Annotated in this window: 50 protein-coding genes (1 of these 50 cut by a window edge); 17 read left to right on the top strand and 33 right to left on the bottom strand. The window is 72.7% G+C overall.

Annotation, left to right across the window (positions count from 1 at the left end):
- Together ACIBCA_RS21990 and ACIBCA_RS21985 are read left to right on the top strand one after the other, a co-directional pair.
- Positions 1-156 carry the 3' portion of a VOC family protein gene (locus ACIBCA_RS21990; RefSeq protein WP_396284631.1) on the top strand. 246 nt of this gene lie to the left of the window's left edge, so only the last 156 of its 402 coding nucleotides appear in the window; the start codon falls outside the window, past its left edge; its stop codon occupies positions 154-156.
- A gap of 42 nt (positions 157-198) precedes the next feature.
- On the top strand, positions 199-573 hold the full coding sequence (locus tag ACIBCA_RS21985) for an RNA-binding S4 domain-containing protein (RefSeq protein WP_396284630.1): 375 nt from the start codon (positions 199-201) through the stop codon (positions 571-573).
- Between the two features lie 54 nt (positions 574-627).
- Here ACIBCA_RS21985 and ACIBCA_RS21980 read toward each other — a convergent pair whose 3' ends face one another.
- Entirely contained in the window at positions 628-1,506 is an 879-nt protein-coding gene (locus ACIBCA_RS21980; RefSeq protein ID WP_396284629.1) for an SAM-dependent methyltransferase, read from the bottom strand.
- Between the two features lie 220 nt (positions 1,507-1,726).
- On the opposite strand from ACIBCA_RS21980, the gene ACIBCA_RS21975 reads away from it, so the two are divergent.
- Positions 1,727-2,629 carry a polysaccharide deacetylase family protein gene (locus ACIBCA_RS21975; protein WP_396284628.1) on the top strand — a complete coding sequence of 301 codons (903 nt, stop codon included), beginning with the start codon at positions 1,727-1,729 and terminating at the stop codon, positions 2,627-2,629.
- A 35-nt stretch (positions 2,630-2,664) separates the two neighbouring features.
- Here ACIBCA_RS21975 and ACIBCA_RS21970 read toward each other — a convergent pair whose 3' ends face one another.
- Positions 2,665-3,483, bottom strand: a complete 819-nt coding sequence (locus tag ACIBCA_RS21970; protein ID WP_396284627.1) for an SDR family NAD(P)-dependent oxidoreductase — start codon at positions 3,481-3,483, stop codon at positions 2,665-2,667.
- A 315-nt stretch (positions 3,484-3,798) separates the two neighbouring features.
- Between ACIBCA_RS21970 and ACIBCA_RS21965 the strand changes: the two genes are divergently transcribed.
- A complete protein-coding gene (locus tag ACIBCA_RS21965; RefSeq protein WP_396284626.1) occupies positions 3,799-4,668 on the top strand; it encodes a 3-hydroxybutyryl-CoA dehydrogenase in 870 nt (289 codons plus the stop codon).
- Between the two features lie 63 nt (positions 4,669-4,731).
- Here the strand turns inward: ACIBCA_RS21965 and ACIBCA_RS21960 are convergent, their stop codons facing one another.
- The 10 genes from ACIBCA_RS21960 to infC form a co-directional block, all read right to left on the bottom strand.
- Positions 4,732-5,697 (bottom strand): ABC transporter permease subunit, encoded by a 966-nt coding sequence (locus ACIBCA_RS21960; RefSeq protein ID WP_396284625.1) that lies wholly within the window; start codon positions 5,695-5,697, stop codon positions 4,732-4,734.
- The gene (locus ACIBCA_RS21955; RefSeq protein WP_396284624.1) at positions 5,694-6,617 is read right to left on the bottom strand and encodes an ATP-binding cassette domain-containing protein; all 924 of its coding nucleotides are present in this window, start codon (positions 6,615-6,617) and stop codon (positions 5,694-5,696) included. The genes ACIBCA_RS21960 and ACIBCA_RS21955 overlap by 4 nt, the downstream gene beginning before the upstream one ends.
- Positions 6,617-7,054, bottom strand: coding sequence for a GntR family transcriptional regulator (locus ACIBCA_RS21950; protein WP_396284623.1), 438 nt, complete (start codon positions 7,052-7,054; stop codon positions 6,617-6,619). The genes ACIBCA_RS21955 and ACIBCA_RS21950 overlap by 1 nt, the downstream gene beginning before the upstream one ends.
- Before the next feature lie 134 nt (positions 7,055-7,188).
- A complete protein-coding gene (pheT, locus tag ACIBCA_RS21945) occupies positions 7,189-9,690 on the bottom strand; it encodes a phenylalanine--tRNA ligase subunit beta (protein WP_396284622.1) in 2,502 nt (833 codons plus the stop codon).
- Positions 9,690-10,811: a phenylalanine--tRNA ligase subunit alpha gene (gene pheS / locus ACIBCA_RS21940; protein ID WP_396284621.1), complete on the bottom strand. Its 1,122-nt coding sequence runs from the start codon at positions 10,809-10,811 to the stop codon at positions 9,690-9,692. Before pheS ends, pheT begins: the two co-directional genes overlap by 1 nt.
- A 136-nt stretch (positions 10,812-10,947) precedes the next feature.
- Positions 10,948-12,051 carry an ATP-binding protein gene (locus ACIBCA_RS21935; protein WP_396284620.1) on the bottom strand — a complete coding sequence of 368 codons (1,104 nt, stop codon included), beginning with the start codon at positions 12,049-12,051 and terminating at the stop codon, positions 10,948-10,950.
- Between the two features lie 206 nt (positions 12,052-12,257).
- Complete coding sequence (locus tag ACIBCA_RS21930; RefSeq protein WP_396284619.1) at positions 12,258-13,124, bottom strand: TrmH family RNA methyltransferase; 867 nt, start codon at positions 13,122-13,124, stop codon at positions 12,258-12,260.
- 132 nt (positions 13,125-13,256) lie between these two features.
- Complete coding sequence (gene rplT / locus ACIBCA_RS21925; RefSeq protein ID WP_030055649.1) at positions 13,257-13,652, bottom strand: 50S ribosomal protein L20; 396 nt, start codon at positions 13,650-13,652, stop codon at positions 13,257-13,259.
- Positions 13,653-13,758: 106 nt separating this feature from the next.
- The gene (gene rpmI / locus ACIBCA_RS21920) at positions 13,759-13,953 is read right to left on the bottom strand and encodes a 50S ribosomal protein L35 (protein ID WP_396284618.1); all 195 of its coding nucleotides are present in this window, start codon (positions 13,951-13,953) and stop codon (positions 13,759-13,761) included.
- A 136-nt stretch (positions 13,954-14,089) separates the two neighbouring features.
- Positions 14,090-14,848 carry a translation initiation factor IF-3 gene (gene infC, locus ACIBCA_RS21915; RefSeq protein WP_396284740.1) on the bottom strand — a complete coding sequence of 253 codons (759 nt, stop codon included), beginning with the start codon at positions 14,846-14,848 and terminating at the stop codon, positions 14,090-14,092.
- Between the two features lie 484 nt (positions 14,849-15,332).
- On the opposite strand from infC, the gene ACIBCA_RS21910 reads away from it, so the two are divergent.
- Entirely contained in the window at positions 15,333-15,710 is a 378-nt protein-coding gene (locus ACIBCA_RS21910) for a DUF1844 domain-containing protein (RefSeq protein WP_031074078.1), read from the top strand.
- Between the two features lie 81 nt (positions 15,711-15,791).
- Here the strand turns inward: ACIBCA_RS21910 and ACIBCA_RS21905 are convergent, their stop codons facing one another.
- A complete protein-coding gene (locus ACIBCA_RS21905) occupies positions 15,792-16,565 on the bottom strand; it encodes an SseB family protein (protein ID WP_396284617.1) in 774 nt (257 codons plus the stop codon).
- Between the two features lie 90 nt (positions 16,566-16,655).
- Between ACIBCA_RS21905 and ACIBCA_RS21900 the strand changes: the two genes are divergently transcribed.
- The gene (locus ACIBCA_RS21900; protein WP_396284616.1) at positions 16,656-17,867 is read left to right on the top strand and encodes an amino acid deaminase/aldolase; all 1,212 of its coding nucleotides are present in this window, start codon (positions 16,656-16,658) and stop codon (positions 17,865-17,867) included.
- A gap of 305 nt (positions 17,868-18,172) precedes the next feature.
- Complete coding sequence (locus ACIBCA_RS21895) at positions 18,173-19,090, top strand: lytic polysaccharide monooxygenase (protein WP_396284615.1); 918 nt, start codon at positions 18,173-18,175, stop codon at positions 19,088-19,090.
- Between the two features lie 179 nt (positions 19,091-19,269).
- Here ACIBCA_RS21895 and ACIBCA_RS21890 read toward each other — a convergent pair whose 3' ends face one another.
- The 4 genes from ACIBCA_RS21890 to ACIBCA_RS21875 form a co-directional block, all read right to left on the bottom strand.
- The gene (locus ACIBCA_RS21890; RefSeq protein WP_396284614.1) at positions 19,270-20,526 is read right to left on the bottom strand and encodes a DUF2510 domain-containing protein; all 1,257 of its coding nucleotides are present in this window, start codon (positions 20,524-20,526) and stop codon (positions 19,270-19,272) included.
- A gap of 122 nt (positions 20,527-20,648) precedes the next feature.
- The gene (locus ACIBCA_RS21885) at positions 20,649-21,437 is read right to left on the bottom strand and encodes a 3-oxoacyl-ACP reductase (protein ID WP_396284613.1); all 789 of its coding nucleotides are present in this window, start codon (positions 21,435-21,437) and stop codon (positions 20,649-20,651) included.
- Between the two features lie 7 nt (positions 21,438-21,444).
- Entirely contained in the window at positions 21,445-22,866 is a 1,422-nt protein-coding gene (locus tag ACIBCA_RS21880; RefSeq protein ID WP_396284612.1) for an aldehyde dehydrogenase family protein, read from the bottom strand.
- A 4-nt stretch (positions 22,867-22,870) separates the two neighbouring features.
- The gene (locus tag ACIBCA_RS21875; protein ID WP_396284611.1) at positions 22,871-24,268 is read right to left on the bottom strand and encodes a glutamine synthetase family protein; all 1,398 of its coding nucleotides are present in this window, start codon (positions 24,266-24,268) and stop codon (positions 22,871-22,873) included.
- 176 nt (positions 24,269-24,444) lie between these two features.
- Here ACIBCA_RS21875 and ACIBCA_RS21870 point away from each other — a divergent pair, with 176 nt between their 5' ends.
- On the top strand, positions 24,445-25,158 hold the full coding sequence (locus ACIBCA_RS21870; RefSeq protein ID WP_396284610.1) for a gamma-glutamyl-gamma-aminobutyrate hydrolase family protein: 714 nt from the start codon (positions 24,445-24,447) through the stop codon (positions 25,156-25,158).
- A gap of 67 nt (positions 25,159-25,225) precedes the next feature.
- Here ACIBCA_RS21870 and ACIBCA_RS21865 read toward each other — a convergent pair whose 3' ends face one another.
- The 5 genes from ACIBCA_RS21865 to ACIBCA_RS21845 are packed head-to-tail and all read right to left on the bottom strand — an operon-like array spanning position 25,226 to position 29,963.
- The gene (locus ACIBCA_RS21865; RefSeq protein WP_396284609.1) at positions 25,226-25,954 is read right to left on the bottom strand and encodes an SGNH/GDSL hydrolase family protein; all 729 of its coding nucleotides are present in this window, start codon (positions 25,952-25,954) and stop codon (positions 25,226-25,228) included.
- A gap of 27 nt (positions 25,955-25,981) precedes the next feature.
- Positions 25,982-27,202, bottom strand: coding sequence for a beta-ketoacyl-[acyl-carrier-protein] synthase family protein (locus ACIBCA_RS21860; protein ID WP_396284608.1), 1,221 nt, complete (start codon positions 27,200-27,202; stop codon positions 25,982-25,984).
- On the bottom strand, positions 27,199-27,507 hold the full coding sequence (locus ACIBCA_RS21855; RefSeq protein ID WP_396284607.1) for an acyl carrier protein: 309 nt from the start codon (positions 27,505-27,507) through the stop codon (positions 27,199-27,201). The genes ACIBCA_RS21860 and ACIBCA_RS21855 overlap by 4 nt, the downstream gene beginning before the upstream one ends.
- Positions 27,508-27,521: 14 nt before the next feature.
- Positions 27,522-29,027: an MFS transporter gene (locus ACIBCA_RS21850; RefSeq protein ID WP_396284606.1), complete on the bottom strand. Its 1,506-nt coding sequence runs from the start codon at positions 29,025-29,027 to the stop codon at positions 27,522-27,524.
- 9 nt (positions 29,028-29,036) lie between these two features.
- Positions 29,037-29,963, bottom strand: coding sequence for a class I SAM-dependent methyltransferase (locus tag ACIBCA_RS21845; protein WP_396284605.1), 927 nt, complete (start codon positions 29,961-29,963; stop codon positions 29,037-29,039).
- A gap of 559 nt (positions 29,964-30,522) precedes the next feature.
- Here ACIBCA_RS21845 and ACIBCA_RS21840 point away from each other — a divergent pair.
- Positions 30,523-31,575, top strand: coding sequence for a cation diffusion facilitator family transporter (locus ACIBCA_RS21840; protein WP_396284604.1), 1,053 nt, complete (start codon positions 30,523-30,525; stop codon positions 31,573-31,575).
- Between the two features lie 78 nt (positions 31,576-31,653).
- A complete protein-coding gene (locus tag ACIBCA_RS21835) occupies positions 31,654-32,556 on the top strand; it encodes a 5'-3' exonuclease H3TH domain-containing protein (RefSeq protein WP_396284739.1) in 903 nt (300 codons plus the stop codon).
- 143 nt (positions 32,557-32,699) lie between these two features.
- Here ACIBCA_RS21835 and ACIBCA_RS21830 read toward each other — a convergent pair whose 3' ends face one another.
- The 4 genes from ACIBCA_RS21830 to ACIBCA_RS21815 form a co-directional block, all read right to left on the bottom strand.
- Entirely contained in the window at positions 32,700-35,054 is a 2,355-nt protein-coding gene (locus tag ACIBCA_RS21830) for an FtsX-like permease family protein (protein ID WP_396284603.1), read from the bottom strand.
- Positions 35,048-35,803 carry an ABC transporter ATP-binding protein gene (locus ACIBCA_RS21825; RefSeq protein WP_396284602.1) on the bottom strand — a complete coding sequence of 252 codons (756 nt, stop codon included), beginning with the start codon at positions 35,801-35,803 and terminating at the stop codon, positions 35,048-35,050. Before ACIBCA_RS21825 ends, ACIBCA_RS21830 begins: the two co-directional genes overlap by 7 nt.
- A gap of 84 nt (positions 35,804-35,887) precedes the next feature.
- Positions 35,888-36,913: an aminotransferase class I/II-fold pyridoxal phosphate-dependent enzyme gene (locus ACIBCA_RS21820; RefSeq protein WP_396284601.1), complete on the bottom strand. Its 1,026-nt coding sequence runs from the start codon at positions 36,911-36,913 to the stop codon at positions 35,888-35,890.
- On the bottom strand, positions 36,910-38,226 hold the full coding sequence (locus ACIBCA_RS21815; RefSeq protein WP_396284600.1) for a radical SAM protein: 1,317 nt from the start codon (positions 38,224-38,226) through the stop codon (positions 36,910-36,912). Before ACIBCA_RS21815 ends, ACIBCA_RS21820 begins: the two co-directional genes overlap by 4 nt.
- A gap of 203 nt (positions 38,227-38,429) precedes the next feature.
- Here ACIBCA_RS21815 and ACIBCA_RS21810 point away from each other — a divergent pair, with 203 nt between their 5' ends.
- From ACIBCA_RS21810 to ACIBCA_RS21800, 3 genes are all read left to right on the top strand, one after another.
- A complete protein-coding gene (locus ACIBCA_RS21810; protein WP_396284599.1) occupies positions 38,430-40,871 on the top strand; it encodes a right-handed parallel beta-helix repeat-containing protein in 2,442 nt (813 codons plus the stop codon).
- Positions 40,872-41,094: 223 nt separating this feature from the next.
- Entirely contained in the window at positions 41,095-43,551 is a 2,457-nt protein-coding gene (locus ACIBCA_RS21805) for a PKD domain-containing protein (RefSeq protein WP_396284598.1), read from the top strand.
- A 224-nt stretch (positions 43,552-43,775) separates the two neighbouring features.
- Positions 43,776-46,241 (top strand): PKD domain-containing protein, encoded by a 2,466-nt coding sequence (locus ACIBCA_RS21800; RefSeq protein ID WP_396284597.1) that lies wholly within the window; start codon positions 43,776-43,778, stop codon positions 46,239-46,241.
- A 65-nt stretch (positions 46,242-46,306) separates the two neighbouring features.
- Here ACIBCA_RS21800 and ACIBCA_RS21795 read toward each other — a convergent pair whose 3' ends face one another.
- The 6 genes from ACIBCA_RS21795 to ACIBCA_RS21770 form a co-directional block, all read right to left on the bottom strand.
- Positions 46,307-46,894: a hypothetical protein gene (locus tag ACIBCA_RS21795; RefSeq protein WP_396284596.1), complete on the bottom strand. Its 588-nt coding sequence runs from the start codon at positions 46,892-46,894 to the stop codon at positions 46,307-46,309.
- A complete protein-coding gene (locus ACIBCA_RS21790) occupies positions 46,855-47,226 on the bottom strand; it encodes a hypothetical protein (RefSeq protein ID WP_396284595.1) in 372 nt (123 codons plus the stop codon). Before ACIBCA_RS21790 ends, ACIBCA_RS21795 begins: the two co-directional genes overlap by 40 nt.
- Before the next feature lie 13 nt (positions 47,227-47,239).
- Positions 47,240-47,773 (bottom strand): class IV adenylate cyclase, encoded by a 534-nt coding sequence (locus ACIBCA_RS21785; protein WP_396284594.1) that lies wholly within the window; start codon positions 47,771-47,773, stop codon positions 47,240-47,242.
- Complete coding sequence (locus tag ACIBCA_RS21780) at positions 47,770-48,360, bottom strand: hypothetical protein (protein WP_396284593.1); 591 nt, start codon at positions 48,358-48,360, stop codon at positions 47,770-47,772. The genes ACIBCA_RS21785 and ACIBCA_RS21780 overlap by 4 nt, the downstream gene beginning before the upstream one ends.
- Before the next feature lie 25 nt (positions 48,361-48,385).
- Positions 48,386-49,012: a hypothetical protein gene (locus ACIBCA_RS21775; RefSeq protein WP_396284592.1), complete on the bottom strand. Its 627-nt coding sequence runs from the start codon at positions 49,010-49,012 to the stop codon at positions 48,386-48,388.
- Positions 49,013-49,462: 450 nt separating this feature from the next.
- Entirely contained in the window at positions 49,463-52,318 is a 2,856-nt protein-coding gene (locus ACIBCA_RS21770; protein WP_396284738.1) for a DEAD/DEAH box helicase, read from the bottom strand.
- Positions 52,319-52,629: 311 nt separating this feature from the next.
- On the opposite strand from ACIBCA_RS21770, the gene ACIBCA_RS21765 reads away from it, so the two are divergent.
- Complete coding sequence (locus ACIBCA_RS21765) at positions 52,630-53,004, top strand: hypothetical protein (protein ID WP_031069100.1); 375 nt, start codon at positions 52,630-52,632, stop codon at positions 53,002-53,004.
- A gap of 43 nt (positions 53,005-53,047) precedes the next feature.
- Positions 53,048-53,389, top strand: a complete 342-nt coding sequence (locus ACIBCA_RS21760; protein ID WP_396284591.1) for an ArsR/SmtB family transcription factor — start codon at positions 53,048-53,050, stop codon at positions 53,387-53,389.
- Here the strand turns inward: ACIBCA_RS21760 and ACIBCA_RS21755 are convergent.
- Positions 53,379-54,611, bottom strand: a complete 1,233-nt coding sequence (locus tag ACIBCA_RS21755) for an aminotransferase class V-fold PLP-dependent enzyme (protein ID WP_396284590.1) — start codon at positions 54,609-54,611, stop codon at positions 53,379-53,381. The genes ACIBCA_RS21760 and ACIBCA_RS21755 overlap by 11 nt on opposite strands.
- A gap of 83 nt (positions 54,612-54,694) precedes the next feature.
- On the opposite strand from ACIBCA_RS21755, the gene ACIBCA_RS21750 reads away from it, so the two are divergent.
- Together ACIBCA_RS21750 and ACIBCA_RS21745 are read left to right on the top strand one after the other, a co-directional pair.
- Positions 54,695-56,794 (top strand): prolyl oligopeptidase family serine peptidase, encoded by a 2,100-nt coding sequence (locus ACIBCA_RS21750; RefSeq protein ID WP_396284589.1) that lies wholly within the window; start codon positions 54,695-54,697, stop codon positions 56,792-56,794.
- 122 nt (positions 56,795-56,916) lie between these two features.
- Complete coding sequence (locus ACIBCA_RS21745; protein WP_396284588.1) at positions 56,917-57,294, top strand: YrdB family protein; 378 nt, start codon at positions 56,917-56,919, stop codon at positions 57,292-57,294.
- The last annotated feature ends 131 nt before the right edge of the window (positions 57,295-57,425 follow it).

The following is a 57,425-nucleotide window of genomic DNA, read 5'->3' as shown; positions in this document are numbered from 1 at the left end:
GCCGAACTCACCGCGCGGGGCGTGGCCGTCAGCCCCGTCCAGCACTTCGAGGCCGGGGCCCGGGTCAACGGGCGCGGGGAGGCGTGGAACTCCTTCGTGTTCTTCAACGACCCGGACGGCAACGGCTGGGCCGTGCAGGAGGCCCCGGCGGCCTGAGAATTCCCGGGACCCTCCGCGAACGTCGCATAGGCTCCTGGGATGGCCGAAGACGAGGGAAACGTACGGGTGGACGCCTGGATCTGGTCCGTCCGGCTCGCCAAGACCCGCGCCCTGGCGGCGGCGGCCTGCCGCGCCGGGCACGTACGGGTCAACGGGGACCGGGCCAAGCCCGCGCAGGCGCTGCGCCCCGGGGACGAGGTGCGGGTCCGCGAGGAGGGCTACGAGCGGGTGGTGGTCGTGCGCAAGCTGATCCGCAAGCGCGTGGGCGCGGCCGTCGCCGCCGAGTGCCTGACCGACAACAGCCCGCCACGCCCGCCGCGCGAGTTCGCCCCCAAGATCGCCGAACGCGACCGCGGCGCCGGTCGGCCCACCAAGCGCGAACGCCGCGAGATCGACCAGCTGCGGCAGCGCTAGAGAACGGGATGGGCCGAGCGGGCGGGCGGCGGCGGGGCAGGGTGGTCGTCACGCCTACGGTTTGAAGGCGACGCCCGCGTAGGCGGAGACGTCCTGCCAGCCCTCGGGGAGTTCGGTGGTGCGGACGTGGCCGGGGGTGGGGCGCCAGAGGGGGAGCTGGACGAGGCCGGGGCCGGCGAACTCGAAGTCGCCGAAGAAGGGTTCGACGTCGCCGCGGGGGCGCAGGACGAGGGGGGAGCTGGCGCCCCGGTAGATGCGCACGCCCTCGGCGGTGCTCTCGCGGGAGGCGAAGTCCGGGCTGCCGTGGGAGAGGATCAGCACGCTGCCGGGCGCGAGGGCGTCGCGCAGGGTCTGCACGATGCTCTGCGCGCCCTCCTCGTCGCGGATGAAGTGCAGGACGGCGAGGAGCATCAGGGCGACGGGCCGGGAGAGGTCGACGGCGTCGCGCAGCATCGGGTGGCCGAGGATGGCCTCCGGCTCGCGCAGGTCGGCCTCGACGACGGCGGTGCGGCCCGCCGGGTGGGCGGCGACCCGGGCGCGGGCGTGGGTGGCGACGATCGGGTCGTTGTCGACGTACACGACGTGGGCGTCCGGGACGACGCGCCGGGCGACCTCGCTGGTGGAGCCGACCGCCGGTATGCCGGTGCCGATGTCGACGAACTGGCGGATGCCTCTTCCGGCGGCGAACTCCACCGCGCGGCCGAGGAACTGGCGGTTGGTGCGGGCCAGCAGCGGAAGGGCGGGGTAGGCGGCGATGGCGGCCTGGGCGGCCCGGCGGTCGGCCTCGAAGTTGTCCTTGCCGCCGAGGTAGTAGTCGTACATCCGCGCGGTGTGCGGGGTGCCGGTGTCGAGCTCGGTGGGCGGCTGCCAGTCGTCGACGCGCGCCCACTGCCAGTCGGTCACCTGATCGACGGCCGCCGTGTCCTCGTACATGCCGTTGGGCCCCCCTTGCTCGACGCCGTACGCCTTCACCGCCGCTCCACGCGCGACGCGCCGCGATCGTATCCATGGATTTCTCGTGGAAACAGCGGGAGTTCAGGTTTACGCAAGCCCGAAAAACAGGAGTGTGTGCACGTCAAAAAGGGTGCGGGCAATTCCGCCGGCCCCCCGCCCGGATCGCTCCGCCCTCCCACCGTCTCTATGCTGGCTGCCGATGAGCACCGACCGCCGCACCGTACTGCGCACCGCCGCCCGGCTCGCCGCCCTCACCGCCACCGGAGGGCTCCTCGCCGCCTGCGGCAGCGACGGGCACCGCCGGGCCGACCACGAGGCGCTCGCCGCGCACCCCGGCAGCGGCGACCCGTCGCACACCACCGACCCGGCCTGGAACGGCGCCGAGGGCCCGGCCTCCGCCGCGCCGACCGCCTCGCCCCAGCCCGCCGAGGAGACGCCGGCCGCCGCCGCACCGGCCACCGCGCCCCCGGCCCCGCCGGTGCTGACGCCGCTGGCGCCCGGCACCCCGGTGGAGGTGGTGTCCGGGCCGCGCACCAGCAGATTCGTGGCGCTCACCTTCCACGGCAGCGGCGACCCGAAGCTCGCCACCGCCCTGCTGACCGCCGCCGAGCAGCGCGGCGTCCAGCTGACGGTGATGGTGGTCGGCAGCTGGCTGGACCAGCAGCCGCAGATGGCCCGGCGCATCCTCGACGGGGGCCACGAGCTGGGCAACCACACCCAGAACCACCTCAACATCTCGGCGATGACCCCCGACCAGGCCCGCGCCGAGATCGCCCAGTGCGCGGACCGGCTGATGCGCCTGACCGGCTCGATCGGCCGCTGGTTCCGGCCCTCCGCCGCCCAGTACGCCACCCCGACGGTGCGCGACCAGGCCAGGGCGGTCGGCTACGAGCACGTGCTGTCCTTCGACGTGGACCCGCGCGACTACTCCGACCCGAGCGCCGCCGAGCTCCAGCGCCGGGTGCTCACCTCGGTGCGCGGCGGCTCGGTGGTGGCCCTGCACATGGGGCACCAGTGCACGATCGACGCGCTGCCGGGGATCCTGGACGGGCTCGGCAAGGCGGGGCTCCAGCCGGTGACCGCGAGCAAGCTCTGCGCCTGAGGGCCGGGGGCCGGGGGCCGGGGGCCGGGGGCCGGTCAGACCATCGGGTCGTCGTCCTTGTACGGCCGAAGCCGCAGCGTCCGGGCGTCGACGGCGCGGATCTCCTCCGCCCGGTTGACCAGTTCCTCCAGGTCGTCCCGCCCGGCGTGGATGAACCGCCCGTGCAGGCCGTCGAACCGGCCCCGGGCGGCGTCCACGGTGACGGCGACCATGTAGGGGACGGACCCCCAGGTCTTCATCCCCTCGAACATCGGCATCCCGGCGGTCATGTCGGTGGCCACCGCCCCGGGGCTGATGTCGAGCACGACCACGCCGTGCCCGGCCAGCGAGTCCGCCATGTTGTCGGACAGCTGCAGCAGCGCGCCCTTGGAGGTGGCGTACGCGGTGTAGTGGCCGTCCGGGCGCAGCGCGAATCCGGAGCTGAGGTTGACCACCCGGCCGCGCCCGCGCTGCACCATGCCGGGCAGGACGCAGCGCAGCAGGTTGTAGGGGCCGCGCAGGTTGGTCTCCATCACCTGCCACCACTGGTTGGCGTCGGTCTCCCAGATCGGCACCTCGGCGCGGTCGACCGTACCGGCGTTGTTGATCAGCAGGTCGACCGGCCCGAGGTCCCGCTCGACGACCCGTACGGCCTCGCGGACCGCTCCGATCCGGCAGACGTCGGCGGTGACGGCCACGCCCCGGGCGCCGTGCCTGACGCACTCCTTGAGCGTGTCGGTCAGCGTCTCGTGGGTACGGCCGACCAGGCCGACCGCCATGCCCTCGGCGGCCAGGCCGATGGCGATCTCCCGGCCGATGCCCCGGCCCGCGCCGGTGACCAGGGCGACCTGTCCTTGCAGCGATCCCGTCGGCACCCCGTGCTCCCTTCCCGTCCCCGGCCCCCGTCTGCGGCATTCTGACGGCCGCCGGGCGGCGCCGGGCGCGGTCACACGCGCCGGGCCCGCCGCCTCACTCCTTCGGGGGACTGCCGGGGGGCTGCGGGGGGACTGCCGGGGACTCGAGGGACGGTGGCACGGTGAAAGGGAGGGGGTGACCTACTGGCCGGTAGGGAGTAGTAACGTCGGGGGACGGTGCCCGGTGCACCACATCCGGCACACCGGCCCCCTGACCGGCGGCTCGCCGGGCCACCAGACGCTGGGCGACCCCCAGCACCACCGAAGGGCAACTGAGTGAGTGACATCGCGCGCGTCGGAGTGATCGGCTGCGGCCTGATGGGGTCGGGCATCGCCGAGGTGTTCGCCCGCGCCGGGCTGGACGTCCTGGTGTCGGAGGCCAGCGGTGAGGCCCTGGAGTTCGGCCGCACCCGGCTGACCAACTCCCTGGACACCGCGGTCAAGCGCGGCAAGCTGAGCCAGGAGGCGCGGGACGAGGCGCTGTCGCGGCTCTCCTTCACCACCGACCTCGCCGACTTCGCCGACCGCGACCTCGTCGTCGAGGCCGTCGCCGAGCGCGAGGACATCAAGATCCGGATCTTCGAGACCCTGGACAAGGTCGTCGAGCGCCGCGACGCGATCCTCGCCTCCAACACCTCCTCGATCCCGATCGTGAAGCTGGCCGCCGCCACCTCCCGCCCGGAGCAGGTCATCGGCCTGCACTTCTTCAACCCGGCGCCGGTGCAGAAGCTGGTCGAGGTCATCCCGACCCTCACCACCTCCGCCACCACCACCGAGCGCGTCGAGGCGTTCGCCACCCAGGTGCTCGCCAAGGAGCCGATCCGCGCCCGCGACCGCGCCGGCTTCGTCGTCAACGCCCTGCTCGTGCCCTACCTGCTCTCCGCGGTGCGGATGTTCGAGTCGGGCGTGGCCACCGCCTCCGACATCGACAAGGGCATGGAGGCCGGCTGCGCCCACCCGATGGGCCCGCTGCGCCTGTGCGACCTGATCGGCCTGGACACCATCGTCTCCATCGCCGAGAGCATGTACGACGAGTACAAGGAGCCGCTGTACGCCGCTCCCCCGCTGCTGTCCCGCATGGTCGACGCGGGCCTGCTGGGCCGCAAGTCCGGCCGCGGCTTCTACGACTACACCGCGACCGCCTGACGTACGGCGCACCACGCGCGAGGGGCCCGGGAGCTGATCGCCCCGGGCCCCTCGCCGTTCGGTTCAGACCGCCCGGCGGCGGACCCACCAGACGGCCACCGCGCAGAGTGCCACGGCCAGCAGGGTGGTCCAGCCGAACTCGATCCACTGGAAGGGCCAGTAGCGCTCGATCGGCTGGTAGCTCTCGTGCAGCGAGTAGCCGCCCTCGCTCACCAGCTTCTGGGCGCCGTAGTAGTCGCCCCCCAGGTCGTAGAACTGGCCGACACTGAGGTGCTTTCCCGCCGGGTCGGCGTACCAGATGCCTCCCTCCCACCGGTGATCGACGGTGGTCTGGGTGAGGGTGTGGATGGTGTCCTCCAGCGGCGCCATGTAGCCGAAGCGCAGGGACTGGGCCACCAGGCCGGTCACCACCGAGGCCGCCACACCGATCCCCACCGCCACCACCGTGCGCCGAAGCACCGCTCCGGCCAGCGCGGACACCGCGAACACCAGCAGCACCCGGCCCACCAGGGCGGGCGCGGCGCCCGAGAACGCCATCGCGTCGAACTCGCCCGAGTGCTGGACCATCGGGTCGATCCACCAGGTGTACACCAGGGCGGTCAGCGCCGTCGCGACGGCCAGGGCGAGGCCGACGACCGTCAGGGCACCCGTCGTCCACCGCGTCCGCCCGGCGCCCTGGGTCCAGGCGAAGCGCACCGTGCCGTGCTCGAACTCCCGGGCCAGCAGCGGCCCGCCGACGAAGGCCCCGAGCGCGCCGCCCAGGAAGAAGACGATGTTGCCGCCGACCATCAGCACGGTGCCGTCCTGGCGCAGGAAGCCCTTCCAGCGCTCGTTGCAGGCCCGCTGGGCCTCGTCGCAGCCGCCCGCCCCGGAGGCGGTGAAGTCGGCGTGCAGGAGGTACCCGCTGACGGCCAGCAGCAGCACCAGCCCGGCGGCGACGCACAGCAGGGTCCGCAGCGCGGGGCGGTGGCGCAGCCCGGCGGCCCGCAGGATGGCGGAGCGGGGCGGGGCGAGGGTGATCGAGCTCACGACAGGACCTTCTGGTTCGTACGGACCGCCCCGCGCGGGCCGGGCAGGGCGGAGGCAGTGGGCTCGCGCAGGTAGGCCAGCACCAACTCCTCCAGGCCGACGCGCTGTTGGCGCCAGTCGCCGGAGACGGGGGCGTCCACGCCGCCGGTGCGGACCAGGAGGTGGGACTGCCCGGCGGCGCGGCGGTCGCGCACGACGGGAAGCTTCTCGGCGAGGGCGTCGGCCTCGGCGGTGGGGCCGGTGAGCATCCGGTGTCCGCCGAGCAGGTCGTCGACCTCCCCGGCGACCTGCACCCGGCCGCCGCCGAGGACCACCAGGTAGTCGCAGCTCTGCTCCAGCTCGCTGACGGCGTGCGAGGAGAACACCACCGAGAGGCCGTCCTCGGCCACGGCGGTGAGCAGCACGGACATGAAGTCGTGCCGGGCGAGCGGGTCGAGCGCCGCCAACGGCTCGTCCAGCAGCAGGAGTTCGGGGCGCTTGGCGAGGGCCAGGGCGAGCGAGACCTGCGCCTGCTGGCCGCCGGAGAGGCGGCCGTACCTGCGGTCCATCGGGATGCCGAGGCCGTCCAGGTGGTCGAACGCCCGGGCGGCGTCCCAGCGGCGGTTGAGGTGGCGGCCCAGGGCGAGCAGGTCCCGCACGCGCAGGCCGGGATAGAGAGAGGCGTTCTGGGCGACGAATCCGATGCGGTCCAACGCCTGCGGAGATCCGGGGAGTTGGTCGCCGAGGACGGTCATCGCCCCCTCGCTCGGCAGGGTGAGGCCGGCGGCCAGGCCGAGCAGGGTGGTCTTTCCGGCGCCGTTGGGTCCGACCAGGCCCACCACGTGCCCGGCGGGCACGGCCAGGTGGCAGTCCTTCAGCGCCCAGGAGCGGCGGTAGCGCTTGCCGATCCCGCCGCAGTCGATCACCGTGTCCCCCGCCATCAGGCCACCACCCCGTCGCGTCCCTCGCGCAGGTCGCGCAGCGCGTCCTCGAACACGGCGACCATCCCCCCTTCGTCCAGCCCGGCGGCCCGCGCCGAGCGCATCCAGTCCAGCAGTCCCCGCCGCAGCTCGGCCCGTTCGCGCAGCGGCACCACTCCGGCGGGCAGCCCGCGCACGAAGGTGCCCTGGCCGCGGCGGCCGGCGGCCAGGCCCCGGTGTTCCAGTTCGCGGTACGCCTTGAGCACGGTGTTGGGGTTGATCGCCAGCGCGGCGACCGCCTCGCGCACCCGGGGCAACCGGTCCCCCTCCTTCAACCAGCCCATCCGCAGCGCCTGTTCGACCTGCTGCACGAGCTGCAGGTAGGTCGGGACGCCGGAGGCCGGGTCCAGGCGGAACTCGATGGGAGAGGGCTGGTCAGAGGCTTTATCTACTTCCATAGTGAAAGATATAAAGGATCGAATGACGTGACGTCAACCCGGACGACTCTTCGGACGACTCTCCGGACAACGCGAAGGGCCCCGCCCGGACCGGGAATCGGTCCGAACGGGGCCCCAGGGCCCTACGGCAGCGCTCAGGCGCCGCGCAGCACCGCGCCCGTACGGGCCACGGCCTCGGCGACGGCCGCCTCGCGGGCGGCGGTGGCCTCGTCGGCCGTCAGCGTGCGGTCGGCGGCGCGGAAGCGCAGCGCGTACGCCAGCGACTTCTTGCCCTCGCCGACCTGCTCGCCGGTGAACACGTCGAACAGCCGGATGGCCTCCAGCAGTTCGCCCGCGCCCGAGCGCAGCGCGCCCTCGACCTCGGCGGCCGGGACGGCGGTGTCGACGATCAGCGCGACGTCCTGGGTGGCCACCGGGAAGCCGGAGACCGCCGGACCGCTGACCTTCTCGGCGCCGTCGGCCGTCAGCAGGTCGATGTCGATCTCCATCGCGGCGGTCCGGGCCGGCAGCCCGAGCGCCTTGACCACGCGCGGGTGCAGCTCGCCCGCGTGCCCGACCAGCCGGTCGGTGCCGGCCACGCGCAGCGCGGCGCAGCGGCCCGGGTGCCAGGGCATGTGCTGGTCCTGGCTGACGGCCAGCTCGACACCGGCGGCGCGGGCCACCGTGCGGGCGGCCTCGACCGCGTCCGCCCAGGAAGCCTGGTCGCCCTTGCCCCACCAGCCCGACGGCAGCCGCTCGCCCGCGAGGGCGACGGCCACGCGGCGCGGCTGGTCCGGCAGCGCGGCGTCCAGCGCGGCCAGCTCCTCGTCGCTGGGCCGGTGGTCGACGCCGGGGCGCGGGGCCACGCTCAGCTCGTCCTTGGGCCGGAAGACGGTGCCGGTCTCGTAGATCGCCAGGTCGGTGTTGCCCCGGCCGACGTTGCGGCGCAGCGCGCCGAGCAGGCCCGGCAGCAGCGTGGTGCGCAGCGCCGGCTCCTCGTCGTTGAGCGGGTTGACCAGCTTGACCGTACGGCGGCGGCGGTCGTCCGGCTCCAGGCCGAGCGCCTCGAAGGCGGCCTCGCCGAGGAACGGGTAGTTGTTGACCTCGACGTAGCCGGCCCCGGCCAGCGCCACGCCGATGCGGCGGTGGACGCGCTGGGCCTCGGTCAGGCCCTTGCCCGGCGGCACGTTCGGCATCCGGGCGGGGACGTTGTCGTAGCCCTCGAGCCGGATGACCTCCTCCGCGAGGTCGAACGGGTCGGTGAGGTCGGGCCGCCAGGTCGGCGGGGTGACCTCCAGGACGTCGGCGCCCGCGACGGAGCAGCCGATCTCCTGCAGGCGCCGGGTGACGGTCTCGCGGCCGTACCCGGTGCCGGCGACGCGGTCGGGCAGGTCGGCGGCGATGGTGATGGTGCGCACCGGGTGCGGGGCCGCGATGTCGGTGACCCCGGCCTCGGCGGTGCCGCCGGCGATCAGCACCAGCAGGTCGACGGCGCGCTGCGCGGCGGCGCGGGCGGCCTCGGGGTCGACGCCGCGCTCGAAGCGCTTGGACGCCTCGGAGGGCAGCTTGTGGCGCTTGGCGCTGCGGGCGATGGCGACGGCGTCGAAGTGCGCGGCCTCGATGATCACCTCGGTGGTGCCCGGGCCTGCGGCCGGGTCGAGGATCTCGGTGGAGGCGCCGCCCATGACGCCGGCCAGGCCGATCGGGCCGCTGTTGTCGCAGATCAGCAGGTCCTCGACGGACAGCTCGCGCTTGACGCCGTCCAGCGTGGTCAGGGTCTCGCCCTGCTCCGCGCGGCGCACCACGATCGGGCCGTCCACGCGCTGCTTGTCGTAGGCGTGCAGCGGCTGGCCGACCTCGAGCATCACGTAGTTGGTGATGTCGACGGTCAGCGAGATCGGGCGGATGCCCGACTTCTGGAGCCGGCGCTGCAGCCAGATCGGGGACTTGGCGGTCGGGTCGACGCCGACGACCGTACGGGCGACGAAGCGGTCGCAGCCGGCCGGGTCGTTGACCTTGACCAGGTAGCCGAAGGAGTTCGCCGGCGGCACGTCCAGCAGCGCCGGGTCGGCCAGCGGCAGCCCGTACGCGGCGGCGGCCTCGCGGGCCACGCCGCGCATGGACAGGCAGTAGCCGCGGTCCGGGGTGACGGCGATGTCGAGCACGTCGTCGACCAGCTGGAGCAGCTCGATGGCGTCGGTGCCGGGCTCGAACTCCGGCGGCAGCACGATGATGCCGTCGTGGTCGTCGCCCATGCCCAGCTCGCGGGCGGAGCAGATCATGCCGGCCGAGGTGTGGCCGTACGTCTGGCGGGCCGCGATCGGGAACGGGCCGGGCAGTACGGCGCCCGGGAGCACGACGACGACCTTGTCGCCGACGGCGAAGTTGCGCGCGCCGCAGACGATCTCCTGCGGCTCGCCGGTGCCGTTGGCGGTGCCGACGTTGACGAAGCAGTGGCGGATCGGCTTCTTGAAGCCGGACAGCTCCTCGATGGAGAGCACCTCGCCGACCACCAGCGGGCCCTGGAGGTCCCCGCCGAGGCGCTCGACGGTCTCGACCTCCAGGCCGGCCCGGACCAGGCGCTCGGCGACGTCACGGCCGGTCTCGCCGGCCGGCAGATCGACGTACTCGCGCAGCCAGGAAAGCGGGACGCGCATCAGATCTCCATCCCGAAGGGGAGCGTGAAGCGCACGTCGCCCTCGACCATGTCGCGCATGTCGGCGACGTTGTGACGGTTCATCAGGATCCGCTCCAGGCCCAGGCCGAAGGCGAACCCGCTGTAGCGGTTCGGGTCCACCCCGCAGGCCACCAGCACGCGCGGGTTGACCACGCCGCAGCCGCCGAGCTCGATCCAGCCCTCGGAGGAGCAGGTGCGGCACGGGCGGTCCGGGTTGCCGACGCTCTCGCCGCGGCACACGAAGCACTGCAGGTCGATCTCGGCGCTCGGCTCGGTGAACGGGAAGTACGAGGGGCGCCAGCGCAGTTCGAGACCGGTGCCGATCAGCTTCTCGACCAGCACCTCGATGGTGCCCTTGAGGTCGGCGAAGGTGATGCCCTCGTCGACGGCGAGGCCCTCGACCTGGCGGAACACCGGGGTGTGGGTGGCGTCCAGCTCGTCGGTGCGGTAGACGCGGCCCGGGCAGACGACGTACACGGGCGGCTCGCGGTCGAGCAGGGTGCGGGCCTGGACCGGGGAGGTCTGGGTGCGCAGCACCACGCCGGAGTCGGCGGAGCCGTCCGGGGCCTGGACGAAGAACGTGTCCTGCATCGAGCGGGCCGGGTGGTCCGGGCCCAGGTTGAGGGCGTCGAAGTTGAGCCACTCCGCCTCGACCTCGGGGCCCTCGGCGACCTGGTAGCCCATGGCCACGAAGGTGTCCTCGATGCGCTCGGCCAGGGTGGTCAGCGGGTGCCGGGCGCCGCGCGGGGCGCGGTCGTACGGCAGCGTGACGTCCACCGCCTCCTCGACCAGCACGCGGGCGTCGCGCTCCGCCTCCAGCTCGGCCTGGCGCTTGGCCAGCGCCTGGTTGACGGCGCCGCGCGCCTGGCCGATCAGCTTGCCCGCGGCGGCCTTGGCGTGCGGGGGCAGGGCGCCGATCTCGCGGTTGGCGAGGGAGAGCGCGGAACGGTCGCCGGTGTGGGCGACCTTGGCCTGCTTCAGCTCGTCCAGGCTGCCGGCGGCGGCGAAGGCGGCGATCGCCTCGTCCCGCGCCTGCTCCACCACCTCGGGCTTGAGGGCCTCGACCTCGACCGGGTCGTACGACTTGTTGGGTGCCGACATCTCTATCTTCCCGTGCTCCCTGCTCGTCCGTGCTCAGGTGTGTGGGCCAACGCCAAAGGTCGAGTGTAGTCGCAGCCCGTGGCGCGGCTTCCGCGGAGCCCGCCGGGCGTGACCTCGGAACATGCTCGCGAACTCGCTAGAGCATGAAGTCCGGGATGCCGGCGGGCAGGACGAACCGGAACCGGGCCCCGCCGCCGGGGGCGCGGTCGACCCGGATCGAACCGCCGTGGGCCTCGACGATGCCCTTGACGATGTAGAGGCCCAGGCCCGTCCCGCCCCGCTTGGAGCCGCGCCAGAAGCGCGTGAAGACGCGCGGCATGGACTCCTCGGGGATTCCGCTGCCCTCGTCGCTCACGGTGACCGCTGTGCCTTCCACGATGCGGGGAGGGGTGCCGGGGCGCTCCCACGCGGGGGCCTCGACGACCTCCTTGGCCGGTGCCACCTCGATGGTGACGGTTCCCTCGCCGTGACGCACCGCGTTCTCCAGCAGGTTGGCGAGCACCTGGTCCAGTTTGTCCGGGTCCGCCCAGAGGACGGTGAGCGGCTCGGTGATCCGTACGTCGAAACGGTCCTCGGCGATGCCGGTGGCCACCGTCCGCTCCACGTGCCGGCGCACCGCCGCCGCCACGTCCACGACCTGCTTGCGCAGCTCCAGCCGGCCCGCGTCGATCCGGGAGATGTCCAGCAGCTCCGCGATCAGCCGGGTGACCCGGTCGGCGTCCGCGTCGACCGTCTCCAGCATCAGCCGCTTCTGCCCGTCCGTGAACCGCTCCCACTTGGCCAGCAGCGTCGCCGTGAAGCCCTTGACGCTGGTCAGCGGGGAGCGCAGCTCGTGCGCGACGGTGGCGATCAGCTCGGCGTGGCTGCGCTCGGTGCGCCGCCGCTCCTCGGTGCCGCGCAGGGCGATCACCAGCCGCCGCAGCGGCCCGCCGGGCTCGTCGCGGACGTACCGGGCGGTGACCAGCACCTCGCGCCCGCCCGGCAGCAGCAGGTTGCGCTCCGGCTGCCGGGTGCGGATGGCCAGCCCCCCGTACGGATCCGTCAGCTGCCACCAGCGGCGCCCGTCGAGGTCCTCCAGCGGGAGGACCTCCTCCAGCAGCCCGCCCAGCGCCGCCTCCGGGGGCACGCCGGTCAGCGCGGCCGCGGCCCGGTTGAAGCGGACCACGCGGCCGTCCGCGTCGGCGACCACCAGGCCGTCGGGCAGGTCGTCCGGGTCCAGCTCAGGCCCGCTGCCGACCATGGGTGTCCTCCCCGATTACCCACCGTGCCGTTCCCCCCACGGAGGCGACCCTAGCGCCTCGCAGGCCCCGACAGTAGGGCCTGCGGTGGGGATCACCGGCGCGTCGCGGGGCGTGTCGCGCGTTCGCGCCGGGTGCGGCGTACCCCGCGCGCCGCCCGCGGACGTCAGGCCGGTGTCAGGCCGACGTCATCCTGAGCCGTCGGGGCTCAGGCCCCGGCCCGGCAGCCGCCCGGGGAACGCTGGGCCCGGGCGGAGGCGTACAGGCAGACGGCCGCCGCGGTGGCCAGGTTGAGGCTCTCGGCGTGGCCGTGGATCGGCACCCGCACCACCTCGTCGGTCAGCGCGCGAGTCTCTTCCGGGAGCCCCCACGCCTCGTTGCCGAACACCCACGCGCCCGGCGCACCCAGGGTGCCCTCGTCGAGCTCCTGATCCAGGTCGCGCTCCCCCGCGCCGTCCGCAGCGAGCACCCGTACGCCCGCCTCGCGCAGCTTTCCGACCGCCTCCTCCACGGGCACGCCGACCGCCACCGGGAGGTGGAACAGGCTGCCCACGGAGGCCCGGACGGCCTTGGGGTTGTAGAGGTCCACGGAGGCGTCGGTGAGCACCACGGCGTCCGCGCCGGCCGCGTCGGCCGTACGGAGCACGGTGCCCGCGTTGCCGGGGTCGCGCACGTGCGCCAGCACGGCGACCAGCTTGGGGCGGGCCTTGAGCACCTCCGCGAAGGGGGTGTCGATGAAGCGGCACAGCGCCACGATGCCCTGCGGGGTCACGGTGTCGCAGATGCCGGCCACGACCTCGTCGGTGGCCGTCAGCACCGGCAGCCCCTCGTCCAGGGCCGCCTCGACGATGCCGGCGTGCCGCTCGGCGGCCTCCTGGGTGACGTAGACCTCGACCACGGCGTGGTCCTCCGTACCCGGCAGCCTGCCGAAGGCGACGGCCTCCCGGACGGCCTGCGGGCCCTCGGCCAGGAAGCGGCGCTCCTTGGTGCGCTGGTTCCGCTTGGCGAGCCGGCGGGCCGCGACGACGCGCGGCGAGCGCAGGGAGGTCAGCAGGGGGGTGTCGGTGCTCGGCATGGTCTCGTTCTCTAGGACCTGTGGGACGAAAGCGAGGGACGGAAGCGAAGGACGAAAGCGAAGGACGAAAGCAGAACCGGACCCGCAGGCGAGCCTGCGGGTCCGGTCGGAAGCTCAACCGATCTCGGAAGATCAGGCGGCGTCGGCGGCGGCCTTCGGGGCGTTCACGTCGGCCGGCAGCGCCTTCTGGGCGACCTCGACCAGGGAGGCGAACGCACCCGGGTCGTTGACGGCCAGGTCGGCGAGCATCTTGCGGTCGATCTCGACGCTGGCGGCCTTCAGGCCCTGCACGAAGCGGTTGTAGGTGATGCCGTTGGCACGGGCCGCAGCGTTGATGCGCTGGATCCACAGCTGACGGAAGTCGCCCTTGCGCTTCTTGCGGTCGTTGAAGTTGTAGACCAGCGAGTGGGTGACCTGCTCCTTGGCCTTGCGGTACAGGCGCGAACGCTGGCCACGGTAGCCGCTGGCGCGCTCCAGGATGACCCGGCGCTTCTTGTGGGCGTTGACTGCCCGCTTGACGCGTGCCACTTCATTACTCCTTGGGTTGGACCACGGACTACTTCACGTGGTCCGTCATTCGAATGGGTCGGGAAGGATCAGCTGCCCCGCACGGCTCGCGCCGGGCGGGAGGCGATCACTTGCCGAGAAGCTTCTTGATCTTCTTGGCGTCGCCGGGGGCCAGCTCGATCGTGCCGGCCAGCTTGCGGGTCAGCGTGGAGGGCTTGTGCTCCAGGAGGTGGCGGCGGCCGGCGCGCTCGCGCAGCACCTTGCCAGAGCCAGTGATCTTGAAGCGCTTGCTGGCGCCGCTGTGCGTCTTCTGCTTCGGCATTTCGCCGTATCTCCTCGTCGGTCCCGTCCGCGCCCGCGCGACCTGGGCCGCGCGGGCGTGAACTGGATGGATCTGTGATGACCGGGCGGGACGCCCTGTCACCCTGTGGCCGATCCCCGGGCACGAGCCTCGCGGCTCAGGCGCCCTGGGGGGCGGCCGGCTGCTCGACCGGAGCCTCGGCCACGGGGGCCTCGGCCTCGGCCGGGGCGTCCAGCGCCTCGGTCTCGACGTCGTCGGCCTCGACGTCGTCGGTCTCGGCGACGTCGATGTCCGCCTCAAGGTCGACGTCGATGTCCGCGTCGTCCTCGGGGCCGGTGGTGCGGCCCTGGCGCTCGGCCTTGCGAGCGTCCGCGAGGGCGCGGGCCTCGGCCATCGCCTCGGTCTTCTTCTTGTGCGGGCCGAGAACCATGATCATGTTCCGGCCGTCCTGCTTCGGCGACGACTCGACGAAGCCCAGCTCCTGGACATCGTCGGCGAGACGCTGCAGCAGGCGGAAACCCAGCTCGGGACGGGACTGCTCACGACCACGGAACATGATCGTGATCTTGACCTTGTCGCCCATCTTGAGGAACCGGACGACGTGACCCTTCTTGGTGTCATAGTCGTGCGGGTCGATCTTCGGCCGGAGCTTCATCTCCTTGATGACCGTGTGCGCCTGGTTCTTGCGCGCCTCACGGGCCTTCATGGCCGACTCGTACTTGAACTTGCCGTAGTCCATGAGCTTGCACACCGGCGGCCGGGCGGTCGCCGCGACCTCGACCAGGTCGAGGTCGTACTCCTGCGCAAGCTCCAGCGCCTTGGCAAGCGGCACGATGCCGACCTGCTCGCCGCTGGGACCGACGAGTCGCACCTCCGGGACGCGAATCCGGTCGTTGATGCGGGGCTCGGTGCTGATGGGGCCTCCTCGGTTGCACCTTCTGCGATGCGGCCGTCGGACGGCGGTCGCACGTAGTGGACTCGACCACTGGGCAGGGCTTCATTCGTGTTTCGCTGCCCGGCACCTTCCGGCACCGTGTGCACCGCGACACGAAAAAAGCCCCGCTCGGTACAAGCGGGGCTCCACACAATCCGGGGGCGGCACCCGGTGAGGGGCGCTGCGGGCGACTCGGCACCGTGGCGCCCGTCGCGGACCGGGACCCGTCGACCCTGAGGCCGACAAGGTGGGAGACTTTCGCGGTTGCCCTCTCGGGCCTCCTCGGTGGAGCCTCCACTTGCTGGCCAGGTGCCCTTGCGGGCTCCCGGCCGGTCAGTCTCGAAGCATACAGCGCCGGGCGGTCGAACGCTATTCCGCCCCTCGCGCACTGCCTTTCCTTCGCTTTCCGGGGCCCTTGTAGGCTCCCTCCGTACCCACCTTCACGGCACGACGGAACGAGCCCCCCTTGAGCAGCGAGCCCACCCAGAACCCCGCCGCGGACGACGACGCCATCGGCTTCGACGACCTCACCCGGGACATCGCCGAGGTCCCGGCCGTCGAGGTGATCACCACCGTCGCGGTGCACCTGATGAGCGCCGCGGCCGTCAAGTGCGGTCTCGCCGAGGGCGGCGAGAAGGACAAGGACCTGGACGAGGCCCGCAAGCTCATCACCGCCCTGGCCGGGCTCGTCACCGCCGGCGCCCCGGAGATCAGCAACTTCCACGCCGCGCCGCTGCGCGACGGGCTGCGGTCGCTGCAGCTGGCGTTCCGCGAGGCCTCGCTGGTGCCGGACGCGCCGGGCGCGGGGCCGGGCGAGAAGTTCACGGGGCCGGTCTACTCCTGATCCCCGTACCGACCTCGTACGGGAAGGGGCGCGTGTCGAGCCGGCACGCGCCCCTTCCGCGTCTCAGCGCTTGTCCGGCCTTCAGCGCTTGTACAGCGGCTCGCCCGGCAGCTCGGCACCGGCCGGGAGCACCGCGAGGTCGAGGCCCCGGTCCAGCCGCACCCGCAGCACCGGGTCCGCCGCCACGGCCTGCCCGACGCGCTGGGCCGCCGCCTGGAGCCCCTGCTGGTCCAGCGCCGGGTCGAACACCACGGCGAGCACCCCGTCCGACCCCTCCGAGGGCGCCAGCAGGGCGGTGACCACCTGCGGCTCGGCGGCCAGCAGCGCCCGTACGGCCTCGCGGACCTCCGGGTCGGCCGCCGGCGGCAGGTAGGGGCGGTTCTCGGCGAGGGCGCGCAGCCGGGCCCCGGCGAGCAGGAAGGTCACCGGGCCGGCCGGGTCGATCAGCAGGGTGTCCGCGCGCTCGGAGAAGGCGACCATCGCGGCCTGCGGGGCCGCCGTCGGCGCCGGGCGGGCGTCGGCGCGCCAGCGGGCGAGCGTCTCGAGTGAGGTGAAGGCGGGCAGGGCGCGGCGCCCGTCCGGGGCCTCCAGCACGGGGACGGCCATGTCGCTGGACTTGTCGTGCTTGTGGCCGTGCTCGTCCACCTCGACCTCGCCGAGGATCGCGACGATCGGCACCATCAGCCGGGTCGGGGTCAGCGCGGCCAGCACCTCGGGCTCGGCGGAGCGGTCCTGCGACCAGCGGGCGAGGGCGGCGGCCAGGGCGGGGTCGGCGCTGCCGTCGTCCTCGGAGAATCCGGGGTTCGGGATGCTCTTGCCGGCGAACGCCGGGTTGGAGAAGTCTTTGCGGTCCACCGGCCGACCGTATGCCAGAACACCCCCTTCGAGGTATTCCGGCGCTCGCACCCCCTACCCACCGGTAGCGCGGTGTGGCAGCCTGCGCGCATGGCTCTGCTCGACGCACCCGCCCCGGTCTCCGATCGCCTCCGCTACGACCGGGCCACCGCTCATCTGGACGGGCCGGTGGCCGTCGTCGACCTCGCCGCGTTCGACGCCAACGCCGCCGACCTGGTGCGCCGGGCGGGCGGGAAGCCGATCCGGGTGGCCAGCAAGTCGCTGCGCTGCCGGGCGCTGCTGGAGCGGGCGCTGGCGGTGGAGGGCTTCGCCGGGGTGATGAGCTTCACCCTGGACGAGTCGATCTGGCTGGTCCGTACGGGCCTGCGCGACGTACTGCTCGCCTACCCCTCCGCCGACCGCGCCGGGTACGCCGCGCTGACCGCCGATCCGGAACTGGCGCGCGAGATCACCGTCGTCCTGGACGACCCCGCCCAGCTGGACCTGATCGACAAGGCCCGGGCCGGCGACGCCGAGGTGCGGGTCTGCCTGGAGCTGGACACCGCCCTGCACCTGCTGGGCGGCCGCGTCCGGGTGGGCGCCCGGCGCTCGCCGCTGCGCACCCCCGAGGACCTGGAGGCGTTCGCCGAGCTCGTCCAGCGCCGCCGGGGCTTCCGGGTGGTGGGCCTGATGGCGTACGAGGGGCACGTGGCCGGGGTGGGCGACCGGGTGCCGGGGCGGCCGGTGTACTCGCGGGTGATCCGGCTGATGCAGGACCGGGCGCGGGCCGAACTGGCCGGGCGGCGGGCCGAGGTGGTGCGGCGGCTGCGGCGGGTGGCCGAGCTGGAGTTCGTCAACGGCGGCGGCACCGGCAGTGTGGAGTCCACCGCGGCCGAGCGGGCCGTCACCGAGGTGGCCGCCGGTTCCGGGCTGTACGTGCCGCGGCTCTTCGACAACTACCGTGCGTTCCAGGGCCGTCCGGCCGCGCTGTTCGGCCAGCCGGTGGTGCGCCGGCCCGACGTGGGCGTGGTGACGGTGCTCGGCGGCGGGTACCCCGCCTCGGGCGCGGCCGGGCCGGACCGCTCGCCGGTACCGTACCTGCCGGCGGGCCTGCGCTACGACCCGATGGAGGGCGCCGGCGAGGTGCAGACCCCGCTGCTGGGCGCGGCGGCGGACGACCTGCTGATCGGCGACCGGGTCTGGTTCCGCCACGCCAAGGCGGGCGAACTGTGCGAGCGCTTCGGCGAGTTGCACCTGATCGAGGGCGCGGAGGTCGTCGAGACCGTTCCGACGTACCGGGGCGAGGGGCGGACGTTCCTCTGATCCGGACGTTCCTCTGACCCGGACGTCCCTCTGGCCCGGACGTCCCTCCAGCCCGGCGCGAGCCTTTCGGGAGCCTTAAGCGGGCCCGATGGAACACCTAACCCCGTAGTCCCGTCGGGCCTTTGCGCTGCTCACGGGCCGACAGGTCGTCAAAAGTCGTCAACGTCGGGCCTATTGCCATCTGGTCCAGACCAATCCTACGCTTCGGCCGGGAGCCGCGGTCCGGGCCGGCGGCTTCCGGACGGGCAGGCGTGCCCGCTCTCCCCCACACCCGCCCGGAACGACGGTCGAGGAGTCCTCACCCCATGTCCATCAAGCGAAACGCCCTGTCCGTCGGCGTGGTCGGCGCCGCGTGCCTCGCGGTGGCGCTCACCACCGCCGGGAGCGCGAGCGCGCACGGCACGATGACCAACCCGCCCAGCCGCATCGCCTCCTGCTACGCGGAAGGCCCCGAGCACCCCGTCTCCCAGGTCTGCAAGGACCTCGTCGCCACCAGCGGCACCCAGCCGCTGTACGACTGGAACGAGGTCAACATCGCCAACGCCAACGGCAACCACCAGGCACTGATCCCGGACGGCCGGCTCTGCTCGGCCAACCGCGACAAGTACGCGGCGCTCGACTGGCCGCGCACCGACTGGGCGGCCACTCCCGTCAAGCCCGGCGCGTTCACCTTCCAGTTCCGCGCCACCGCCCCGCACCTGGGCACCCAGACCGTCTACATCACCAAGGCGGGCTACAACCCCACCCAGCCGCTCAAGTGGTCCGACCTCGACCCGACGCCCGTCGCCAAGATCCAGGTCGACCGCAACACCGTCAACGGGGCCTACTCCTACTCGGGCACGCTGCCGCAGCGCACCGGCCGTCAGGTCCTCTACACGATCTGGCAGCGCAGTGACAGCCCGGAGGCGTTCTACGCCTGCTCGGACGTCGACTTCGGCGGCGCCGCCGTCTCCTCGCTCGCCGCCCCGGCCGCCCCCGCCCTCGCCGCCGCGCCCAGCGACGCGCAGATCGCCGCCGACGCCTCCAAGTCGACGGTCGCCCACCACGGCCACGGCGGGGACCCAGGCGCCCCGGCCGGCGAGCTCGTCCCGACCGCCTCCGCGGCGGTCGGCACCTCGGCCACCGGCCCGCTGCTGCTCGCCGGTGCCGGCGCGATCGGCGTCGGCTGGGCCGCCATGGTGCTCCGGCGCCGTCGCCTCGAGGCTGTTCGACGCGACGCCTGACGCCGGACACGGAACCGGACCGGAACACCCCCGTCCGGTCCGGTTCCCTCAGTACCGCCCGTACTGCCAGTACCGCCGGCACCGCCAGCACCGCCCCGCGGACCGACGCGGCGGCCAACCCGGAGGGGGGTTCCTCCGGGCGGGCCGCCGCGTCGTCGTGAGTGTCTGGGGACCGGATCTCAGGTGGTGGTGCCGCCGGTGCCGCCCGGGCCGCCGTTCTGACCGCCGTTCTGGCCGCCGTTCTGGCCGCCGTTCTGGCCGGGCTTTCCACCGCCGGGGAGCTGGGGGAGCTTCCCCTTGAAGTCGGTGATGCCCTTGACGATGGTGTCCATCACGGCGACGTCCGGCGCCTTGTCGGCGATGTCGAAGCCGAAGTGCACCGAGATCAGCGCCTTCCCGTCGCCGGACGGGAAGACCACCGTCTCCACGTAGCCCGAGTTGCCCTTGGTCGGGTCGGCCTTCCAGCGGACGAGCCAGCCGTCCTGGCCGTTGACCGTGACGGCCTCGTTCTTCAGCTCCTGGTGGCCGGTGAGGTCGCCGTAGGACTCCTTGGCGGCCTTCTCGATGTCGGCCTTCGCCGCCGCCTGGGCGTCGCTGCCGCCGCCGTCGATCCGGCCGGTGGTCAGGCCGCCGAGGGTGCACTCCTTGGTGGGGTCGTCCGCGCAGCTGTACGAGCCGACGTACGCCGCGGCGTAGCCCTCGGAGGTGTGGCTGCCCTTCCAGCCCGCGGGGACCGGGATGGAGAGACGGTTCACGATGTCGATCGCGGCGCCGGGCTTGGCTTTGCCGGTGCCACCGCCACCACCGCCACCACTGCCGCCGCTGCCGCCCTTGCCACCGTTGCCGCCGCCGCTGGAGCCGTCGGAGCCGTCGGGGCTCTCGGAGCCGTCACCGAAGCCGGGCAGGCCCTTCCCGCCGTTCGGGACCGGCGGCTGCCAGGTGGCCCGCGCCTGGCGGTCGTGGTCGCGGCCGTCCATCGCCAGGTAGGTGATCCCCGAGCCCACGCCCAGGCCCAGCACGGCGGCGAGGGCCGTGGCCGTGACCAGCTTGGACGGCTTGCGCCGCGCCTTGCGCGGGGCCTCGGCGGGCGCGCCCCAGAGGGCGCCGACGGGCGGCGGCTCCGGGTAGCGGACGGTCGGGCCGCTGGACAGGACCTCGCCCTCCAGCACCCGGGGCTGCTCCGCCGTGCCGTCCCCGGCGGCCCCGGGAGCCTCCGCCGCCGAAGGCTCGGGGTGCGCCGGGGCCTCCGGGGACGGGGTCGGGGTCGGGGTCGGGGTCGTAGTCGAGGTCGGGGGCGCCGGGGGCGGGGTCGGCGCGTCCGAGGGCGCGGGGCGGGTCGAGGCCGTCCAGCCCTGGCCGTCCCACCAGCGCTGCGGGCGCGGGTCGCCGGTCTCCTTCGGGTCCGGGTACCACCCGGCGGGAATCTGCTCACTCACAGAAGAGAATCTAAAGCCCGGCGGATAAGCGCGAAATCAGCGCAGCGGCGGATTCCGCCGGTTCTCGATGATTTTCCCGTGAGAAGCCGGAGGGAAGGCCCTCCCCCCGGTCCTGCCCCCGGTTACAGCGGGGTCACGTACGCCCCGGAGATCCCGCCGTCCACCAGGAACTCGCTCGCCGTGATGAACGAGGAGTCGTCGCTCGCCAGGAACGCGACCGCCGCGGCGATCTCCTCGGCCCTGGCGAAGCGGCCGAGCGGAATGTGCACCAGCCGGCGGGCGGCGCGCTCCGGGTCCTTGGCGAACAGTTCGCGCAGGAGCGGGGTGTCCACGGGCCCCGGGGAGAGCGCGTTGACGCGGATGCCCTCGCGGGCGAACTGCACGCCCAGCTCCCGGGACATGGCCAGCACCCCGCCCTTGGAGGCGGTGTACGAGATCTGCGAGGTGGCCGCGCCCATCCGGGCCACGAAGCTGGCGGTGTTGATGATCGAGCCGCGCCCGTGGCGGCGCATGTACGGCAGGGCCGCCTTGCAGCACAGGTAGACCGAGGTCAGGTTGACCTCCTGCACCTTGCGCCAGGCGTCCAGGCCGGTGGTGAGGATCGAGTCGTCCTCCGGCGGGGAGATGCCCGCGTTGTTGAAGGCGACGTCCACACTGCCGTAGGTCTCGTACGCCTCGTCGAACAGCGCCTCGACCATGTACGGGTCGGTGACGTCGGTGTGCACGAACAGCCCGCCGACCTCCTTGGCGGCGGCCCGGCCGCTCTCCTCGTCGAGGTCCGCGCAGACCACCTTCGCGCCCTCCGAGGCGAGCCGGCGGGCGGCGGCCAAGCCGATCCCGCTGCCCGCGCCCGTCACCACGGCGGTGCGGCCGACCAGTCGGCGGCAGACCGCCTCGTCCTTCTCGCTCATCGGGCTGTCACTCCTCGGTGTGGATGAAGACGTTCTTGGTCTCGGTGAAGTGGCGCAGCGCGTCCGGCCCCAGTTCGCGGCCCACCCCGGACTCGCCGTACCCGCCGAAGGGCGTCCAGTAGCGCACGGAGGCATGGGAGTTGACGGAGAGGTTGCCCGCGCGCACGCCCCTGGCCAGGCGCAGGGCGCGGCCGAGGTCCCTGGTCCAGATGGAGCCGGAGAGGCCGTAGCGGGTGGCGTTGGCCAGGCGCAGCGCGTCCGCCTCGTCGGTGAAGGGCAGGACGACGGCGACGGGACCGAAGATCTCCTCGGTGACGGCGGGTTCGCCCTCGTCCTCGGGGGCGAGGACGGTGGGCGGGTACCAGTAGCCGGGGCCCTCGGGGACCGCTCCCCGCGCCAGGACGGGGATGCCGGGGGTGACGTAGGAGGAGACGCGGCGCACCTGGGCGGCGGAGATGAGCGGGCCGAGCTGGGTGGCCGGGTCGGCGGGGTCGCCGGTGCGCAGGGCCTCGACGGCGGGCAGGAGGTGGGCGAGGAAGTCCTCGTAGACCTCGCGCTGGACGAGGATGCGGCTGCGGGCGCAGCAGTCCTGGCCACTGTTGTCGGCGAAGGACATCGGGTCGGCGGCGCGGGAGAGGTCGGCGTCGGCGAAGACGATGCTGGGGCTCTTGCCGCCGAGTTCCAGGGTGACGCGCTTGGCGCGGGCGGCGCAGCGGGCGGCGACCTCCTTGCCGACGACGGTCGAGCCGGTGAAGACGATCTTGCCGACCCCCGGGTGGTCGACCAGGGCCCGTCCGGTGACGGCGCCGGGGCCCGGGACGATCTGGAGGAGCCCCTCGGGAAGGCCCGCGGCGGTGGCGAGTTCGGCCAGGCGCAGGGCGGTGAGCGGGGTGGCCTCGGCGGGCTTGAGGAGGACGGCGTTGCCGGCGGCGAGGGCGGGGGCGAAGCCCCAGGCGGCGATCGGCATCGGGAAGTTCCAGGGGGCGATCACCCCGACCACGCCGACCGGCTCGTGGAACGTCACATCCAGGCCGCCGGCGACGGGGATCTGACGGCCCGACAGACGCTCGACTCCCCCGGCGGCGTACTCCAGCAGGTCGCGGACGTTGCCGGCCTCCCAGCGGGCGTTGGCCAGGGTGTGTCCGGCCTCGCCGACCTCCAGCGCCGCCAGTTCGGGGACGTGCACCTCGACCTGGTCGGCGAACCGGCGCAGCAGGCGGGCCCGTTCGCCGGGGGCCAGGGCCGCCCAGCCCGTCTGCGCCTTGGCGGCGCGCTGTACGGCCTCGGCCAGCTGCTCGGGGGTGGTGTCCGGGACGACGGCCAGCACCTCGCCGGTGGCGGGGTTGCGGACGGCGCTGCCGGTGCCGCGGGTGCTGTCGGTGCCGCCGGTGCTGTCGGTGCCGCCGGTGCCACCCGTGGGCTCGCTCATGTCCTCACATCCGTTCGAAGGATCGGTAGCGCTCCCAGTCGGTCACCGTGCCGTCGTAGGCGGCCTGTTCGACCCGGGCCATGTTCAGGTAGTGCTCGACCACGTCGTCGCCGAACGCCTCCCGGGCGAGCTCGCTCTCCGCCCACAGCTCGGCGGCCTCGCGCAGCGAACCGGGCACCCGGGCGTACTCGTCCACCCCGTAGGCGTTGCCCAGGCAGGGCGCGGGCAGCTCCAGCTTGCGCTGCAGGCCGTGCAGGCCCGCGGCGATCATCCCGGCCACGGCCAGGTACGGGTTGACGTCGCCGCCGGGCACCCGGTTCTCCATCCGCAGGCCCGGGCCGTGGCCGACCACCCGGTAGGCGCAGGTGCGGTTGTCGCGGCCCCAGGCCACGGCCGTCGGGGCGAAGGAGCCGGGGCGGTAGCGCTTGTAGGAGTTGATGTTCGGCGCGTACAGCAGGCTGAACTCCCGCAGGGCGAGGAGCTGCCCGGCGAGGAAGTGCCGCATGGTGTCGGTCATCCGGCCGTCGCGGTCGGCGAAGGCGGGCGCGCCGACGGCGTCGCGCAGCGAGAGGTGGATGTGGCAGCTGTTGCCCTCGCGCTCGTCGTACTTGGCCATGAAGGTGAGGGCGCAGCCGAGTTGGGCGGCGATCTCCTTGGCGCCGGTCTTGTAGACGCTGTGCTGGTCGCAGGTGGTGAGCGCGTCGGCGTAGCGGAAGGCGATCTCGTGCTGGCCGAGGTTGCACTCGCCCTTGGCGGACTCGACGACCAGCCCGGCGCCGGCCATGTCGTTGCGGATGCGGGAGAGCAGCGGCTCGACGCGGGCGGTGCCGAGCATCGAGTAGTCGACGTTGTAGAGGTTCGCCGGGGTCAGGCCGCGGTAACCGCCCAGCCAGGCGGACTCGTAGGTGTCGCGGAAGACCAGGAACTCCAGCTCGGTGCCGACGTCCGCCGCGAGGCCGTGCTCGGCGAGGCGGGCGATCTGGCGGCGCAGCAGCTGGCGCGGGGCCGCGTCCACCGGGTGGCCGCCGTGGCGGGCCAGGTCGGCGGTGACCTGGGCGGTGCCCGGCTGCCAGGGGGTCAGCCGCAGGGTGGCGAGGTCCGGGCGCATCGCGAAGTCGCCGTAGCCGGTCGCCCAGGAGGAGAAGGCGTAGCCGTCCACGGTGTTGAGGTCCACGTCCACGGCGAGCAGGTAGTCGCAGGCCTCGGCGCCGTTGACGAGCACCTCGTCGAGGAAGAACCGGGCGGCGAAGCGCTTGCCCTGCAGGCGGCCCTGCATGTCGGTGAAGGCCAGCGCGACCGTGTGCACCTCGCCGGCGTCCACCAGCGTGCGCAACTCGTCCACGGTCAGAGGCGCGCGGGGCCGGGCGGCCGAGGCGGCGGGTCCGGCGGCGGGTTCGGACATGGCGGGACCATCCTCATCGATCACTCTTCGAGATCAATCGGTCACACGGAACCGTACGGCCTGGGGCTCTCGGGGCGGAAGAGGGCGGACGGGTGTGGCGCGCTTTCGGGTTCCCGGCCGGGCGGCGGCCGCGTGGCGGACGGGGGTTCGGGTGGCGCGGGTGCAGAATGCGCGCCATGGATCGCAGGCCATTGATCGGCGTCAGCACCTACCTGGTGGGCGCGAGTTGGAGCAGCTGGCGGGACCGTCGGGTCGCCCTCGTGCCCGAACGGTACACCGCGTTCGTACGGGACGCGGGCGGGATCGCGGTGCTGCTGCCGCCCGACCTGCCGGAACGGGCGCCCGAAGTGCTCGCGCGGCTGGACGCGCTGGTGATCGCGGGCGGGCCGGACATCGACCCCGCGTACTACGGCGAGGATCCGCACCCGGCCACCGAGGTGGACTCCCCCGAGCGGGACCGGTGGGAGGTCGCGCTGCTGCGGGCCGCGCTGGCGGCGGGGATGCCGCTGCTGGGGATCTGCCGGGGGATGCAGGTGCTCAACGTGGTCTGCGGGGGGACGCTGGTGCAGCACCTGCCCGACGTGGTCGAGGTGGACGTGCACACGGGCTCGCCGGGCACGTACGGGACGCACCTGGTGCGGCCGGTGCCCGGGACGCTGCTCGGCGGGCTGATGCCGGAGAGCGAGGTGGAGGTGCCGACCTACCACCACCAGGCGGTGGGGCGGGTCGGCGAGGGGCTGCGGGTGTCGGCGCACGCGCCGGACGGGACGGTGGAGGCGGTCGAGGGCCCGGGGTTCACCCTGGGCGTGCAGTGGCACCCGGAGCAGGGGGACGACCTGCGGGTGATGCAGGCGCTGGTGCGGGCGGCAACGGCGGTGACGGTGGGGTGAACTGACGAGCGGGGAACGGGAGTCGGGCCCGGAGCCTCCTGTTCCCCGGTACCTCCCGTTCCCCGTGTCAGGCCGTCGCCGGGGTGGGGACGGGGATGTGAGTGGCGGCGGCCAGCAGGGTCGGGAGCATGCGGGTGGCGTGGGTGGCGTAGCCGTGGGGGGAGGGGTGGATGCCGTCGGGGCCGAGGAGGTGGGGGGCCTGGTCGCGGAACTCGGGGCCGGAGGTGGGGGCGAGGTGGGCGCCGAGGCGGTCGGCGGTGCGGGTGTGGCGGCGGGCGAGACGGCGGGAGCGGCGGTGGCCGATCCAGCGGACCGGGGCGCGGAAGCCGGGGCCGTAGCCGGGGTCGGGGCAGGGCACGACGACCAGTTGCCAGCCGGACTCGCTCAACGCCTGGGCGAGGTGGGCGTGTTGGCGGGCAGCGCGGCCCAGCGGGGCGGGGATCAGGACGTCGTTGCCGCCGACGAGGAGCACGGCGATGCCCGGCCGCAACCGGGCCGCGCGGTGCACCTGGCGGCCCACGGAGGCGGTGGTGGCGCCGACGCGGGCGTGGACGCGCAGGTCGACGGGCCGGCCGGTGCCCTCCGCGAGGCCCTGGGCGAGCAGGGCGCCGAGGGTCTGGTCGGGGCGCTGGGCGCCGTAGCCCTGGGCGAGGGAGTCGCCGAGCATCAGCAGGGTCAGCGGCTCGTCGCCGTGCCCGTACCGGCCGTCCGCGACGGGCACGGTCCAGTCGCGGGGCGGGCGGCGGGCGAGGAGGTGCAGGTACAGCCGGGCGAGCCGGAGGGCGAGGCGGCGCATGGCGGGGGCTCCTGGGCGGTCAGGCGGTCAGGCGGTCAGGACGACGGCGGCGCTGTGGCCGCCGAAGCCGCTGGAGACGGTGAGGGCGGCGGGCAGGTCGAGGGGGCGCGGGGCCTTGGTGACCACGTCGAGGTCGATCGCGTCGTCGAGCCGGTCGAGGTTGGCGGTGGGCGGGATCAGCCGGTGGCGCAGGGTGAGGGCGGTGATCGCCGCCTCGATGGCGCCGGCCGCGCCCATGCAGTGCCCGATGACGCTCTTGTTGGCGGTGACCGGCGGCGGCCGGTGGAAGACGCTGCGCAGAGCGGCCGCCTCGGCGGGGTCGTTGAGGGCGGTGCCGGTGCCGTGGGCGTTGACGTGCCCGATCTCGTACGGGGCGAGCCCGGCGTCGGCGAGGGCGGCGCGGACGGCCCGGGCGAGGCCCTCGCCGCCGGGGTCGGGGGCGGTGGGGTGGTGGGCGTCGGCGGCGGCACCGTGTCCGGCGAGGTGGGCGTAGGGGCGGGCGCCGCGGGCCCGGGCGTGCTCGGGGCGTTCGAGGACGAGGAGGCCCGCGCCCTCACCGAGGACGAAGCCGTCGCGGTCGGCGTCGAACGGACGGGAGGCGCCCTCGGGGTCATGCCGGCGGCGGGAGAGCGCGCCGAGGCGGTCGAAGGCGACGGCGGTCATCGGGGTGCGCGGGCTGTCGGTGCCGCCGGCGAGGACGAGGTCGCAGGTGCCGGCCCGGACCAGGTCGGCGGCGAGGGCGAGGGCACTGGTACCGGAGGCGCAGGCGGTGCTGACGACGAGGGCCGGGCCGCGGGCGCCGAGGTCGAGGCTGACCTCGCCGGCGGCCATGTTGGGGATGGAGCGCGGCAGCATCAGCGGGGAGACGCGGTCGGCGCGGCCCTCGGCGAGGCGGGCGTACTCGGCGGCGTACGTGTGCACGCTGTTGGCGCTGACGCCGAGCACGACGCCGACCCGGGTGCCGTCCCACTCCCCCGGGTCGAGCCCGGCGTCGGCGACGGCCTGCCGGGCGGCGGCCACCGCCATCCGGCTGAAGGGGTCGAGCCGGCGGGCGAGCCGCCCGCCGAGGAGGGCCGGGGCGTCGAAGCCGGTGACCGGGCAGGAGAAGTCGACGGCCAGGCCCGCGAGTTCGGGGTCGCGCCGGGCGGTGGGGCGGGCGTCTAGGAAGTGCTCCCAGACGGCTCCGGCGCCGCAGCCGGCCGGGGTGACCAGGCCCAGGCCCGTGACGGCGACCGCGCGCGGGCTCAACTGACGCTCTCCGTCATGTGGTTGGGGGCCGTGTGGTTGGGGGCCGTGTGGTTGGGGGCCGCGAGCTTGGCGTCCGGGTCCGCAAGGCTGGCGTCCACGCGGGCGGCGAGTTCGCCGAGGGTGCGGTCGGGGGTGATGTCGGCGACGGTGACGCCGAGGCGCTCCTCCACGACCAGGGACAGCTCGACCAGGGCGAGGCTGTCCAGGGCGAGCGAGGCGAGGGCGGCGTCGGGAGTGACGAGCGCGGGTGCGACCTCGAACTCGTCGACGAGGCAGGAGCGGATGGTCTCGTAGGCGGCGGCCATGGCGAACTGTCCTTTCAGCGGGGCTGGTTGGGGAGGTGGAAGACGACGGCGAGGCCCCGGCCCGGCAGTGCGAGCCAGGCGAGGACGGCGGCGAGGGCGGCGGCCGTCGCGCCCACGGCGGAGGCGTCGGCGAGCCCGTCGAGGAAGGCGTCGGCGAACGCGGCCCGGTCGGCGGGGGCGGCGCGGTCGAGGGAGGTGGCGAGGACGGAGCCGAGCACCGCCACCCCGAGGGTCGAACCGACCTGCCGGGTGGCGTCGTTGAGCGCCGAGCCGACACCGGCCGCGCCGATCGGCACGGCGCTCATCACCACCTCGGTGGCGACGGGCGCCAGCAAACCGGCGCCGAACCCGGCCGTCGCCTCGAAGAACAGCACCGCCCCGTCGCCCGATCCGGTGGCCAGCCCGGCGAGTTGGAGGAACCCGGCGGCGATGAGCACCAGCCCGCCGGCACACGGCGCACGGGCGCCGAACCGCCGGGCCAGCACCGGCCCCAGGACGGCCCCGACGGCGAGCGACAGGGACAGCGGCACCATCCGCTGCCCGGCCTGCCAGGCGCTCAGGCCGCGGACCTGCTGGAGGTAGAGGGTGAGCAGGAACATCGCGCCGAACATCGCGAAGGACATCAGGGCGAGCACGGTCACGGCCGGCCAGACCGGCCCGCCACGCAGCAGCCGTACCGGCACCATCGGTGCGGCGCAGCGCAGTTGGCGCCGGACGAAGCCGGTCAGCAGCGCGGCGGCGAGCGCGAAGGCGGCGAGGACCGGAGCGCTCGCCCAGCCCCGGCCCGGGGCCTCGATGACGCCCCAGACCAGCGCGAGCAGCCCGGCGCAGGACAGCAGCGCGCCCGGCCCGTCCAGGGGCCTCGCCTCGGGGGCGCGGGACTCGGGGGCGCGTGACTCGGGGACGGCGAGCAGCGCGGCCAGGGCGATCACCGCGATCACGGGGACGTTCAGCCAGAACGCCGAGCGCCAGCCGTACCGGTCCACGAGCAGACCGCCCGCGACCGGGCCGAACACCGCGCCGACCCCGGCGACGGCCGCCCAGAGGCCGATCGCCCGCCTGCGGGCGGCCGGTTCGCGCAGCACGTGCACGATGGTGGAGAGGGTCGCGGGCATGAACAGGGCGGCGCCCAGGCCCATCCCGCAGCGGGCCGCGACCAGCGCGCCCGGCCCGGCGGCCAGCGCCCCGGCGGCGGAGGCGGCCCCGCACAGGGCGAGGCCCGCGAGGAAGGCCCGGCGCCGCCCGTACCGGTCGCCGAGCGCGCCGCCGGCGAGCACGCAGCCGCCGAGGGCGAGGGCGTAGCCGTCGACGATCCACTGGGTCTCGGCGAGGGTGGGGCCGAGGTCGGCGCGCAGGCCGGGGATCGCGACGTTGAGGACGGTGAAGTCCAGGCCGAGCAGGAACAGCGCGGCGCAGACCACCGCGACGGCGGCCCAGGCGCGGTGGCCGTCAGGCTGCCGGGCCTGGGGCCTGTCGTGGGAGCTGTCCTTGGGCCTGTCCTGGGGCCTGTCCTTGAGCACGTCGCGGCCTCAGACGGGCAGCCGCAGCGGCTCGTCGCGCCGCCGCAGGCCGATCCGGTACAGGGTGACGGCGCCGCGCAGGAACGTCACCTCGCTGGCGCGCAGGTAGCGCCGGTACCGCCGGTAGCCCTCCGGGCCGATCAGCCGCTCGGCCTCGGCGCGGGCCCGGAGCAGCCGGGCCGACCAGGCGGCGAGGGTGCGGGCGTAGTCCTCGGCCGAGGCGGTGAGGGTGACCACGGAGAAGTGCGGGTCGCAGGCGGCGGCGATCTCGCTCAGCCGGGGCAGCCTGCCGCCGGGGAAGACGTCGGAACCGACGAACTCGCCGATCGGGCCCGCACCGTCGGCCGCGCCGTCGTAGGCGATGGTCTGCAGGGACATCCGGCCGCCGGGGCGCAGCCAGCCGTGGCAGGACGCGAAGTAGTGGGCGTAGACGGCGAGGCGCTCGGCGCGGGTCATGCCGGCGGTGGCGAAGTGCTCGAAGGAGCCCATGCCGACGATCGCGTCGTACGGCCGCTCGGGGCGGTGGTCCTCCCAGCTCTCCAGGCGGGGCTCGGCGCCGGGGAGGGCGCGGGCGGCGAGGAAGGCGTACTGGGCGGGCGAGACGGTCAGACCGGTGGCGCCGGCGACGCGGTCGTCGCGGCTCGCGTGCTCCAGCATGGCGCCCCAGCCGCAGCCGACGTCCAGCAGCCGCAGGCCCTCGCCGGGGCGGGCGTCCCGGGCGCCGACCAGGTCGAGGTGGTGGTCGAGCTTGGCGCGCTGGGCGCGGAGCAGGGCGGTGGTGTCGGGCTCCTCGCGCGGGATGCCGTCCCACTGGCCGGCGGTGTAGGCGAGGGTCTCGTCGAGCCAGAGGGCGTAGAACTCGTTGCCGAGGTCGTAGTGGAAGGCGATGTCGTCGGCGGGGGTGCCGGCGGTGGTGATCGTGGTGGAGGTCGTCATCCGGGTCCTGTTCCTGGGGCCTGTTCCTGGGGCCTGTTCCTGGGTGCTGATCGATGGGCTGCTCAGGTGTTCTCGCCCCGGCTGCTCTCGCTCGGGCCGCTCTCGCTCGGGCCGCTCTCGCTCGGGCCGTCCTCGCTCGGGGCGCCGGGGCTCGCCGCCGAGGGGCCCGTCGAAGTCCCGGCCGAGGCTCCAGGGGACGTACTGGTGCGGGAACCACTCGCGCGCCGTGTCGAGATGACGGTTCATCAGCTCTTCGGCGGTCGCCTCCAGTTCAACGAGCCGGCGAACGGAGTCCGTGGTGACGATCTTCACGGGCCATGATCGTCGCGGACCCGCTCACCGGCGCGCAAACCCGCCTCACCCATCCGGGTGAGGCGGGTTTGAGGGCCTTGAGCTGGGCTTATGCCGCCGGCAATCCGACCCTCGAACGGCAACGACAACGGTCACCAGTACAACCTTTGGATCTTTGTCGATTCTGCGGTTCACTTCGAGTGCGGAGGCGATCACCTCCGTCCGTTTCCAGGTGTGCATTCCACCCGTGTATCCAGAGAGGGCTTCGATGGCCGGCCACGAGCATTCCCACGATGATCATGCGCATGACCACAAGCACTCACACGGTCACGGCGGTCACGGGGGCCATGGCGGCCACTCGCACGGCGTGTCCGCCGACGCCGACCGCCGCTGGCTGATCAGCGCGCTCACCCTGATCGTCGTCTTCATGGCCGGCGAGGTCGTGGTCGGCTTCGCCGCCCAGTCCCTCGCCCTGATCTCCGACGCGGCGCATATGCTCACCGACGCCGCCTCGATCGTCCTCGCCCTGGTCGCCATGCGTCTGGCCGCCCGCCCCGCCCGCGGCGGCTACACGTACGGGCTCAAGCGCGCCGAGATCCTCTCCGCGCAGGCCAACGGCGTGACGCTCCTGCTGCTCTCCGCCTGGCTCGGCTACGAGGCCGTCACCCGGCTGTTCGAACCGCCGGAGGTCACCGGCTCACTGGTGCTGGTCACCGCGCTGGTCGGGGTCGCCGTCAACATCGCCGCCGCCTGGTGCATGTCCAAGGCCAACCGCAGCTCGCTGAACGTCGAAGGCGCCTTCCAGCACGTCATCACCGACCTGTACGCGTTCATCGCGACCGCCGTCGCGGGCCTCGTCATGGTGACCACCGGCTTCGCCCGCGCCGACTCCATCGCCTCCCTCATCGTCGTCGCGCTGATGCTCAAGGCGGGCGTCGGGCTCGTCCGCGACTCCGGGCGGATCTTCCTGGAGGCCGCCCCCGCCGGCATCGACCCCGACGCGGTGGCCGACCGGCTCGTCGCCGAACCGCTCGTCGAGGAGATCCACGACCTGCACATCTGGGAGATCACCTCCAACCAGCCCGCCCTCTCCGCCCACATCCTCGTCACCCCCGGCGGCGACTGCCACGCCGTCCGGCGCCGGCTCCAGAGCCGGCTCTCCGAGGAGTACGGCATCACCCACGCCACCCTCCAGGTCGACCACGTCGGCGAGGACGAGGCCGGCGCACTGCTCCAGATCGCCCCGCACGGCGACACCGCCGCCGAGCACTGCGCCGACGCCCACGGGCCCGTCCACCGCGCGGGGCCGCACGAGCACTGAGCACCGTACGACCGCCCTCCGTCGGCGCGGTGCGGCATGATCTGACGCGTGACCGCACCGCTGACCGCACCGCGACTGATGCTCCTCGACTCCGCCAGCCTGTACTTCCGGGCCTACTACGGCGTGCCGGACACCCTGCGCTCCCCGCAGGGCGAGCCGGTCAACGCCGTCCGGGGCCTGCTGGACTTCATCGCCCGGCTCGTCCACGACCACCGGCCCGACCAACTGGTCGCCTGCATGGACGCCGACTGGCGCCCCCAGTGGCGCGTCGACCTCATCCCCTCCTACAAGACCCACCGCGTGGCCGAGGCCGCCGTCGACGGCGAGGAGGAGGTGCCCGACACCCTCGCCCCGCAGGTCCCGGTGATCGAGCAGGTCCTCGACGCCCTCGGCATCGCCCGCCTCGGCTCCCCCGGCTACGAGGCCGACGACGTGATCGGCACCCTCACCGCCCGCGCGCAGGGCCCGGTGCAGATCGTCACCGGCGACCGCGACCTCTTCCAGCTCGTCGACGACGCCCGGGAGATCACCGTCCTCTACCCCGTCAAGGGCATGGGCAACCTCCAGGTCACCGACGACGCGCTCCTGCTGGAGAAGTACGGCGTGCGCGGCGCGCAGTACGCCGACATGGCCGCCCTGCGCGGGGACCCGTCCGACGGCCTGCCCGGCGTCAAGGGCATCGGCGAGAAGACCGCCGCCCAGCTCATCAACGAGTACGGCGACCTCGCCGCCATCCGCGCGGCGGCCCTGGAGGTCGGCTCCAAGCTCACCCCCGCCCGCCGCCGCAACCTCGTCGAGGGCGCCGCCTACCTCGACGTCGCCCCCACCGTCGTCCGCGTCGCCACGGACGCGCCGCTGCCCGACTTCGACCCGGCCCTGCCGCAGGAACCGCTGGACCCGATGGCCCTCGAACACCTGGCGGCGCGCTGGGGGCTGGGCAGCTCGCTGGAGCGGGTCGTGGAGACCCTCGCGGCTCGGTAGGCCTTGTTTCCGCGGCTCTCGCGGGCCCGCACTACGCCAGTAGTGCCACTACTTCCGTAGTGGCACTACTGGTGTAGTGGCACTACTGGCGCAGTGCGGGCCGCCGATGTAGCAGCACTACGGAAGTAGTGACCCCGGGGCGCCTAATCCTGCGGGACCACCGCCCCCTGGCGCGCAGCCCGGCCGGTCGCCCCGGCGGCGGTGGCCAGGGTGACGAGCGCGCAGAGTGCGACCGTCCCCGCGAGCTGCGCCCAGGGGAAGACCGTCGGCGCGTCCGTCACCAGCCTGCTCAGCGAGGCGTGCTGGGTCACGGCGGCGAGCCCGGTCGCGACGGCGGCGAGGATGGTGCCGACGACCACGGCCACCGCCGACTCCGCCGCGGCCATCCTGATGATCTGACCGCGCACCGCGCCCGCCATCCCCAGCAGGGCGAACTCCCGGCGGCGGCCGGCCAGGGCCATGACCAGGGTGTTGGCGACGGCGATCAGCGCGTACGCGAGGGCGATGCCGAGGATCACCACGGCGGCCGTGTCCGTCTGCTCGGCGGCGTGGGCGCGCCGGGCCTCCAGGTAGGCGTCGTACGTGGACAGGCGCGCGCCCGATCCGGCCAGCGCCTGGGCGACCGCCTTCTCGTCCACCGCCTCCCGGTCGAGGTAGACCATGCTCGGACTCCGGCCCCCGGTGAGGGAGGCGGAGACGTACGCGTCGTCGCCGTTCAGTCCGCGCGCGATGATCGCCGTGACGGCCGTCCGCACCCGGGCGCCGGTCGGCAGGAGGGTGACCACCTCGTCGCCGACCTTGAGCCCGTCCTCGGTGGCCGCCTTCTCGTCGATGACCAGGAAGTTCGGCGGCGGCGAGGCCAGCGAACCGGAGATCACGGGCGGGGTCACGGTGGTGCCCAGGGCTCCGGCGGGGACGGCGGTGGCGCCGAGCGAGTCGATCTGCTCGTCCTGGGCGGTGCCCAGGCGGATGTTCATCGGGGTGACCGGCGTGACGCGCAGGCCGGGCACGGCGGCGAGCCGCTCCACCGTCGGCGCGTCGGCCCCGGTCACGACGGCGGCCGCGTGGATCTCCTGCCGCTGCCGGGCGAGGCTCGCCGCGTCCCCGGACTTCTGCATGGTCAGCAGCGTGCCGACCAGCCCGACCGCCACGACGATCGGCGCCACGGTCGCCGCCGTACGCCGCCGGCCGGTCAGGATGTTCTCCCGCACCAGCATCGGTCCGGCCTTCGCCGACCGGCGCAGCGGAGCCGTCAGCAGGGCGGTCACCGGGCGCAGCAGGACGGGCGCCAGCAGCGCCACCGCCCCGACGTACAGCACGGGCACGGCCTCGTACTTGCGGGCGCTCGCCGCCAGGTACGGCTGCGTACGGGCGATCACCACCCCGGCCACCACCGCGCCCACCAGCATCGCCGCCCCCAGCAGCCAGCGCACCGGCGTCATGCCGCGCCGCTCCACCGCGCTCTCGCGCAGCACCTCGATCGGGCGGATCAGCGAGACCCGCACGAGGGTGGCCGCCGCGCCGACCAGCGCGGCGGTGACGCCGATCACGAAGGTGACGAGGAGCGGGAGCGGGTTGAAGGGGATGGCGAACCAGCCCGGCGCCACGTGGTGGTCCACCATCCAGGCGCGCAGCGGTCCCGTCGCGAACGGCGCGAGCGCGCAGCCGACCACCGCCGCCGCGACCCCGATCAGCAGCGCCTCGCCCAGCACCATCCGCCGCACCTGCCGGGGCGCGGCGCCGACCAGCCGCAGCAGGGCCAGTTCGCGGCGGCGCTGCTCGGTGGCGAAGGCGAAGGTCGCGATGACGACGAAGACCGCCACGCAGACGGCGAGCCCGGTCGTACTGCCCGCCATCGCCTGGGCGCCGGCGAGGGCCTGGGCGCCGCCGGACGGGTCGGGGTCGAGCTCGGTGCGGTCGTCGCCGGTGAGGACGACGGCCTTGAGGCCGCTCGGCGGGGCCTGGTCGGTGATCAGGGCGTTGACGCCCGGGGAGAGGCGCTGGGCCTCCGCGCCGGTGAAGAAGACGGCGTCCTCGAACCAGCGGGCGTCGGTGACGCCGACGACGCGGTAGGCGTTCAGGTGACGCCCGATCTGCTCCGCCTTTCCACCCCCGACCACGATCTCGTCCGCGCTCTCGGGCGCGCGCCCGGCCGTCAGCCGGTAGCCGGCGAAGGCGGCCGAGGACCACGGGTGGCCGGTCGCCTGGACCTCACCCGCTACGGGGAAGCTGCGGTCGGCGGTCGCCCCGGGCAGCTGCGCTACCACGTCCTCGGGCAGGACGGCCGGGGCCTTCATCGGCTGCCCGTCGAAGCCGAGCGGGGCGATCACCGTACGGGCGGCCGCGAAGCGCTGCGGCCCCGAGTGCGGGCTGCCGAAGGTGGCCGCCAGGGCCAGCGTCATCAGCCCGATCATGGTGGTGCCGAGCGCGAGGGCGAGGAACGCGCCGACGAAGCTCGTCAGCCGGTGGCGCAGGGTGGCTGCGGCGAGCCTCAGCACGGCGTCTCCAGCGCGGCCATCCGCAGGACCACGGTCTCGGCGGTCGGGGCTGCGAGTTCACCCGTCACCACGCCGTCCGCGAGGAACAACACCCTCTGCGCGTAACTCGCGGCGACCGGGTCGTGGGTCACCATGATGACCGTCTGCCCGTGCTCCTCCACCACCCCGCGCAGCAGGGCGAGCACGTCGCGGGCCGTACGGGAGTCGAGCGCGCCGGTGGGCTCGTCGGCGAAGAGCACCTTGGGCCTGGTCACCAACGCCCGGGCGATGGCCACCCGCTGCTGCTGGCCGCCCGAGAGCTCCCCCGGCCGGTGGTCCCCCCGCTCCGCCAGCCCGACCTCCGCCAGGCCCCTCTCGATCTCCTGCGGCTCGATCGCCCTCCCGGCCAACCTGAGCGGCAGCTCCACGTTCTGCCGAGCCGTGAGCGCCGGAATCAGATTGAACGACTGGAAGATGAACCCCATCTGCTCCCGCCGCAGCACGGTCAACGCCCGCTCCGACAACTCGTGGACCGGCGCCCCGTCCAGCAACACCCGCCCCTCATCCACCCGGTCGAGCCCCGCCGCACACTGCAGCAACGTCGACTTCCCCGACCCGGACGGCCCCATGATCGCCGTGAACGTCCCCGCCTCGAACCCGACGTCCACCCCGTCCAGCGCCACCACCCGGCTCTCCCCCCGCCGGTACGCCTTCCGCACCCCCTCCAGCCGGACCACATCTCTCCCGGCCGAACCCCCGCTGTGCACCACGCCTGAACCTTCCCTCGAACTGCGAACAACCAGCGCCCGAGGCTAATCGATCAAGAACCCCCCACACCTCAGGGGTCCCGCGCATCAAATCCCGGAGGAATCCCCGAGACGCGTCGGCCCGAAGGCGTCGGCCAGGCTGGTCAGGATGGAGCCGGGCCAATCGTTCTCCCCGAACACGCCCATCGGGATCGCCAGGACGCCGTACTCGCTCCGGAGCCTCTCCGCCGGGATGTCCACCGGGAAGAAGTAGTTGCCGGGGCTGGTCCGGCTCTCCTCGGGAATCGCTGCTCGCACCTCGGCCGGCAGGCGGTCGAACAACCGCTGTGCCCGTACGGCGAGTTCGTCGGCGACCTGCTGCGGCAGATCACCGTGCTCGCCCAACAGGTGCTCGGCGAGGCTCAGTTGTTCCGGGGTCGGGGCGTCCGTCCGGAATGCATCGGCCAGTTCGGTGTCCTCAGGACTCAGCAGGACGACACCGAAGGTGCGGGGCCACAGCCACCCCTTGGTGACCGAATGCAGCAGGACAGCGCGCCCCGTCTCCAGCAGTTGCTGCGTCCCGGCGTCGAACGGGGTTCCCAGGTCGTAGACGCTGTCGATCAGCAGACGGCGACCCGGGGACTCCCCCAGCCACGAGACCAGCGCCTCGCACTCGCCCCCGGACAGGTACCGCCCGAGCGGCTTGCTGGGGTTGGCGAGCAGCAGGTACTCGGGCCGACCGTCCACGGGCGCACTCGGCCAGGCCGGGGCGGGCAGGGTCGGGTACGACTCCGGCTCCAGGCCCGCCTCGCGCGCCAGCTCGAAGTACACGGGGTACACGTCGGCGGGCAGCCACACCCGTGCCTGCTTGAGTCGGAGGTGGCGGAACACCACGTCGAGCCCGTGCCGGACCCCTCGGGAGACCATCGCCCGGCGCGACCACTCCTCCGGCAGCCCGTACCGCCGCAGCCAGGTACGGGCGAGATCGCACCGGTACACCGTGCCCGCCTCGGCCGGTGCCTCGGGGCGCAGCGCGGCCAGTGCCCGGTACAAATTCGTCTCGGCGGCGTCCAACAGCGCCTCATCGGCGCCGAGTTGCCGCTCCCTGAACTCCTGGAACTCGTCGAACCTCATGCCGTCACCTCGCTCGCCCGGTCCTCCAGCGAGGCGTAGCAACGCCCGTCCGCCAGCACGTTCCAGCTCCTGACCACCCCGTTGCTCCGCTCCCAGTACAGGCTGGGCTCGGTGTACGCGGCGATCCGCATCGGCCGGCCGTCCCACGCGCCGTCGTAGACCGGCGCACCCCAGGGCAGGCGGCTCGACTCCTCGAAGCCGTGCTGCTCGGCGAACCCGGTGACGACCGACAGCGACACCTGGTGCTCCCGGCTCCACACGTTGGCGGCGCGCTCGAAGTAGAGCGACTCGGTGCTGGTGGAGACGTAAAGCTCCTTGAAGCAGACCTCCTCCACGCCCGACGCCGCCGCCCACGACAGGTACTCCCCGACCCCGGCCGCATCGGCCACCCCACCGCGCTGGAGCACGCAGATCAGCCTCAACCGCAGCCCCGGCCACCGGTCGCGCTCGGTACGCCAGGTGTCGATCACCTCGCCCACCGGCGTCCGCAGCATCATCAGCCGCTCACTCACCTCGTCGTCCTGGTGATGCCGCGACACCGCCAACACGCTCAGCCCGGCGGCAGCCAACGCCTCCAGCCGGTCCGCCCTCTCCGCGTCCCCGCCCTTCGCCAGCGTGTGCCCATTGGTGATCAGCACGACCTTCGGAAACACCGCCGCGCAGGCCGACACCAACCGCACCTGCTGCTCGAACGGTATGAGCGTCGGCTCCCCGCCCCCGGTGATCACCGCCCGCTCAGCCCCGGCCTCCCGGGCCCGCTCCAGCCAGCCCCCGACCGCCTCCCACGGCACCCGCGCCGGCGCCTGGTCGCTGGATATCGAAGCCGCAGAGAAGCAGAACGAACACCGCGCCTGGCAGGCCGAAGCGACCGGCAACACCGAAACCGATCTCGGCCGCAGTTCGGCGTACGGCCGGTGCGCCGCCTCGTGCAGCCGCAGGGAATCCGCCATCGCCTCCTCGACCGTCGTCGGGCTCAGCCCGAACTCCCCGTCGACTTCATGGACCGCCTCCAGCCGAATGCTCGCCTCGTGCAACTCCATCCCGAGCCCGGTCCCCTCATTGGGCACCAACTCGCCGGGGTCCACCGCCGTCTCCAGCACCAGCAATCGGTCCCCCGGAATCGCCAACCGCTCCAGCAGCCGCCGTGCCTTGCCGACGCCGATGCCCAACTCGGCACGGGTCAACAGGTGAAACCGGTCCGGAAACGTACTCTCCGGAATCCCGGCCTTACCGTAAGCGAGGGCGTACTTGTCGAAGCCCCTCGCGAAGTTCGACAGAACGATGACGTGAAATCGCTGGTCGGTACGGTTCATGGCGTCATCATCCACGAATCCGCCTGCTCCCCGTCACCGATTAAATCGAGGAGCGAATCAGCCCATTTCCCCCACCTGATACCCGCGTGACGGCCATCCGGTCATCGGCGATACTCTTCGCCGGGAAATCGGGAAACACGAACCGCCACGAGTACGTCCCGAAGCCGACACATCCGAGGTCATTCACCCAAGGGGGAGCATCCGTGACCATTCGTCATCGCGTCGGCCTGGCCGCCGCGGTAGCCGGCTCGGCGATAGCCGGGACCGTCCTTCCTTCCGTCGCACACGCGGCCGACCAGAGCGTGCTCTTCGTCGACAACACGCGTCCCCAGAGCTGCAGCGACACCGGAGGCGGGACGCAGGACCAGCCGTTCTGCACCGTCCAGGCGGCGGTGGACGCCGCGCAGCCGGGGCAGACCGTCCAGGTCAAGTCGGGCGGCGAATATCTTGAATCGGTCACGGTCAAGCACTCGGGCCTGCCCGGCCAGCCGATCACCGTCAAGGCCGACATCCCCTACGGCACGCCGACGACGACCCTCGGCATCGCACCGGGCAAGGTGGGCGTTCCGCCGGCGGCGCACGCCCTCGTGTTCTCCGGCGTGCACGACATCACGGTGTCGGGCTTCCGGCTCGAGGCGGCGCAGGAGAGTGTGCTCGTCCAGGACTCCGAGCGCATCACGCTGAACCGCGACACCATCCTGGGCGGCAATCCCGCGTTCAACGGCACCTCCTCCTTCCCGGGCCCGACGCCCGCGCTGCGCATCACCGGCAAGAGCAACGCCACCACGGTGAGCCGCAGCACGGTCGCGAGCCTCGGAACGGTCGGCGTCGCCGTGGAGGCCGGGGTCACCGGAACGGTCGTCACCACCAACAACATCGGGGACAACGCCGCCGGCGGCATCACGGTCACCGACGCCCCCGGCACCGTCGTGGCGAGCAACACCTTCGCCGAGAACTGCGGCAACGACGTCCTCCTCACCGGGAACTCCTCGGGGTCCACGGTGGTGAACAACGTGATCACCAAGGTCCCGGCCGGTCACTGCTCGGACCCGGCCCTCAAGTCCGCCGCCGCCCTCTCGGTCTCGGCCGACTCCGTCACCGGGACCAGGGTCGACTACAACAGCATCGTGCCCGCGGCGGCCGGCGGCGTCGGCTACCAGTGGGGCGCCACCTCCTACACCACCGCCGCGGACTTCCGGGCCACCGGACAGGGCGCCCACGACAACGCGGTCAACCCGAAGTACGGCTACGACTACAAGCCGACGGCCGCCGAGGGACTGACCGACGCGGCCGACGCGACCGCCCCCGGCATGCTGGACACCGACCTCTACGGCAACCCCCGCGCCGACGACCCGCAGATCGCCAACACCGGCACCGGGCCCGGCTACTACGACCGTGGTGCGGTCGAGCTCCAGGACGAGACCTCCGTCTCGGTGAGGACCTACCTCAGCACCCCCGCCGGCCACCCGCTGCACGCCCGGCTCCAGGTGCAGTACACCCCCGGCTGGGCCCCGGACGGTGCCAAGCTCGACTTCGGCGACGGCAGCGAGCAGGTCACCCTGGCCCAGGGGGACAACACCCTCGAGCACGACTACCCGGCGTCCGGCACCTACACGGCGACGGCCACCGCGACCACCAGGACCGGCCTGGTCCGCACCGCGCCCAACACGTTCACGATCGCCCCGGTCCCCGCCATCACGGTCCGCCCCTGGGCGGGCACCACCGATGTGGCCACCGCTCGGGTCTCCTTCCAGGACAACACCACCAGCCCGTGGCCGGTCACCCGCTACACCGTCGACTTCGGTGACGGCAGCGCCCCGGTCGTCACCGACGGGCCGACCCCGCCCACCGGCCTGACCCACGACTACGGCGTCGGCGGCACGTACTCCATCACCGAGACCGTCCTCGACGACCACGGCCGCACCACCAGCGCCTCCGCCTCGACCCGGGTCAACGGCCCCCAGCGCGGGGTGCCCTTCGCCGGCTACCTCGGCGGCCCGACCACCCAGGTCGGCATCTTCGACAACGGCCGCTGGCACATCGACTACAACAAGACGAACGGCACGCCGAGCGGCAACGCCGGCTTCGGTGACGCCGGGGACATCCCGGTCGTCGGTGCGTGGGAGAACACCTGCCAGTGCCAGCTGGGCATCTACCGGCCCAGCACCGCCACCTTCGCCCTCCTGCTGCAGAACGGCTCCGTCGTCACCGTCCCGTTCGGCCAGCCCGGCGACATCCCCGTCGTCGGCGCCTGGGACCGCAACGGCCACGACCAGCTCGCCATCTACCGCCCCAGCACCCGCACCCTCGCCGTCCGCCACGACAACACCGTCATCACGACCTTCCAGTTCGGCGACAACGGAGACCTTCCGATCGTCGGCGACTGGGACGGCGTCCACCACGCCCAGTTCGGCCTCTTCCGCCCCGGCCACAACCCCGGCGAGTCGAACACCTTCATCCTCCGCCACGACGACGGCAGCATCTCCACCGCCTCGTTCGGCGCCACCGGCGACGTCCCCGTCGTCGGCGACTGGCAGCGCACCGGCCGTACGACGTACGGCATCTTCCGCCCCAGCAGCCACACCTTCGCGCTGAACAACCCGAACACCGGCGCGGCCGACCCGATCTTCACCCTGTACTACTGATCCGTGCTCCAGCTTCGGAAGGCCGGCACACGTTCGCGTGTGCCGGCCTTCCGGCGTGTCGGGGCGGCCGCTCCTTCAACTGGCCCTCCTCCCCGCCGATTTATCCAGGTGACGGCCAGTCGATCGTTGACGATACTCTTCGCCGAGCAACCGGGAACACAATCGCCACACGTGCTTCCCGAATTGGACACATCCGGGGTCATTCGCCCAAGGGGGAGCAACTGTGACCATTCGTCATCGCGTCGGCCTCGCCGCCGCGGTAGCCGGCTCGGCGATAGCCGGAGTCGCCCTTCCGTCGGTTGCGCACGCGGCGGACCAGAGCGTGATCTACGTCGACAACGCGCAAAACCGACAGTTCTGCACCGACGCCGGCACCGGAACACAGGACCGGCCCTTCTGCACCATCCAGGCCGCCGTGGACCTCGCGGAACCAGGCCAGACAGTTCAGGTTCAGGCCAAGCCGGGCAACGTCTATCCCGAAATGGTGACGGTCAAGCGTTCGGGCCTACCCGGGAAGCCGATCACCATCAAGTCCGACATTCCGTACGGCACGCCGCAGACGATCGTCGGCACCCACTCCTGGACGGCAGGCACTCTGCCGGCCCCGCACGCGCTCGTACTCTCCGGGGTGCACGACATCACGGTGTCCGGCTTCCAGTTCGAGGCGCCGCAGGAGAGCGTGCTCGTCCAGGACTCCGAGCGCATCGTCCTGAACCGCAACACCGTCCTCGGCGGCAATCCCGACTTCAACGGCAACCCGTCCTACCCTGCTCCGACCCCTTCCCTGCGCATCACAGGAAAGAGTGCCGCCACCACGGTCAGCCGCAACAGGGTCAGCGGCAACGGAACGACAGGCATCGCCGTGGACACCGGGGTCGCGGGGACGGCCATCACCACCAACGTGATCGTGAACAGCCACACCGGCGGCCTCCTCGTCACCGGGGCACCGGGCACCGTCGTGGCGAGCAACACGTTCGCCAAGAATTGCGGCAACGACGTCTCCCTCGCCGGGAACTCCTCCGGGGCCACGGTGGTCAACAACGTGATCACCAAGATCGTCGCGCCGCGCTGCAGCGACCCGGCGCTCAAGTCCGCCACCAACCTGTCGGTCTCGGCCGACTCCGTCACCGGGACCACGGTCGACTACAACAGCATCGTTCCGGCGGCCGACGGCGTCAGCTACCAGTGGGGCAGCAGCCCCTACACCACGCCCGGCGACTTCCGAGCCACTGGACAGGGCGCCCACGACAACGCCGCCGACCCGAAGATCCCGTACTACACCGCCGACTTCAAGCCCCAGGCAGCCGAGGGCCTGACGGACGCGGCCGACGCGACCGCACCCGGCATGCTGGACACCGACTTCTACGACAACCCGCGCGCCGACCACCCCCAGATCGCCAACACCGGCACCGGCGTCGGCTACTACGACCGCGGCGCGATCGAACTCCAGGACGAGACCTCGGCGTGGCTCCACGGGACCGCCTCCCCGACTCCCGACCACCCTCTGCACGCACAGTTCCAGACCCAGTACCAAATCGGCTGGGCACCGGACGGGGCGAGGCTCGACTTCGGCGACGGCAGCGGCCAGGAGAACCTCGTCCAGGGAAGCGGCCAGATCGATCACGACTACCCCGCGCCCGGAACATACACGGCGAAGGCCACCGCGACCACCAAGACCGGCCTGGTGCGCACATTCAGCGTCACACTGACGATCGCCCCGGTCCCCGCCATCTCGCTCTACCCGCAGATCGGCTCCGAGGACCAGGCGACGGCGCGGGTCTCCTTCCGGGACAACACCACCAGCCCTTGGCCGGTCGTCCGCTACACCGTCGACTTCGGCGACGGCAGCGCCCCCGTCGTCACCGAGGGCGCGAACCCGCCCATCGGCCTGACCCACGACTACGGCGTCGGCGGCGACTACACCGTCACCGAGACCGTCGTCGACAACCACGGCCGTACGGGCACCGCCTCCTTCACGGCGCACGTCAAGGGCCCCCACGCCGGCGTGCCGTTCGCCGGTTACCTCGGCGGCCCGACCACCCAGGTCGGCATCTTTGACAACGGCCGCTGGCACATCGACTACAACAAGCGAAACGGCACGCCGAGCGGCCACGATTCCTTCGGCGACGCCGGGGACATCCCCGTGATCGGCGCCTGGGAGAACACCTGCCAGTGCCAGCTGGGCATCTTCCGGCCCAGCACGAGCACCTTCGCCCTCCGGCTACGTAGCGGAGCCGTCGTCGCGGTCCCCTTCGGTGAGCCCGGTGACATCCCCGTCGTCGGCGCCTGGGACCGCAACGGCCACGACCAGCTCGCCATCTACCGCCCCAGCACCCGCACCCTCGCCGTCCGCCACGACAACACCCTCATCACGACCTTCCAGTTCGGCGACAACGGAGACCTTCCGATCGTCGGCGACTGGGACGGCGTCCACCACGCCCAGTTCGGCCTCTTCCGCCCCGGCCACAACCCCGGCGAGTCGAACACCTTCATCCTCCGCCACGACGACGGCAGCATCTCCACCGCCTCGTTCGGCGCCACCGGCGACGTCCCCGTCGTCGGCGACTGGCAGCGCACCGGCCGTACGACGTACGGCATCTTCCGCCCCAGCAGCCACGTCTTCGCGCTGAACAACCCGAACACCGGCGCCGCCGACCCGATCTTCACCCTCTACAACTGACCCCTGCTCCACCCTCGGAAGGCCGGCACGCGTTCGCATGTGCCGGCTTTCCGGCGTTCTGGCTCGGGTGCTCGTTCAACTGGCCACTCTCCCCGCCGATTTATCCGGGTGACGGCCACTCGATCGTTGACGATACTCTTCGCCGAGCAGCCGGGAACACGATCACCACAGATGCTTCCCGGTTTGGACACATCCGGGGTCATTCACCCAAGGAGGAGCAAACTGTGACCATTCGTCATCGCGTCGGCCTCGCCGCCGCGGTAGCCGGCTCGGCGATAGCCGGAGTCGTCCTTCCGTCAGTCGCGCACGCGGCGGACCAGAGCGTGATCTACGTCAACAACACGATGCACCGCCAATTCTGCAGCGACGCTGCCGGCAGCGGGACGCAGGACCGGCCCTTCTGCACCATCCAGGCCGCCGTGGACATCGCGCAGCCGGGGCAAACGATCCAGGTTCAGGACAGGGAGGGCAACTCCTATCCTGAAATGGCCACGGTCAAACGCTCGGGACTGCCTGGCAAGCCGATCACCATCAAGTCCAACATGCCCGACGGCACACCCCAGACGGTCATCGGCACCCACACGTGGGACGCGGGCACGCTGCCGTCCCCGCACGCCCTCGTGCTCTCCGGGGTCCACGACATCGTCGTGTCCGGCTTCCAGTTCGAGGCCCCGCAGGAGAGCGTGCTCGTTCAGGACTCCGAGCGCATCGTCCTGAACCACAACACCGTCCTCGGCGGCAACCCCGGGTTCAACGGCATACCGTCCTACCCGAACCCGACGCCGGCCCTGCGCATCACCGGAAAGACCGCCGACACGACGGTGAGCCGAAGCAAGGTCATCAGCGGCGGAACGGTCGGCATCGCCGTGGATGCCGGGGTCACCGGAACGATCGTCACCACCAATCTGCTCGTGAACAGCCGCACCGGTGGCCTCGCGGTCACCGACGCCCCGGGCACCGTCGTGGCCAGCAACACCTTCCACCAGAACTGCGGCACCGACATCCTCCTGTCCGGGAGCTCCTCAGGCGCGACGGTGGTGAACAACGTGATCACCAAGGTCCCCAAGGGCTACGACTGCGCGAACGACGCGCTCACCTCCGCCACCGACCTCTCGGTCTCGGCCGACTCCATCGCCGGGACCACGGTCGACTACAACAGCATCGTGCCCGCGGCGGGCGGCCTCAGCTACCAATGGGGCGCCACCTCCTACGCCGCTCCGGCCGACTTCCGAGCCACCGGACAGGGTGCCCACGACAACGCCGTCGATCCGAAGATTCCTCAGGACACCGTCGACTACAAGCCGCAGGCCGTCGAAGGCGTCACTGACGCGGCCGACGCGGCCGCGCCGGGCATGCTGGACACCGACTTCTACGACAACCCCCGCACGGACACGCCTCAGGTCGCCAACACCGGCACCGGGCCCGGCTACTACGACCGAGGCGCGGTCGAAATCCAGGACGGAACCGTCATCTGGGTGTGGGCAACCGCCCCCACCACACCCGGACACCCGCTGACTGCCCAACTCCGACTGCAGTATCAGCCCGGGTGGGCGCCGGAAGGTGCCAAACTCGACTTCGGCGACGGCAGCGCAACCGTGAACGTGGCACAGGGGAGCAGCCAGGTCGACCACGAGTACCCGGGACCCGGCACCTATACCGCGACGGCCACCGCGACCACCAAGAGCAGCCTCGTCCACACCTACCGGTCCACGCTGACGATCGCCCCGGTCGGCCCGATCTCGCTCAACCCCCAGGCGAGCAACCCGTACGAGCCCACCGCACAGGTCTTCTTCCAGGGCAACATCACCAGCCCGTGGCCGGTCGCCCGCTACACCGTCAACTTCGGCGACGGCACCGCCCCCCTCGTCACCGAGGGCCCGAACCCGCCCGCCAGCCTGTCCCACGACTACGGCGTCGGCGGCACCTACACCATCACCGAGACCATCCTCGACAACCACGGCCGCACATCCACCGCCACCCTCCGGACCTCGGTGGCCGGGCCCCAGACCGGAGTACCGGTCGCCGGAAGCCTCGGCCCGACCGCCGACGTCGCTCTCTTCGACAAGGGCCTCTGGTACGTCAACCGCTACCACGACCACGTGACCAACCGTGTGGTGACGACAGGCTCCTTCGGCGACCCTGGGGACATCCCCTTCTTCGGCGGCTGGGAAAACACCTGCCGGTGCCAGCTGGGCATCTACCGCCCCAGCACCGCCACGTTCGCCCTCCAACTGCAGAACGGCTCCGCCGTCACCGTCCCCTTCGGCGAGCCCGGCGACATCCCCGCCGTCGGCGCCTGGGACCACAACGGCCACGACCAACTCGCCATCTACCGCCCCAGCACCCGCACCCTCGCCGTCCGCCACGACAACGCCAGCGTGACGACCATGACCTTCGGCGACGCCGGCGACCTCCCGATCGTCGGCGACTGGGACGGCGTCCACCACGCCCAGTTCGGCCTCTTCCGCCCCGGCCACAACCCCGGCGAGTCGAACACCTTCATCCTCCGCCACGACGACGGAAGCATCTCCACCGCCACCTACGGCGCCACCGGAGACCTCCCCGTCGTCGGAGACTGGCAGGGCGCCGGCCGCACCACCTACGGCATCTTCCGCCCCAGTACCCACGTCTTCGCCCTCAACAACAGCTACACCGGACGCCCCGACTCCATCTTCGCCCTCTACGCCTGACGCCCCCCCCCAAAAGGCCGGAGCACGGACCCACCGCGCTCCGGCCTTCCGCCGTGCTCGCCGCCCTACACGACCTTGTACTCGCTCGCCAGCCGCCGGACCTCGGCGTCCTTGAACGCCTGAACCTCTTCCACGATCCCGCTCCTCGCCAACTCGGCCACGGGCACGCACAGGTCCATCCGCTGGATGCAGACACCCACCGTGTACTCCCCCTGCTCGGTGAGGTACAGGCGGACCGCTCCGACGCGGGCCAGCGCTTCGGCGATCGCTGCGACCGACTCCGGTCCGTGCTGGATGCTGGTGAGCATCCGCACGTCCGCGAACTGGCCGTAAGATTCGACCAGGTTGACGACCCGATCCACGTGGGCCGCCCCGGGAACGATGATGTTCACCGAGGCCTTCACTCCGTTGGACACGGCGGCCCGAATCGTCTGCTCCGCCGCCCGGATCTTCGCCTCGGCCAGTCCCGCCGACCGGAACCGTTCGGACTGTACGGCACCCAACTCCTCTGCGGTCGTGCCGAAGACGGAGACGTTCACCCGGTTGAGGCCCGCCGCCGAGCACTCCGCCATCACCTGCCGTCCGCGCTCCCCGTTGCTGGTCATGCCGACGCTCAGGCCGATGCGGGTGAGCGATGCGACCAGTGCGGGCACCTCGGTGTGAGGGTCGGTTCGCCGCCAGTGAGGTGCACCTCGTCGGCGCCGAACGCCCTCGCCACGGTTCGCACCGCCCGCCGGAACGACAGGTCCGGAGCCATCTTGGCCGCGAGGAAGGCGACACCATTCGTCTCGCTGTAGATCGACACGCGGCCGGTCCTACCAGGCCCGGCCGCGAAGGGCAGCTCGGTGCGGCCTCGGTGATCGGCAGTGACGGGCGTTCCCTCGTTGTGGCAGAACGTGCAGGCCAGCCCGCAGTCGTCGATCACCTTGATGCGGATGGTCCTGTCACGGACGATACGGACCGCCGGTCGGTTGAATGCTGACAACGTTCGTCTCCTGTCACTCGAACGTGAGCCGAGGGATCGCCTCGATGTCGATCCCGTACCGGCGGTAGACCTTGGCCGTGTTCTCACTGGTCAGTTCGTCCAACGGGAGCCCCAGCTCGAGAGCGGTCGCATGGACGTGCTCGGCGCTGTCACCCTCGATCTCCAGGTACGGGGGAATCAGTGGCCAGCGGTCGATCTCGACGGCCGCACCCCCGAGTGCCCAGGAGGACCGGCGGTTCTCCTGGTACGCCTTCGGCCGGTAGCCGAGCTTGCCGAGAATCGCGTTCGTGGTGTCGAAGTCACCGACGCTCGTCTCCGTTTCGGTGACGCCGTCGATCGCGTCGGAGTGGATCTCCTTGACGCACAGCGTGACGTCGGAACCGGTGTCGCGCAGCCGTACCCACGCGCCCGGCCGACCAGGGATGTCGTAGACGTAGCGGCGCTGGAGCCGGTCACGCAGGTGCTCGGCGCCAGCCTCGGCCAGACGGGAACGGATCGCCTCCGGCTCGATGTTGAGGATCTTCGCCTCGAACTCGATTGCGGTCACAGGTGGTTGCCTTCCTCGATGCGGTACGCGCGCACGACATCGGCGATGCCGCGCGCCACTTCCTCGGCCGTACGACCGGTGCCGTCCACCGGAACCAGGCCGAACTCCCGGTACACACGGGTGCTCTCCGCCACATTCGGCTCCTCGCGCTGGTGCCAGTACGTCAACGTCCCTCGCTCGGCACGCCCGCGAATCCGCTCTTGGCGGACGCCTTCCTCCACTTCCAGAAGGATCGCCACGTCCGGGACGAGGGCCTCGTCCGGATACCTAGGCGCGCAGCCATGGCCCATCGCCCTGTGCGTCGCGATGGTGCGCGGGAAGTAGGACTCGACCACTACCGTCCGGCCGGCCTCGACGAGGGCCCGCGCGGTCTCGGACTTGATGTGGTTCGCCATCATCCACCAGTGGAACCTCGCCGGCAGGACGCCGGTGGCATCGACCTCTGCCCGCATGCGCGGGAAGGTCGGCAGCATCCCGTCCGTGAGGTGAACACCGTTGACGAGTGCGGCGATCAGGGGCGCGACGGTGGTCTTCCCGCTCGCGCTGAGTCCGTCGAGGGTGACGAAGACCCCTCGGGCCACGTCCATGCGAACTCCGTTCCGGGTCGGTTCATCACGGCCCCCAGTTCCAGGGCATCCGATGGGCTCCGCGCAGGCACGCCACTCGGTACATGGCCTGTCGACGGGTGTGGGCGTCGAGGTGGGCACGGCGTACCACCTCCATCACCTCGGTGAGCACGACGAGGTCGCGCACGACCTGGTAGCCGGACCAGGCTCCGATGTAGGCGCGCTCCAGGGGGCGGTCCTCGTACGAGAGGTAGGTGTCCGCGAAGCGCCCGTGGTCCTCGCGTGGGCCGATCAGTTGCTCGGAGCGCCAGCGGGCGGCGACCAGATCCCATTCGCGATGGCCACGTTGGAGCGGGCGGCGCAGCAGGAACCCGACGCGGACCCCGTTGTCGTGACACGGCACCATGCGGAGGCCTCCGAGGATGACCGTGTCCGGAGACGGCCAGTCGAGGTAGTCCCACTCCTCACGCAACTGGGCCTCGCGCCCGCGGAGGAACCGGCGGGCGGAGTCGTCGAGCGGAGCGGAGTCCAGACCGTCCAACAGCCCGTCGAACGGGTCGTGCTCCCCGAGCCGGGGAGCCGTCGCGGGATCGATCCTGTGCGTCAGGGCCGTCACCCAGGCGGACAGGGAGGTGTCGCTGCTCGGTGTCCCGGGATCGTGCCAGAAGGTCACGGCCCGCCCGTCCTCGGTGACGTGAGCGCCCTCGCTCCACGAAGGGATCACGGCAACCCGCTGCTGCCGCAGGGTCTCCGCTCCCTGAAGCCCTGGTTCGAGGAGTTCGGCCCGCGCGGGGAGGTTCGGCAGCCGTCGTGGACGACGGAGATGCTCCGCGACTACTTCGCCCCAGTAGACCCCGCTCCCTGATCGGCGCGTCTGGGACGACCTTGCTGCCACACAGGAAGTCGGCCGGGCCGACTTCCTGTGTGGCGTGAGGCCGCGTGCCGCCCCTACGGCACGCGGCCGGGCCCGGGGCGGGCAGCTGCCGGGAGGCGGGTGGGGGGTGGATGGTGGGGAACGGCGGTAGAGCTTCTCAGCGAAGCTGATGGCGCGCGGGTGTTCACCCCGGAGGACGAGGCCGCCCGGGCTGGGAGCCCGGGCGGCCTCGCCACTGGTCGGTGTCGCTCAGCCCACCGAGGAGTAGGCGATGATGCCCCGGCGGAGGCTGTCGACGGCCTTGCGGGCCGTTTTGCGGAGGTCGGCGTCTTCGCCCGCGGCGTCCTGGATCTGGCCGAGGACGTCGATGAGCTGCTTGGTCCAGCGGACGAAGTCGCCGGCGGGCATGTCGGCGTCGCGCAGGACCTGGTCGAGGCTGTGGCCGAGGGCCCAGCGGTAGGCGGCCCAGGCGAAGCCGAGGTCGGGTTCGCTCTGGCCGACGCCTTCGGCGGTGTTGATGCGGTGCTGTTCCTCGAGGGCGTCGAGGTGGCCCCAGATGCGGACCATCTGGCCGAGGGCCTCCTTGGCGCCGCCTTCGGGGACGCGCGGGGCGCCGGCGTCGTCGGACTGGCGGGCCTCGTAGACCAATGCCGAGGCGCAGGCGGCGAGTTCGGGGGCGGCGAGGCCGCTCCAGACGCCTTCGCGGATGCATTCGGAGGCGAGCAGGTCGAGTTCGCCGTAGAGCCGGCCGAGGCGCTTGCCGTCGTCGGTGACGCTGTCGCCGCTCAGGTAGCCGAGGTCGGTGAGGAGGCCGCAGACGCGGTCGAAGGTGCGGGCGATGGTGTGGGTGCGCGAGCGCATCCGGCGTTCGAGGACTTCGGTGTCGCGGTGGAGCCGGTGGTAGCGCTCGGCCCAGCGGGCGTGGTCCTCGCGGTCGGAGCAGCCGTGGCAGGGGTGCTGGCGGATCTCGGTGCGCAGCCGGGTGATCTCGGGGTCGTCGGCGGCGGCGGCGCGCCCGCGGCGGAAGCGCTCGGGTTCGAGGTGGCCGGCCTTGGTGCGCAGGGCGGAGGCGAGGTCGCGGCGGGACTGGGGGCTGCGCGGGTTGAAGGACTTGGGGATGCGCAGTCGTTCGATCGCGGCGACGGGCGACGGGAAGTCGATCATCGCGAGCCGCTTGACCTGCCGTTCGGCGGTGAGCACGACGGGGCGCGGCCCGTCCTGGAAGTCGGGGTGGCGCGGGCCGCCCCGGCCGGAGCGGTCGACGGGTGGCAGGCCCGGGTCGAGGACGAGGGCGAGGCCCGCGAACTTGCCGGTGGGGACGTGGATGACGTCGCCGGGCTTGAGCTGCTCGATGGATTCGACGGCGGCGGCGCGGCGCTGGCTGGTGCCTTCGCGCGCCATCTCGTTCTCACGGTCCTTGAGCCGGCGGCGCAGGTCCATGTACTCGTCGAAGTCGCCGAGGTGGCAGGTCATGGACTCGCGGTAGCCGTCGAGGCCCTCCTCGTTGCGCTGCACCTGACGGGCGATGCCGACGACGGATCGGTCGGCCTGGAACTGCGCGAAGGAGGTCTCGAGCAGTTCGCGGGAGCGGTGCCGCCCGAACTGGGCGACGAGGTTGACGGCCATGTTGTAGGACGGCCGGAAGGAGGACTTGAGCGGGTACGTACGGGTGCCCGCGAGGCCGGCCAGGGCCTCGGGGTCGAGGCCCCGCTGCCAGAGCACGACGGCGTGGCCCTCGATGTCGATGCCGCGGCGCCCGGCGCGGCCGGTGAGCTGGGTGTACTCGCCGGGGGTGATGTCGGCGTGGGTCTCGCCGTTCCACTTGACGAGCTTCTCCATGACCACCGAGCGGGCGGGCATGTTGATGCCCAGAGCAAGCGTTTCGGTCGCGAAGACGGCCTTGACGAGGCCCTTCACGAAGAGCTCCTCGACGACCTCCTTGAACCGGGGCAGCATCCCGGCGTGGTGGGCGGCGATGCCGCGCTCGAGCCCGTCCAGCCACTCGAAGTAGCCGAGGACGTGGAGGTCCTCGTCGGGGATGTCGGCGCAGCGCTCCTCGACGAGGGCGCGCACCCGGGCGCGGTCGCCCTCCTTGTTGAGCCGCAGGCCGGAGCTGAGGCACTGCTGGACGGCGGCCTCGCAGCCGGCGCGGCTGAAGATGAACGTGATCGCGGGCAGCAGGCCTTCGGCGTCGAGCCGGTCGATGACGTCGACGCGGCCGGGCGTCCAGACCTTGCCGGGACGGCCGTTGGGCATGGAGCGGCCCCGGCCGCGGCCGAAGCGGTCGCGGGGGTTGCGGTCCAGCTCGGAGCGGGCGAGGCGGACGAGTTCGGGGTTGACGGCCTTGCCGGGGTTCTTGAGGCTGTGCTTGGGGCGGCCGTCGCGGTCGGGGTCGGCGAACAGGTCGTACATCCGGTTGCCGGCCATGACGTGCTGCCACAGCGGCACGGGCCGGGTCTCGGAGACGATCACCTTGGTGCCGCCGCGGACGGTGTCGAGCCAGTCGCCGAACTCCTCGGCGTTGGAGACGGTCGCGGAGAGCGAGACGAGGGTGACCGACTCGGGGAGGTGGATGATGACCTCCTCCCAGACGGCGCCGCGGAAGCGGTCGGCGAGGTAGTGCACCTCGTCCATGACGACGTAGCCGAGGCCGTCGAGGGTGCTGGAGCCCGCGTAGAGCATGTTGCGGAGCACCTCGGTGGTCATGACCACCACGGGGGCGTCGCCGTTGACGGTGTTGTCGCCGGTGAGCAGGCCGACCTTGGCGGCGCCGTAGCGCTTGACCAGGTCTCCGTACTTCTGGTTGGAGAGCGCCTTGATCGGCGTGGTGTAGAAGCACTTGCGCCCGGCGGCCAGGGCCAGGTGCACGGCGAACTCGCCGACGATGGTCTTCCCGGAGCCGGTGGGAGCGGCGACGAGGACGCCGGATCCGGCTTCGAGGGTTTCGCACGCCTCCACCTGGAAGGCGTCCAGCGGGAAGTCGTACAGCTGCTGGAAGCCGTGCAGGGCGGTGGCCTGCTCAGCGGCCCGGCGACGGCTGGCCGCGTACGCCTCGGCGGGGCTGAGCTCCCGGTCGTCCTGGGGCTCTGGATCGGGGGTGTTCATCGCCGTCCGGGTGTGGTTGGTGTGATCTCGCATCTCAGCGAGAGGTTACCCGGGAGGAGTGACATCGATAGCACTGTTTTTCCGGGCCGTGGCACGGGGGCACTTCGCACGCTCATCGCCAGGGCACCGCCCGCACATCACCTGGAGGTCACTCTTCACTCAAATCCATAGTTGCAAATGTCTTCAAGTGATCACGGACGAACAGGACTCGATCCGGATCGAACGTCTCCGGTCTTTCCCCGTGAACCACCCCGGCCCCTGCCTACCTTCTGGAGCCACCGACTCAACAGACTCACGGGAGGACAGCCACCATGGCGGATCTGGAGACGTCCCTCAAGCAGGCCATGACGATCGACGGCGCGATCGGCGTCGCCCTGGTCGACTACGGCAGCGGCATGGCCCTCGGCAGCCTCGGCGACGGCAACGAGCTCGACCTCAACGTCGCCGCGGCCGGCAACACCGACGTCGTGCGGGCCAAGATGCGGGCGATGGAGATGCTCAACCTGCACGACAACGAGATCGAGGACATCCTGATCAGCCTCACCAGCCAGTACCACATGGTCCGGCCGATCACGACGCCCAGCGGGCGCGGCCTGTTCCTCTTCCTGGCGCTCAACCGCAGCCGCTCCAACCTCGCGATGGCCCGCCACCAGCTCAAGCTGATCGAGAGCTCCCTGGAGATCTGACCCACGCCGTACGACGCGGAAGCAGGAGCAGGAAGGGGGCGTCGTGACGGTGGCGCTGTACCAGGCCAAGGCCGAGTTCTTCCGGATGCTCGGCCATCCCGTCCGCATCCGGGTGCTGGAGCTGTTGCAGGCCGGGCCCACGCCCGTGCGCGGCCTGCTCGCCGAGCTGGACGTGGAGCCGTCCAGCCTCTCGCAGCAGCTCGCGGTGCTGCGCCGCTCCGGCATCGTCACCGCCACCCGGGAGGGCAGCACGGTGGTGTACGCGCTGGCCGGCGGGGACGTCGCCGACCTGCTGCGCTCGGCCCGGCGCATCCTCACCGGGATGCTCGCGGACCGCACCGTGCTGCTCGCCGAGCTGCAGCGGACAACAGGACCTAACCCTTGAGCAGCCGCGCCACCCCGTCCGCCAGCCGCTCGTACTCCTCGGCCCGGTTGTACAGCTGGGCGCTGATCCGCAGCACCCCGCCGCCGGCCCACGGGCGGACGGCGACCCGGGCGCCGAGCCGGCGCCACACCTCGCCCATCACCTCCCGCGCGCCGTCCTCCGTCTCGGCGACCCCGGCGGGCAGCCGCACCGCCCGCATCCACACCCCGGGCGTGGCGGGCAGCGGCCGCAGCCCGGCGCGTTCGGCGAGCACCCGCTGGCCGTAGCGGGCGAGCGCGGTGTTGTGCCCGCTCACGGCCGCCGTGCCGAGCGTCCGCAGCAGCGCGAGGCCCGCCGGGGCCGCCAGCCAGGGCGTGTAGTCGCCGGTGCCGCGCCACTCGACGTTCGCCGGGTACCCCCGGTGGTCCTCCCAGGAGACGGCGAGCGGGCGGACGCGGCCGCGCCACTCGGGGCGGACGGCGAGGACCCCGGTGGGGCGCGGGGCGAAGGCCCACTTGTGCAGGTTGCCGAACCAGAAGTCCGCGTCCGGGGCGACGGGGGCGTGCAGCATGCCGGGGGCGTGGGCGCCGTCCACGACGGTGGTGACGCCGCGCAGGCGCAGTTCGGCGAGCAGTCCGGGGCCGGCGACCAGCCGGGCGGTGGGCGAGGTGAGCTGGTCGAGGACGGCCACGGTGGTGCGCCCGTCGACGGCGGCGAGCACCGCCTCCCGTACGGCCGCCTCGTCGGGCGCGTCCAGCGGGATCTCGGCCGTACGCAGGTGGGCGCCGCGCTCGGCGGCCTTGCGGGCGACGGCCCGGGTGACGGCGCCGTAGCCGTGGTCGGTGACGAGGACGTGGTCGCCGGCGGCGAGCGGCAGGCTGTCCAGGGCGATGGAGACGGCCTCGGTGACGTTGGTGACGAGCGCGAGCCCGTCCCGGTCCGTGACCAGTTCGGCGGCGATCGCTGTACGGGCCTGGGCGATGCGGGCGGGCAGGGTGGCGAAGAAGCCGTCCGGGTCGAGCTCCTCCTGTTCCCGCAGCTGCTCGCGCAGGCGCAGGACGGGCAGCGGCGGCGCACCGTACGAGCCGTGGTTGAGGTGGGCCGTGCCCTCGGCGAGGGCGAACAGACCCTCGGCGGCGGGCAGCGGCGCCGGGGGCTCGGCGGCCCACAGGTCCTCGGTCAGGTTCGAAGGCTGGCTCGAAGGCTGACTCGAACGCTGGCTCGAGGTCACGTCCTCGGTCACGGTTCCCTCCAGGTGAATGATGTGTGACATTTCACATGACATAACGCTGGCAGGTCAACGCCTCGGACGACCACGATCGGGCCATGACGATCGCCGACCCCTTCCTGGCCCTCAGCGCCCGCACCAGCCGGTTCACCAACGGAGCGCCGCGCGCCTTCACCCTCGCCGAGGACGGTACCCGGCTCCTCCTGCTCCGCTCGACCGGTTCCGACGATCCCGTCGACCGCCTGTACCTGCTGGACGCCGCCACCGGCGAGGAGCGCCTGGTCGCCGACCCCGCCGTCCTGATCCCCGGCCGCAGCGGAGCCCGCGCCGAACTCCCCGCCGTCGAGCGGCGGTTGCGCGAACGCACCCGGCTGACGGCCGCGGGCATCGGCACCTATGCGGCCACCCCCGACCTCTCCGTCGCCGTCTTCGCCCTCGACGGCCGGCTCTTCCGCACCGACACCGCCACCGGCGTCACCACCGAACTCCCCACCCCCGCACCGGTGTTCGACCCCAGGCCGGACGCGAGCGGCGAGCGGATCGCCTACGTCGCCGAGGACGCCCTCCACCTGGGCCCCGGCCACGAGCGGCTCTCCCCCTACGACCCCTGCGACCTCCGCGACAGCGCCCGCTGGGGCGTCGCCGAGTTCGCCGCCGCCGAGGAGCTGGGCCGCTCCCGCGGCCACTGGTGGCGCCCGGACGGCAACGCCCTGCTCGCCACCCGCGTCGACGAATCCGCCCTCCCCCGCCGCTACTTCGCCGACCCGGCCGCCCCCGGCGAGCCCGGCGAGGACTTCGCCTACCCGCAGGCCGGCGGCCCCAACGCCGATGTCCAGCTCTGGGTGCTCGGCCTCGACGGCACCCGCGTCCAACTCCACTGGGACGCAGCCGAGTTCCCGTACCTCTGCGCCGCCGAGTGGGCCTCGGACGGCGAGGTGCTGCTCACCGTCGCCGACCGCCTCCAGCAGAACGTGCTGCTGCTCACCGCCGACCCGGCCACCGGCGAGACCCGCGAACTCTCCCGCACCACCGACGAGTTCTGGGTCGACGACCTGCCCGGCACCCCCGCCCGGCTGCCCGACGGCCGCCTGCTCACCGTCCACGACACCCCGCACGCCCGGGGCCTCGCCCTGGACGGCAAGCCCCTGGACACCACCGGGCTGCAGATCCGCCGCGTCCTCGGCCCCTTCCACGGGGGCACGGGAGCCCTCCTCTGCGAGACCGGCCACGGCGACCCGGCCGACCAGCACCTCCACCTGATCGACCCGGACGGTGCCGCGCCCACCCCCCTCCACAGCGCCCCGGGCACCCACCACTCGGCCCTCGCCTCCGGCGACACCCTGCTGCTCACCACCGCCACCCCCGAGGGCACCCGCCGCACCCTGCACAGCCGAACGAGCGAACTCCCCCTCACCGACCTCTCCGCCCCCCTCCCGTACACCGTCCGCCCCCACCTCGCCCGCGTCACCGAACGCGCCCTGCCCACCGCCGTCGTGTACCCGCGCGCCCACGTGCCCGGTGACCGCCTGCCCGTCCTCCTGGACGTCTACGGCGGCCCCGGCTTCCAGGCCGTCGCCACCGAGCCGCGCCGCTGGCAGCTGCGCCAGTGGTGGGCCGACCAGGGCTTCGCCGTGGTCACCACCGACAACCGCGGCACGCCGTTCGTCTCCCCCGAGTTCACCCGCGCCATCTTCCGCCGCTTCTCCGAGGCGGCCCTGAACGACCAGGTCGACGCCCTGCACGCCCTCGCCGCCGCCCACCCCGACCTCGACCTCGGCCGCGTCGGCGTGCGCGGCTGGTCGTACGGCGGGTACTTCGCCGCCCTCGCCGTGCTGCGCCGCCCGGACGTCTTCCACGCCGCCTGCGCGGGCGCCCCGCCCACCGACTTCCGCCTCTACGACACCGCGTACACCGAGCGCTACCTCGGCCTGCCGCAGGACAACCCCGAGGGCTACGCGGACGACTGCCTGCTCACCGACGCGCCCGCCCTGGAACGCCCGCTGCTGCTGATCCACGGCCTCGCCGACGACAACGTCCACCCCTCCCACACCCTGCTGCTCTCCCAGGCCCTCACCCGCGCCGGCCGCCCGCACAGCGTCCTGCCGCTGCCGGGCGTCACCCACATGACCCCCGGCGGCGTGAACGAACAGCTGACGCTCGCCGAACTCGCCTTCCTGCGCGGGGCGCTGGACCGTTGAACCGGCCGGCCCGGAGCTGACAGACTCTCCGCTCGGCCGCCGCGAAGAACGCACCGAACAGGGCGCACAAAGCAGAGCGCACAAAACAGGGCGGCGCGAACGAGAACGGGGAGCACGAACGGATGAAGATCGAAAGACCGGGCCCGGTCGCCGGCCGCCAGTGGACCCCACTGACGGTCGGCAACGCGGGTCTCGCCTTCGGGCTGGAACTCGCCATGCTGGTCGCCCTGGGCTACTGGGGCTTCAGGACCGGCTCCACCCTGGCCACCCGGCTGCTGCTCGGCCTCGGCGCCCCCGCCGCGGCCGCCACCGTCTGGGGCCTGTTCCTGGCGGCGGGCGGCCCGAGGTTCCGCCAGCCGCTGGCCGTGGAGATCGTGCTCAAGCTGCTCGTCCTCGGCACGGCCGCCCTGGCCCTGCACGCCGCCGGCCGCACCACCCTGGCCTGGGTGTACGCCGGGCTCGTGGTGGTCAGCGTGACGATCGAGTACACCACCCGTTAGCAACGACCGGGGCCCCGGGCCGCCCCGCGCGGGGGGGGGGGGCGGGCCGGGGCCCGGGGGTTGGGGGCACCCCGGGGGGCGCCGGCCGCCCGGCCGGCCACCCGCCCGCCCCCCCCGCGGCAAGTGAGCCC

Source organism: Kitasatospora sp. NPDC051170 (genome assembly GCF_044455705.1).
In the GTDB taxonomy this organism is placed as follows: Bacteria; Actinomycetota; Actinomycetes; order Streptomycetales; family Streptomycetaceae; genus Kitasatospora.
This window is presented reverse-complemented; position numbering and strand designations above follow the sequence as displayed.

What these genes read in the sequence shown, in the direction of transcription:
- ACIBCA_RS21985 (WP_396284630.1), top strand. Translation starts at nt 199, where the DNA reads ATGGCCGAAGACGAGGGAAACGTACGGGTGGACGCCTGGATCTGGTCC.
- ACIBCA_RS21980 (WP_396284629.1), bottom strand. Translation starts at nt 1,506, where the DNA reads ATGTACGAGGACACGGCGGCCGTCGATCAGGTGACCGACTGGCAGTGG.
- ACIBCA_RS21975 (WP_396284628.1), top strand. Translation starts at nt 1,727, where the DNA reads ATGAGCACCGACCGCCGCACCGTACTGCGCACCGCCGCCCGGCTCGCC.
- ACIBCA_RS21955 (WP_396284624.1), bottom strand. Translation starts at nt 6,617, where the DNA reads ATGGCGGGGGACACGGTGATCGACTGCGGCGGGATCGGCAAGCGCTAC.
- ACIBCA_RS21950 (WP_396284623.1), bottom strand. Translation starts at nt 7,054, where the DNA reads ATGGAAGTAGATAAAGCCTCTGACCAGCCCTCTCCCATCGAGTTCCGC.
- pheT (WP_396284622.1), bottom strand. Translation starts at nt 9,690, where the DNA reads ATGCGCGTCCCGCTTTCCTGGCTGCGCGAGTACGTCGATCTGCCGGCC.
- pheS (WP_396284621.1), bottom strand. Translation starts at nt 10,811, where the DNA reads ATGTCGGCACCCAACAAGTCGTACGACCCGGTCGAGGTCGAGGCCCTC.
- ACIBCA_RS21935 (WP_396284620.1), bottom strand. Translation starts at nt 12,051, where the DNA reads ATGGTCGGCAGCGGGCCTGAGCTGGACCCGGACGACCTGCCCGACGGC.
- ACIBCA_RS21930 (WP_396284619.1), bottom strand. Translation starts at nt 13,124, where the DNA reads ATGCCGAGCACCGACACCCCCCTGCTGACCTCCCTGCGCTCGCCGCGC.
- rpmI (WP_396284618.1), bottom strand. Translation starts at nt 13,953, where the DNA reads ATGCCGAAGCAGAAGACGCACAGCGGCGCCAGCAAGCGCTTCAAGATC.
- ACIBCA_RS21900 (WP_396284616.1), top strand. Translation starts at nt 16,656, where the DNA reads ATGGCTCTGCTCGACGCACCCGCCCCGGTCTCCGATCGCCTCCGCTAC.
- ACIBCA_RS21895 (WP_396284615.1), top strand. Translation starts at nt 18,173, where the DNA reads ATGTCCATCAAGCGAAACGCCCTGTCCGTCGGCGTGGTCGGCGCCGCG.
- ACIBCA_RS21885 (WP_396284613.1), bottom strand. Translation starts at nt 21,437, where the DNA reads ATGAGCGAGAAGGACGAGGCGGTCTGCCGCCGACTGGTCGGCCGCACC.
- ACIBCA_RS21880 (WP_396284612.1), bottom strand. Translation starts at nt 22,866, where the DNA reads ATGAGCGAGCCCACGGGTGGCACCGGCGGCACCGACAGCACCGGCGGC.
- ACIBCA_RS21875 (WP_396284611.1), bottom strand. Translation starts at nt 24,268, where the DNA reads ATGTCCGAACCCGCCGCCGGACCCGCCGCCTCGGCCGCCCGGCCCCGC.
- ACIBCA_RS21870 (WP_396284610.1), top strand. Translation starts at nt 24,445, where the DNA reads ATGGATCGCAGGCCATTGATCGGCGTCAGCACCTACCTGGTGGGCGCG.
- ACIBCA_RS21865 (WP_396284609.1), bottom strand. Translation starts at nt 25,954, where the DNA reads ATGCGCCGCCTCGCCCTCCGGCTCGCCCGGCTGTACCTGCACCTCCTC.
- ACIBCA_RS21855 (WP_396284607.1), bottom strand. Translation starts at nt 27,507, where the DNA reads ATGGCCGCCGCCTACGAGACCATCCGCTCCTGCCTCGTCGACGAGTTC.
- ACIBCA_RS21845 (WP_396284605.1), bottom strand. Translation starts at nt 29,963, where the DNA reads ATGACGACCTCCACCACGATCACCACCGCCGGCACCCCCGCCGACGAC.
- ACIBCA_RS21840 (WP_396284604.1), top strand. Translation starts at nt 30,523, where the DNA reads ATGGCCGGCCACGAGCATTCCCACGATGATCATGCGCATGACCACAAG.
- ACIBCA_RS21835 (WP_396284739.1), top strand. Translation starts at nt 31,654, where the DNA reads ATGCTCCTCGACTCCGCCAGCCTGTACTTCCGGGCCTACTACGGCGTG.
- ACIBCA_RS21820 (WP_396284601.1), bottom strand. Translation starts at nt 36,913, where the DNA reads ATGAGGTTCGACGAGTTCCAGGAGTTCAGGGAGCGGCAACTCGGCGCC.
- ACIBCA_RS21815 (WP_396284600.1), bottom strand. Translation starts at nt 38,226, where the DNA reads ATGAACCGTACCGACCAGCGATTTCACGTCATCGTTCTGTCGAACTTC.
- ACIBCA_RS21780 (WP_396284593.1), bottom strand. Translation starts at nt 48,360, where the DNA reads ATGGACGTGGCCCGAGGGGTCTTCGTCACCCTCGACGGACTCAGCGCG.
- ACIBCA_RS21770 (WP_396284738.1), bottom strand. Translation starts at nt 52,318, where the DNA reads ATGAACACCCCCGATCCAGAGCCCCAGGACGACCGGGAGCTCAGCCCC.
- ACIBCA_RS21765 (WP_031069100.1), top strand. Translation starts at nt 52,630, where the DNA reads ATGGCGGATCTGGAGACGTCCCTCAAGCAGGCCATGACGATCGACGGC.
- ACIBCA_RS21750 (WP_396284589.1), top strand. Translation starts at nt 54,695, where the DNA reads ATGACGATCGCCGACCCCTTCCTGGCCCTCAGCGCCCGCACCAGCCGG.
- ACIBCA_RS21745 (WP_396284588.1), top strand. Translation starts at nt 56,917, where the DNA reads ATGAAGATCGAAAGACCGGGCCCGGTCGCCGGCCGCCAGTGGACCCCA.